52 protein-coding genes, 1 tRNA gene and 2 pseudogenes (2 of these 55 only partly in view) are annotated in these 56,856 nt (G+C 70.7%); 29 read left to right on the top strand and 26 right to left on the bottom strand.

What is annotated here, in order from left to right; all coding sequences use genetic code 11:
• A protein-coding gene (locus ACIREO_RS02395) for a hypothetical protein (RefSeq protein WP_404103844.1) crosses the window boundary here: on the top strand, positions 1–780 show its 3' portion. It extends 129 nt beyond the left edge of the window; only the last 780 of its 909 coding nucleotides appear in the window; its start codon lies beyond the left edge, outside the window; the stop codon is at positions 778–780.
• Here the strand turns inward: ACIREO_RS02395 and ACIREO_RS02390 are convergent, their stop codons facing one another.
• The 5 genes from ACIREO_RS02390 to ACIREO_RS02370 all read right to left on the bottom strand — a co-directional run bounded on the left by ACIREO_RS02390 (position 781) and on the right by ACIREO_RS02370 (position 7,863).
• Positions 781–960: a DUF6104 family protein gene (locus tag ACIREO_RS02390; protein ID WP_014048295.1), complete on the bottom strand. Its 180-nt coding sequence runs from the start codon at positions 958–960 to the stop codon at positions 781–783. It lies immediately after the preceding gene.
• A 90-nt stretch (positions 961–1,050) separates the two neighbouring features.
• On the bottom strand, positions 1,051–4,878 hold the full coding sequence (locus ACIREO_RS02385) for a multifunctional oxoglutarate decarboxylase/oxoglutarate dehydrogenase thiamine pyrophosphate-binding subunit/dihydrolipoyllysine-residue succinyltransferase subunit (protein ID WP_404103842.1): 3,828 nt from the start codon (positions 4,876–4,878) through the stop codon (positions 1,051–1,053).
• A gap of 258 nt (positions 4,879–5,136) precedes the next feature.
• Positions 5,137–6,213: an ATP-binding protein gene (locus ACIREO_RS02380; RefSeq protein WP_404103839.1), complete on the bottom strand. Its 1,077-nt coding sequence runs from the start codon at positions 6,211–6,213 to the stop codon at positions 5,137–5,139.
• A complete protein-coding gene (locus tag ACIREO_RS02375; protein WP_014154105.1) occupies positions 6,210–6,947 on the bottom strand; it encodes a response regulator transcription factor in 738 nt (245 codons plus the stop codon). Before ACIREO_RS02375 ends, ACIREO_RS02380 begins: the two co-directional genes overlap by 4 nt.
• 232 nt (positions 6,948–7,179) lie before the next feature.
• Positions 7,180–7,863 (bottom strand): spermidine synthase, encoded by a 684-nt coding sequence (locus ACIREO_RS02370; RefSeq protein ID WP_404103836.1) that lies wholly within the window; start codon positions 7,861–7,863, stop codon positions 7,180–7,182.
• A 297-nt stretch (positions 7,864–8,160) separates the two neighbouring features.
• On the opposite strand from ACIREO_RS02370, the gene lon reads away from it, so the two are divergent.
• Positions 8,161–10,626: an endopeptidase La gene (gene lon, locus ACIREO_RS02365; protein WP_404103833.1), complete on the top strand. Its 2,466-nt coding sequence runs from the start codon at positions 8,161–8,163 to the stop codon at positions 10,624–10,626.
• Positions 10,627–10,788: 162 nt separating this feature from the next.
• Here lon and ACIREO_RS02360 read toward each other — a convergent pair whose 3' ends face one another.
• A complete protein-coding gene (locus ACIREO_RS02360) occupies positions 10,789–11,631 on the bottom strand; it encodes a lysozyme (protein ID WP_404103830.1) in 843 nt (280 codons plus the stop codon).
• 237 nt (positions 11,632–11,868) lie between these two features.
• Here ACIREO_RS02360 and ACIREO_RS02355 point away from each other — a divergent pair, with 237 nt between their 5' ends.
• A complete protein-coding gene (locus ACIREO_RS02355; protein WP_404103826.1) occupies positions 11,869–12,366 on the top strand; it encodes a MarR family winged helix-turn-helix transcriptional regulator in 498 nt (165 codons plus the stop codon).
• Between the two features lie 18 nt (positions 12,367–12,384).
• On the opposite strand, the gene ACIREO_RS02350 is transcribed toward ACIREO_RS02355, so the two are convergent.
• Positions 12,385–13,170: a hypothetical protein gene (locus tag ACIREO_RS02350; protein WP_404103823.1), complete on the bottom strand. Its 786-nt coding sequence runs from the start codon at positions 13,168–13,170 to the stop codon at positions 12,385–12,387.
• Positions 13,171–13,540: 370 nt separating this feature from the next.
• Between ACIREO_RS02350 and ACIREO_RS02345 the strand changes: the two genes are divergently transcribed.
• From ACIREO_RS02345 to ACIREO_RS02325, 5 genes are read left to right on the top strand one after another with little or no spacing between them, the layout of a single operon-like run.
• Entirely contained in the window at positions 13,541–16,360 is a 2,820-nt protein-coding gene (locus tag ACIREO_RS02345) for a nitrate- and nitrite sensing domain-containing protein (RefSeq protein ID WP_404103821.1), read from the top strand.
• Positions 16,357–16,833, top strand: a complete 477-nt coding sequence (locus tag ACIREO_RS02340; protein WP_404103818.1) for a roadblock/LC7 domain-containing protein — start codon at positions 16,357–16,359, stop codon at positions 16,831–16,833. The genes ACIREO_RS02345 and ACIREO_RS02340 overlap by 4 nt, the downstream gene beginning before the upstream one ends.
• Entirely contained in the window at positions 16,830–17,243 is a 414-nt protein-coding gene (locus ACIREO_RS02335; protein WP_404103814.1) for a DUF742 domain-containing protein, read from the top strand. The genes ACIREO_RS02340 and ACIREO_RS02335 overlap by 4 nt, the downstream gene beginning before the upstream one ends.
• Positions 17,224–17,874 (top strand): GTP-binding protein, encoded by a 651-nt coding sequence (locus ACIREO_RS02330; RefSeq protein WP_404103811.1) that lies wholly within the window; start codon positions 17,224–17,226, stop codon positions 17,872–17,874. The genes ACIREO_RS02335 and ACIREO_RS02330 overlap by 20 nt, the downstream gene beginning before the upstream one ends.
• Positions 17,875–17,925: 51 nt before the next feature.
• Positions 17,926–19,167, top strand: coding sequence for a styrene monooxygenase/indole monooxygenase family protein (locus ACIREO_RS02325; protein ID WP_404103808.1), 1,242 nt, complete (start codon positions 17,926–17,928; stop codon positions 19,165–19,167).
• 55 nt (positions 19,168–19,222) lie between these two features.
• On the opposite strand, the gene ACIREO_RS02320 is transcribed toward ACIREO_RS02325, so the two are convergent.
• The 5 genes from ACIREO_RS02320 to ACIREO_RS02300 form a co-directional block, all read right to left on the bottom strand.
• The gene (locus tag ACIREO_RS02320; protein WP_404103806.1) at positions 19,223–20,383 is read right to left on the bottom strand and encodes an NlpC/P60 family protein; all 1,161 of its coding nucleotides are present in this window, start codon (positions 20,381–20,383) and stop codon (positions 19,223–19,225) included.
• A gap of 154 nt (positions 20,384–20,537) precedes the next feature.
• Positions 20,538–23,111, bottom strand: a complete 2,574-nt coding sequence (locus ACIREO_RS02315; protein WP_404103803.1) for a PQQ-binding-like beta-propeller repeat protein — start codon at positions 23,109–23,111, stop codon at positions 20,538–20,540.
• A gap of 71 nt (positions 23,112–23,182) precedes the next feature.
• Positions 23,183–23,458, bottom strand: coding sequence for a hypothetical protein (locus tag ACIREO_RS02310; protein WP_404103800.1), 276 nt, complete (start codon positions 23,456–23,458; stop codon positions 23,183–23,185).
• A 36-nt stretch (positions 23,459–23,494) separates the two neighbouring features.
• A complete protein-coding gene (locus tag ACIREO_RS02305) occupies positions 23,495–24,256 on the bottom strand; it encodes a TetR/AcrR family transcriptional regulator (protein WP_404103797.1) in 762 nt (253 codons plus the stop codon).
• 41 nt (positions 24,257–24,297) lie between these two features.
• Entirely contained in the window at positions 24,298–25,233 is a 936-nt protein-coding gene (locus ACIREO_RS02300) for a diiron oxygenase (RefSeq protein ID WP_404103794.1), read from the bottom strand.
• 189 nt (positions 25,234–25,422) lie between these two features.
• Between ACIREO_RS02300 and ACIREO_RS02295 the strand changes: the two genes are divergently transcribed.
• Positions 25,423–26,529, top strand: a complete 1,107-nt coding sequence (locus ACIREO_RS02295) for a ferritin-like domain-containing protein (protein WP_404103791.1) — start codon at positions 25,423–25,425, stop codon at positions 26,527–26,529.
• Positions 26,530–26,537: 8 nt separating this feature from the next.
• Here the strand turns inward: ACIREO_RS02295 and ACIREO_RS02290 are convergent, their stop codons facing one another.
• The 7 genes from ACIREO_RS02290 to ligD all read right to left on the bottom strand — a co-directional run bounded on the left by ACIREO_RS02290 (position 26,538) and on the right by ligD (position 34,635).
• Positions 26,538–26,840, bottom strand: a complete 303-nt coding sequence (locus tag ACIREO_RS02290) for an SCO0607 family lipoprotein (RefSeq protein WP_404103788.1) — start codon at positions 26,838–26,840, stop codon at positions 26,538–26,540.
• A gap of 279 nt (positions 26,841–27,119) precedes the next feature.
• Positions 27,120–28,196, bottom strand: coding sequence for an amidase family protein (locus ACIREO_RS02285; protein ID WP_404103785.1), 1,077 nt, complete (start codon positions 28,194–28,196; stop codon positions 27,120–27,122).
• Positions 28,197–28,200: 4 nt separating this feature from the next.
• Positions 28,201–29,664 (bottom strand): peptidoglycan D,D-transpeptidase FtsI family protein, encoded by a 1,464-nt coding sequence (locus ACIREO_RS02280; RefSeq protein ID WP_404103782.1) that lies wholly within the window; start codon positions 29,662–29,664, stop codon positions 28,201–28,203.
• On the bottom strand, positions 29,661–31,025 hold the full coding sequence (locus tag ACIREO_RS02275; RefSeq protein WP_404103779.1) for an FtsW/RodA/SpoVE family cell cycle protein: 1,365 nt from the start codon (positions 31,023–31,025) through the stop codon (positions 29,661–29,663). Before ACIREO_RS02275 ends, ACIREO_RS02280 begins: the two co-directional genes overlap by 4 nt.
• A 92-nt stretch (positions 31,026–31,117) precedes the next feature.
• Positions 31,118–31,441, bottom strand: a complete 324-nt coding sequence (locus ACIREO_RS02270; protein ID WP_404103776.1) for a zinc-ribbon domain-containing protein — start codon at positions 31,439–31,441, stop codon at positions 31,118–31,120.
• Positions 31,438–33,558 (bottom strand): HEAT repeat domain-containing protein, encoded by a 2,121-nt coding sequence (locus ACIREO_RS02265; RefSeq protein WP_404103773.1) that lies wholly within the window; start codon positions 33,556–33,558, stop codon positions 31,438–31,440. Before ACIREO_RS02265 ends, ACIREO_RS02270 begins: the two co-directional genes overlap by 4 nt.
• 183 nt (positions 33,559–33,741) lie before the next feature.
• Positions 33,742–34,635 carry a non-homologous end-joining DNA ligase gene (gene ligD / locus ACIREO_RS02260; protein ID WP_404103771.1) on the bottom strand — a complete coding sequence of 298 codons (894 nt, stop codon included), beginning with the start codon at positions 34,633–34,635 and terminating at the stop codon, positions 33,742–33,744.
• A 59-nt stretch (positions 34,636–34,694) separates the two neighbouring features.
• Here ligD and ACIREO_RS02255 point away from each other — a divergent pair, with 59 nt between their 5' ends.
• The 6 genes from ACIREO_RS02255 (at position 34,695) to ACIREO_RS02230 (ending at position 40,386) form a co-directional block, all read left to right on the top strand.
• Positions 34,695–35,759, top strand: coding sequence for a Ku protein (locus ACIREO_RS02255; RefSeq protein ID WP_404103769.1), 1,065 nt, complete (start codon positions 34,695–34,697; stop codon positions 35,757–35,759).
• Positions 35,760–36,128: 369 nt separating this feature from the next.
• The gene (locus tag ACIREO_RS02250) at positions 36,129–37,247 is read left to right on the top strand and encodes a nuclease-related domain-containing protein (RefSeq protein WP_404103766.1); all 1,119 of its coding nucleotides are present in this window, start codon (positions 36,129–36,131) and stop codon (positions 37,245–37,247) included.
• Positions 37,248–37,324: 77 nt separating this feature from the next.
• Entirely contained in the window at positions 37,325–38,284 is a 960-nt protein-coding gene (locus tag ACIREO_RS02245; RefSeq protein WP_404103763.1) for a D-2-hydroxyacid dehydrogenase family protein, read from the top strand.
• A 14-nt stretch (positions 38,285–38,298) separates the two neighbouring features.
• Entirely contained in the window at positions 38,299–38,982 is a 684-nt protein-coding gene (locus tag ACIREO_RS02240) for a formylglycine-generating enzyme family protein (RefSeq protein WP_404103761.1), read from the top strand.
• A gap of 53 nt (positions 38,983–39,035) precedes the next feature.
• On the top strand, positions 39,036–39,578 hold the full coding sequence (locus tag ACIREO_RS02235) for a DUF488 family protein (protein WP_404103759.1): 543 nt from the start codon (positions 39,036–39,038) through the stop codon (positions 39,576–39,578).
• Between the two features lie 76 nt (positions 39,579–39,654).
• On the top strand, positions 39,655–40,386 hold the full coding sequence (locus ACIREO_RS02230) for a hypothetical protein (RefSeq protein ID WP_404104473.1): 732 nt from the start codon (positions 39,655–39,657) through the stop codon (positions 40,384–40,386).
• Between the two features lie 544 nt (positions 40,387–40,930).
• On the opposite strand, the gene ACIREO_RS02225 is transcribed toward ACIREO_RS02230, so the two are convergent.
• The 3 genes and pseudogenes from ACIREO_RS02225 to ACIREO_RS02215 all read right to left on the bottom strand — a co-directional run bounded on the left by ACIREO_RS02225 (position 40,931) and on the right by ACIREO_RS02215 (position 42,783).
• Positions 40,931–41,029: a DUF397 domain-containing protein gene (locus ACIREO_RS02225; protein ID WP_404104471.1), complete on the bottom strand. Its 99-nt coding sequence runs from the start codon at positions 41,027–41,029 to the stop codon at positions 40,931–40,933.
• Positions 41,015–41,278: pseudogene (locus tag ACIREO_RS02220) on the bottom strand (Scr1 family TA system antitoxin-like transcriptional regulator); the annotation flags it as partial. The gene ACIREO_RS02225 and the pseudogene ACIREO_RS02220, both read right to left, overlap by 15 nt.
• Before the next feature lie 68 nt (positions 41,279–41,346).
• The gene (locus tag ACIREO_RS02215) at positions 41,347–42,783 is read right to left on the bottom strand and encodes an ATP-binding protein (RefSeq protein WP_404103756.1); all 1,437 of its coding nucleotides are present in this window, start codon (positions 42,781–42,783) and stop codon (positions 41,347–41,349) included.
• Positions 42,784–43,285: 502 nt separating this feature from the next.
• Between ACIREO_RS02215 and ACIREO_RS02210 the strand changes: the two genes are divergently transcribed.
• The 8 genes and pseudogenes from ACIREO_RS02210 to ACIREO_RS02175 all read left to right on the top strand — a co-directional run bounded on the left by ACIREO_RS02210 (position 43,286) and on the right by ACIREO_RS02175 (position 47,533).
• Complete coding sequence (locus tag ACIREO_RS02210; RefSeq protein WP_404103754.1) at positions 43,286–43,897, top strand: RNase A-like domain-containing protein; 612 nt, start codon at positions 43,286–43,288, stop codon at positions 43,895–43,897.
• A 34-nt stretch (positions 43,898–43,931) separates the two neighbouring features.
• Complete coding sequence (locus ACIREO_RS02205) at positions 43,932–44,486, top strand: hypothetical protein (protein WP_404103751.1); 555 nt, start codon at positions 43,932–43,934, stop codon at positions 44,484–44,486.
• A 9-nt stretch (positions 44,487–44,495) separates the two neighbouring features.
• Entirely contained in the window at positions 44,496–44,795 is a 300-nt protein-coding gene (locus tag ACIREO_RS02200) for an RNase A-like domain-containing protein (protein ID WP_404103749.1), read from the top strand.
• 10 nt (positions 44,796–44,805) lie between these two features.
• Positions 44,806–45,483, top strand: coding sequence for a contact-dependent growth inhibition system immunity protein (locus ACIREO_RS02195; protein WP_404103746.1), 678 nt, complete (start codon positions 44,806–44,808; stop codon positions 45,481–45,483).
• A 12-nt stretch (positions 45,484–45,495) separates the two neighbouring features.
• Positions 45,496–45,727, top strand: a pseudogene (locus ACIREO_RS02190) (hypothetical protein); the annotation flags it as partial.
• Between the two features lie 6 nt (positions 45,728–45,733).
• The gene (locus tag ACIREO_RS02185; protein ID WP_404104468.1) at positions 45,734–45,931 is read left to right on the top strand and encodes an SMI1/KNR4 family protein; all 198 of its coding nucleotides are present in this window, start codon (positions 45,734–45,736) and stop codon (positions 45,929–45,931) included.
• 221 nt (positions 45,932–46,152) lie between these two features.
• Positions 46,153–46,293: a hypothetical protein gene (locus tag ACIREO_RS02180; RefSeq protein ID WP_404103744.1), complete on the top strand. Its 141-nt coding sequence runs from the start codon at positions 46,153–46,155 to the stop codon at positions 46,291–46,293.
• A 268-nt stretch (positions 46,294–46,561) separates the two neighbouring features.
• Positions 46,562–47,533: a TauD/TfdA dioxygenase family protein gene (locus tag ACIREO_RS02175; protein ID WP_404103741.1), complete on the top strand. Its 972-nt coding sequence runs from the start codon at positions 46,562–46,564 to the stop codon at positions 47,531–47,533.
• Positions 47,534–47,606: 73 nt separating this feature from the next.
• Here the strand turns inward: ACIREO_RS02175 and ACIREO_RS02170 are convergent, their stop codons facing one another.
• The 4 genes from ACIREO_RS02170 to ACIREO_RS02155 all read right to left on the bottom strand — a co-directional run bounded on the left by ACIREO_RS02170 (position 47,607) and on the right by ACIREO_RS02155 (position 50,809).
• A complete protein-coding gene (locus ACIREO_RS02170) occupies positions 47,607–49,415 on the bottom strand; it encodes an ABC transporter permease/substrate binding protein (protein WP_404103738.1) in 1,809 nt (602 codons plus the stop codon).
• A 493-nt stretch (positions 49,416–49,908) separates the two neighbouring features.
• On the bottom strand, positions 49,909–50,322 hold the full coding sequence (locus ACIREO_RS02165; protein WP_404103735.1) for a type II toxin-antitoxin system VapC family toxin: 414 nt from the start codon (positions 50,320–50,322) through the stop codon (positions 49,909–49,911).
• Positions 50,319–50,582, bottom strand: a complete 264-nt coding sequence (locus tag ACIREO_RS02160) for a CopG family transcriptional regulator (protein ID WP_404103732.1) — start codon at positions 50,580–50,582, stop codon at positions 50,319–50,321. The genes ACIREO_RS02165 and ACIREO_RS02160 overlap by 4 nt, the downstream gene beginning before the upstream one ends.
• Before the next feature lie 155 nt (positions 50,583–50,737).
• Positions 50,738–50,809: transfer RNA gene (locus ACIREO_RS02155), tRNA-Arg, on the bottom strand.
• Between the two features lie 126 nt (positions 50,810–50,935).
• Here ACIREO_RS02155 and ACIREO_RS02150 point away from each other — a divergent pair.
• The 6 genes from ACIREO_RS02150 to thrB all read left to right on the top strand — a co-directional run.
• Positions 50,936–51,418, top strand: coding sequence for a response regulator (locus ACIREO_RS02150; RefSeq protein WP_404103730.1), 483 nt, complete (start codon positions 50,936–50,938; stop codon positions 51,416–51,418).
• A gap of 79 nt (positions 51,419–51,497) precedes the next feature.
• The gene (nrtL, locus tag ACIREO_RS02145) at positions 51,498–52,559 is read left to right on the top strand and encodes an ArgS-related anticodon-binding protein NrtL (RefSeq protein ID WP_404103727.1); all 1,062 of its coding nucleotides are present in this window, start codon (positions 51,498–51,500) and stop codon (positions 52,557–52,559) included.
• A gap of 27 nt (positions 52,560–52,586) precedes the next feature.
• Positions 52,587–53,978, top strand: a complete 1,392-nt coding sequence (gene lysA, locus ACIREO_RS02140; protein ID WP_404103724.1) for a diaminopimelate decarboxylase — start codon at positions 52,587–52,589, stop codon at positions 53,976–53,978.
• A 95-nt stretch (positions 53,979–54,073) separates the two neighbouring features.
• A complete protein-coding gene (locus ACIREO_RS02135) occupies positions 54,074–55,375 on the top strand; it encodes a homoserine dehydrogenase (protein WP_404103721.1) in 1,302 nt (433 codons plus the stop codon).
• 6 nt (positions 55,376–55,381) lie between these two features.
• Positions 55,382–56,452: a threonine synthase gene (gene thrC, locus ACIREO_RS02130; protein WP_404103718.1), complete on the top strand. Its 1,071-nt coding sequence runs from the start codon at positions 55,382–55,384 to the stop codon at positions 56,450–56,452.
• 357 nt (positions 56,453–56,809) lie between these two features.
• Positions 56,810–56,856 carry the start of a homoserine kinase gene (gene thrB / locus ACIREO_RS02125; protein ID WP_404103715.1) on the top strand. 871 nt of this gene lie beyond the right edge of the window, so 47 of the gene's 918 nt are visible here — the first part of the coding sequence; its start codon is at positions 56,810–56,812; the stop codon falls past the right edge of the window.

The following is a 56,856-nucleotide window of genomic DNA, read 5'->3' as shown; positions in this document are numbered from 1 at the left end:
CCCGAGGGGAAGCCCTGGCGGAAGGACGCCCGCGACGGCCACGGAGGCATCGTGGGCAACGGGGGCAACGGGGAAGCACCGGCCGGCGGGGCCACGGCGGCCGACGGAGGAGCCGAGCCCGTCGACCGTGTCGTCGGCGGCTGGGCCACAGCCCTCGCCGTGGGCTCCACCTGGCCGGTGCTCGCCCTGTGGTGGGACGGCGACCGGTCCGGCTACACCCTCGCCTCGGGATTCCGCCGCCCTGTCGGCTACATCTGGCTCGCCGACGGCACCCCGGCCGCCGAGGAGGAGGCCATGCGGACGTCCGCCATCCGGCTGGGCCTCGACCCCGTCATGGACGTAGAGGCGCTGGAGGCCCTCACCCGCGAGGAACCGGGGACGGACGCCGACGGCCGGCTGCGCGGACTGCTCGCCGTGCTCACCCGCGCCGGGGTGGACCTCCCGCCCGGCCTCACGCCCGGCGAGCCCGCCGACCGGCTGCGCTCGGTCGCCGGGATCCACCCGGAGGCGGAACAGATCGAATGGGCCGGCTGGCGCGACGCCGTGCGCGTGGAGCTCGACGCCGTCGAGAGCAGCAGCCTCGGACCCTGGATGCTCGGTCCGAGGGCCCGCGCCGTGGCGACGGCGCAGGTCGCCACGGGACTGCCGCTGACCCTGTGGGGTGCCCGCCGGCGCAGCGGAGGCTGGATCGCCGCGGGCCTGGTCCTTCTCGTACAGGGACTGCTGGGGCTCGCGTACAACCGCTTCAGGGGAGCGGCTGGCGGAGGCCCTGGACGGTGACTACTCGTCCTCGTCGTCGTCCAGCCGTGCCAGCCAGGTCGCGAGGCGCTCGACGGGAACCTCGAAGTCGGGGTTGAGATCGACGAACGTACGGAGCTGCTCGGCGAGCCACTCGAAGGTGACCTCCTCCTCGCCGCGCCGCTTCTCCAGTTCCTCGATGCCACGGTCCGTGAAGTACATACGACCAGAATAACGAGGCCGGAAAGCCCGAGGGCCCGGCCCCGCGAGAAGCTCGCGGGGCCGGGCCCTCGGATGCTGTGCAGCCGCTGATCAGGCCTCGAAGACCTCGGTGACCAGCTGGGCCTGCTCGGCCTGGTGGCGCTTGGCCGAACCGACCGCCGGGGACGAGCCGTGCGGACGCGAGATGCGGCGCAGACGCTCACCGTGCGGGACGTCGGATCCGACGGCCAGGTCCAGGTGGTCGATCAGGTTGAGCGCGATGAACGGCCACGCACCCTGGTTCGCCGGCTCCTCCTGGGCCCAGAGGTACTTCTCGGCGTTCGGGTACTTGGCGATCTCGGCCTGGATCTCCGCACCCGGCAGCGGGTACAGCCGCTCCAGACGGATGATCGCCGTCTCGGTGTCACCGCGCTTCTCGCGCTCGGCGTCCAGGTCGTAGTAGAGCTTGCCGGAGACGAAGACGACCTTGCGGACCGCTTCGGCCTTGACCGACTCGTCACCGATGACCGGGCGGAAGCCGCCGGTGGTGAACTCCTCCACCTTCGACGCCGCCGACTTGAGGCGGAGCATCGACTTCGGGGTGAAGACGATCAGCGGCTTGTGGTGCGGGTTGTGCACCTGCCACCGCAGGAGGTGGAAGTAGTTCGACGGGAGGGTCGGCATCGCGACCGTCATGTTGTCCTGCGCGCACATCTGCAGGAAACGCTCCGGGCGGGCCGACGAGTGGTCCGGGCCCTGGCCCTCGTAGCCGTGCGGGAGCAGCAGGGTGACGCCGGACGTCTGGCCCCACTTCTGCTCGGCCGAGGAGATGAACTCGTCCACGACGGTCTGGGCGCCGTTGACGAAGTCGCCGAACTGGGCCTCCCAGATGACCAGGGACTCCGGGCGGGCCAGCGAGTAGCCGTACTCGAAGCCCATCGCCGCGTACTCGCTGAGCAGCGAGTCGTAGACGTTGTAACGGGCCTGGTCGTCCGAGAGGTAGAGCAGCGGGGTGTAGTCCTCGCCGGTCTTCTGGTCGACGAGAACGGCGTGGCGCTGGCCGAACGTGCCACGACGGGTGTCCTGGCCGGCGAGCCGGACCGGGGTGCCCTCCATGAGCAGCGATCCGATGGCCAGGGTCTCGCCCATGCCCCAGTCGATCGTGCCGTTCTCCACGGAGGCGGCACGGCGCTGCATCTGCGGCAGGAGACGCGGGTGAACGGTGATCCCGTCGGGGATGTTCACCTGCGACTCGGCGACCAGCTTCACGACCTCCGAGGAGACCGCGGTGGTCACCGAGACCGGGAACTCCGCCTGGACGTCCGGGACATGCGGCTGGGACGGCGCCGAGGTGGCCTCGCGGACCTCCGCGAACACCTTCTCCAGCTGGCCCTGGAAGTCCTGGAGGGCCTGCTCGGCCTCTTCCAGCGTGATGTCGCCACGACCGATGAGGGACTCGGTGTAGAGCTTGCGCACCGAGCGCTTCTTGTCGATCAGGGTGTACATCTGCGGGTTGGTGAACTCCGGGTTGTCGCCCTCGTTGTGACCGCGGCGGCGGTAGCAGATGAGGTCGATGACGACGTCCTTGTTGAACGTCTGCCGGTACTCGAAGGCGAGGCGCGCGACACGCACCACTGCCTCCGGGTCGTCGCCGTTGACGTGGATGATCGGCGCCTCGATCATGCGCGCGACGTCCGTGGCGTACATCGAGGAGCGCGAGGACTCAGGGGCGGCGGTGAAGCCGACCTGGTTGTTGATCACCACGTGCACGGTGCCACCGGTGCGGTAGCCGCGCAGCTGCGACATGTTGAGGGTCTCGGCGACGACGCCCTGGCCCGCGAAGGCCGCGTCGCCGTGGAGCGCGACGGGCAGGACCGTGAAGTCCGTGCCGCCCTTGTTGATGATGTCCTGCTTGGCGCGGGCGATGCCCTCGAGGACCGGGTCGACCGCCTCCAGGTGCGAGGGGTTGGCGGCCAGCGAGACCTTGATCTGCTCGCCGTCCAGACCGGTGAAGGTGCCCTCGGCGCCCAGGTGGTACTTGACGTCACCGGAGCCGTGCATCGACCGCGGGTCGAGGTTGCCCTCGAACTCGCGGAAGATCTGCGCGTACGACTTGCCGACGATGTTGGCCAGGACGTTCAGCCGGCCGCGGTGGGACATGCCGATGACGACCTCGTCGAGGCGCGCCTCGGCCGCGGAGTCGATGACCGCGTCGAGCAGCGGGATGACGGACTCGCCGCCCTCCAGCGAGAAGCGCTTCTGGCCGACGTACTTGGTCTGCAGGAACGTCTCGAACGCCTCGGCGGCGTTGAGCCGGCGCAGGACCCGCAGCTGCTCCTCGCGCTCCGGTGCGGGGCGCGGGCGCTCCACCCGGTCCTGGAGCCACTTGCGCTCCTTCGGCTCCTGGATGTGCATGAACTCGATGCCGGTCGTGCGGCAGTACGACTCACGCAGCACACCGAGGATGTCGCGGAGCTTCATCAGCGTCTGTCCGGCGAAACCGCCGACCGCGAAGTCCCGCTCCAGGTCCCACAGGGTCAGACCGTGCTCGTTGATGTCCAGGTCGGGGTGCTTGCGCTGGCGGTACTCCAGCGGGTCGGTGTCGGCCATGACGTGGCCGCGGACCCGGTAGGAGTGGATCAGCTCGAAGACCCGCGCGGCCTTGGTGACGTCGTCGTCGTGCGAGGCGTCGATGTCCTTGAGCCAGCGGACCGGCTCGTAGGGGATGCGCAGCGCCTTGAAGATCTCGTCGTAGAAGTCGTTCTCGCCGAGCAGCAGCTGGGACAGCACGCGGAGGAACTCGCCGGACGCAGCACCCTGGATGACCCGGTGGTCGTACGTCGAGGTCAGCGTCATGACCTTCGAGATGCCCAGCTTGTTCAGGGTGTCCTGCGAGGTGCCCTGGAACTCCGCCGGGTAGTCCATCGCGCCGACGCCCATGATGAGGCCCTGTCCGGGCATCAGGCGCGGCACCGAGTGGACGGTGCCGATGCCGCCGGGGTTGGTCAGCGAGGCGGTGACACCCGAGAAGTCGTCCATGCCGAGCTTGCCGACACGGGCCCGGCGGACGATGTCCTCGTAGGCCTGCCAGAACTCGAAGAAGTTGAGCGTCTCGGCCTTCTTGATGGCCGCGACGACCAGCTGACGGTCGCCGTTCGGCTTCACCAGGTCGATGGCCAGGCCGAGGTTGACGTGCTCGGGCTTGACCAGGGTCGGCTTGCCGTCCTTCACCGCGAAGGAGTGGTTCATCGACGGCATGGCCTTGAGGGCCTGCACCATCGCGTACCCGATGAGGTGCGTGAAGGAGATCTTCCCGCCCCGGGCGCGCTTCAGGTGGTTGTTGATGACGATGCGGTTGTCGAAGAGCAGCTTCACCGGCACGGCGCGGACCGACGTGGCCGTCGGCAGCTCCAGGGAGGCGTTCATGTTCTTCGCGACGGCGGCCGACGGGCCGCGCAGCGTCACGTACTCCGGGCCGGCGGGGGCCTCGGCCGGGGCATCCGCCTTGGCAGCGGGTGCAGGGGCCGCCTTCGCCGGTGCGGCCTTCGCGGGAGCCGCCGGTGCGGCCGGAGCCTTGGCGGGAGCCGCCGGAGCGGCGGCCGCGGGCTTGGCCGGGGCGGCGGGGGGCGCGGCCGGAGCCTGCGCCGCGGCCTGTGCCGGAGCCGTGTTGTTCACGGTGTTCACGGCCGGGGCCGGGGCCGGGGTCACCGCTCCCGCGGCTGCGGGAACGGGCTTGTCCGCCGTGCCGGACGTACCCGGCTTGTAGTCGGCGAAGAAGTCCCACCAGGCGCGGTCGACCGAATTGGGGTCCTGGAGGTACTGCTGGTAGATCTCGTCGACGAGCCACTCATTGGGGCCGAAAGCGGCCGCCGGGTTGGACCCGGAGCCTGCTTCTTGATCGGTCGAGATGCTCGAGTTACTGGGGGACTGAGACGACACGGCGGCAACCGCCCTCTTCCGCTTCACAAGGTGATGGACAGCGGAAATCAAGGCTACGCCTCCCGAGCCGTTACGTGCAGGCCGGGCCGGTCTTCGTCGTGCACATCACATCGGAAGCCGGGTTTCGGCGCATGAAATGGCGGGAAACAAGCAGGGTTCCACTGCCCTTCGGGTACGCGAGGCCAGTGCTACGGCCCCCTGGACCGTATCTCTTTCCCGAACGGAAGGGAGAACGGGCCCTCCGCTTCGAACGCGAGGTCAACCCTGCGTCTGGGAGTTGCCCGGAAGAGTGACCTGAATTCGACAGCCGCGGGCGGATTCGGCCACCCCGATGCGGCCGCCGTGCAGATCCACCGCCCAGCGTGCGATCGCGAGCCCGAGCCCTGTGCCGCCGTCGGAGCCAGGCCCGTGCGGGGAGGGCGCCTGGCCGCGGTTGAAGCGCTCGAAGACCCGGTGGCGCTCCGCCTCCGGGATGCCGGGCCCCTCGTCGACGACCTCCAGCTCCAGCGACTCGGGACACTCCCCGCGCCGCGCCAGCACGGTGACCCGGCCGTGCGGCGGGCTGTGCTTGACGGCGTTGTCGATCAGGTTGGCGACCACCTGGTGCAGCCGTTCCGCGTCCGCGTACGCCGTCAGCTCGGGCGGCGACACGTCGAGATGCAGATGGACGTCGGTACGGGAGTGGTTGCCCGAGCCGGAGGAGAGTCGGCGCTGGGAGGCGGCGAGATTGGCTTCCTTCAGCACGCCGGACAGATACGGCCAGACCTCGAAGCGGCGCGCCTTGATCGCGACCACGCCGTTGTCCAGCCGGGAGAGGTCCAGCAGCGTCTCCACCAGTCTGCCCAGGCGTTCGGTCTGTTTCAGCGCCGTACGCATCGTCTCCGGATCGGCGGCGGACACCCCGTCCACCACGTTCTCCAGTACGGCTCTGAGCGCCGCGATCGGTGTGCGCAGCTCATGGGAGACATTCGCCACCAGCTCCTTGCGGTGCCGGTCCTCCGCCTCCAGATCGTCCGCCATGCGGTTGATCGTCTGCGCCAGGTCGCCGAGCTCGTCCCGCCGCCCGGCGCCGCTCACCCGTCTCGTGTAGTCGCCGTGGGAGATCGACCGGGCGACGGCGCGCATCTCGTCCAGCGGCGCGGTCAGACCGTGCGCCACGAACTGGGTGATCAGCAGAGTGGCGATCACCGAGAAGACCGTGATGAACCGGAACTCGGTCCTGGTCCGCAGGGCGACGATCAGCAGTCCGGTCGTGATGAACACGGAGACCACCACGAGCGTGCCCAGCTTGGCCTTGATCGAGAAGGGCCGCAGTCCCGAGCCGGGCGGCGTCATGGCGCGGGTGTCTCCAGGGCGTAGCCGACGCCGTGCACGGTACGGATCCGCTCGGCGCCGATCTTCCGGCGCAGAGCCTTGATGTGGCTGTCGACCGTGCGGGTCCCGGAGGCGTCCGCCCAGTCCCAGACCTCGGCCAGCAGCTGTTCCCGGGACAGCACCGCGCGCGGTGTGTTGGCCAGGCAGACGAGCAGGTCGAACTCGGTCGGGGTGAGGTGGACGTCGTCGGCGCGCACCCTGACGCGGCGCTGCGCGTGGTCGATCTCCAGCTCTCCGAGGCGCAGGATGCCGCTGCGCGGTGTCACCGCTGCCAGTGCGGCCCGCTCGACCCGGCGTAGCAGGACGTGGACCCGCGCCGCCAGCTCCCGCATCGAGAAGGGCTTGGTCATGTAGTCGTCGGCGCCGACCCCGAGCCCGACGAGCATGTCGGTCTCGTCGTCGCGTGCGGTGAGCATCAGCACCGGCACGGGGCGCTGGGCCTGCACGCGGCGGCAGACCTCCAGGCCGTCGAAGCCGGGAAGCATGATGTCGAGCACCATCAGGTCGGGCTGCCAGGCCTCGGCCGCGTCGACGGCCGCCGGCCCGTCCAGTGCGGTCTGCACCAGGAAGCCCTCGGCCCGCAGCCGGGCGGAAATGGCGTCGACGATTGTTGCGTCGTCCTCTACCACCAGCACCCGGCGCTGAGCCCCGGGGGTGGCCGCGACGCCGTTGTGGGTGGTGTGTGTCTGTTCCATCGCCCCGCCCCTGCCCGTTCTCGCGGAGGCCATTCCCCCGGAGGCACGGTTATCGCTTGTGGATTTCGTCGGTGATCCCTTGTGCCGGTCAGAGCGTAAAGGCACAAGGTGCCTCTCGGCTACGCAGGGTGTTGTCCGTCGTGAAGGTGTTACCCACGGGAAAGGAGACGGATCGGCGGACTTGTGCCGCCCGGTCCATGGTGCGGCAGGGATGTGGATACCGGGTGGGGGTTCAGTCGGTTCGCAGTGCGAGATGGACCACGTCCGGCACACCTCGGGCAACGGCTACTTCTTCGGTCGTTACTGCGTGGAATCCGGCATTCCGCAAGGCTTCGCCGAACTCGGCGGACGGCTGGGCGGACCATACGGCGAGAACTCCACCGGACGTCAGACGTGCCCGGCAGGCCGCGAGACCGGGGGGTGAGTAGAGGTTTCCGTTGTCCTGGGTGACGGTCCAGTCGGGGCCGTTGTCGATGTCCAGGCACAGGGCGTCGTAACGCTCCGTGGCCGTATGGAGATGGGCGACGAGGTCCGTACGGAGGATCTCGGTCCGGGGATCGGCGAGCGCCGCCCCGGAGATCCGGCCGAGCGGCCCGTCGAGGTGCCAGTCCACGATGGCCTGCTCCCGCTCGACGACCGCGATCCGGCCCCAGCGCGGCTCGGCCGCGGCCCGCACCAGCGAGAAGCCGACGCCGAGTCCGCCGATCAGCACCGACGGGTCCGGCCGGCCGTCGGGCAGGGCGGCGAGCGCCGCGTCGATCAGCAGCCGCTCGGAACGCCCGTCGGAGGTGTCCATCAGGAAGCATCCGTTGGCGATGATCTCGAAGTTGTCGCCGTGCTCCCGCAGGACGACTTCGCCGAACGGCCCTTCGCGCCGGTCGAGGACGACGGGGCGGTGGGTGTCTGGGGCGTGCATGGTGCGGTCTCCGGTCTCCGGTCGGCGGCGGGTGGTCCCAGCCGGTCATTGTCCCCCGCCGAGAGCCCCTGGACCAGCGGTTTCCGTGTCCGTCGTGCGGGACCACCGGCAGGTACGGCCGACACCAGGGAATGGGCGTGTTCCTCGGAGTGCTGCCGTAGACGTGCATGTCCGGCTTCTCGCAGGCGGGGGCGGCCGATGTGGGTGATCGCTGAGAGCGAACGTGGCCCGGGGAACATTCGCAGGCTCACAAGCATTGAGTCCACATAGCTCAACTTGCCTGCCGAAGGGGAGATCATGACTACTGAGTCGAATGGGTCGAAGGCGTTCACGTCGGTCGACCTGCCCGTGCTGCCGCTCGACGACGAGGTCGTGCTGCCCGGGATGGTGGTGCCGCTCGACCTCTCGGACGCGGAGGTGCGGGCCGCGGTCGAGGCCGCGCAGGCCGTCGCACGACCCGGAGGCGGCAAGCCCGAGGTGCTGCTCGTGCCGCGCATCGACGGGAACTACACCGGGACCGGCGTCCTGGGCACGGTCGAGCAGGTCGGCCGGCTCTCGGACGGTGACCCGGGTGCCCTCATCAGGGCCCGTGACCGGGTGCGGATCGGCGCCGGGACCAGTGGCCCCGGCAGCGCGCTGTGGGTCGAGGGCACCAGGATCGACGTATCCGTGCCCGACCCTTCCCCAGCCTCGGCTTCGCTCGGCCGGGGAGACCCCAACCCCGGCTCGGCGGCCGAGCTCGCCAAGGAGTACAAGGCGCTCGCCACCAGCTGGCTGAAGAAGCGCGGCGCCTGGCAGGTCGTCGACCGGGTCCAGCAGATCGAGGACATTTCCGCACTCGCCGACAACTCCGGCTACTCGCCCTTCCTGACCATCACCCAGAAGGTGCAGCTGCTGGAGACCGTGGACGCGGTCGACCGTCTGAAGCTGGCCGTCCAGTGGCTCGGTGAGCACCTCGCCGAGCAGGATGTCGCGGAGTCCATCGCGAAGGACGTCCAGGAGGGCGTCGACAAGCAGCAGCGCGAATTCCTGCTGAGGCGTCAGCTCGACGCCGTACGCAAGGAGCTCTCCGAGCTCAACGGCGACCCGGAGGACGAGTCCGACGACTACCGGGCCCGTGTCGAGGCCGCCGACCTGCCGCAGCACGTCCGCGAGGCGGCGCTCAAGGAGGTCGAGAAGCTGGAACGCGCCTCCGACCAGAGCCCCGAGGGCTCCTGGATCCGGACCTGGCTGGACACCGTCCTCGAACTCCCCTGGACGGAGCGGACCGAGGACGCCTACGACATCAAGGGCGCCCAGGAGATCCTGGACGCCGAGCACGCCGGGCTCCAGGACGTGAAGGAGCGCATCACCGAATACCTCGCGGTGCGCAAGCGGCGTGCCGGCCGGGGGCTCGGTGTGGTCGGCGGCCGGCGCGGCGGCGCCGTGCTGGCGCTGGTCGGTCCGCCCGGCGTGGGGAAGACCTCGCTCGGCGAGAGCGTCGCGCACGCCATGGGCCGCAAGTTCGTCCGGGTCGCGCTCGGCGGTGTCCGGGACGAGGCGGAGATCCGGGGCCACCGGCGTACGTACGTCGGCGCGCTCCCCGGACGCATCGTCCGGGCCATCAAGGAGGCCGGTTCGATGAACCCGGTCGTCCTGCTCGACGAGATCGACAAGGTCGGTTCGGACTTCCGGGGCGACCCGGCGGCCGCCCTGCTCGAAGTCCTGGACCCGGCACAGAACCACACCTTCCGCGACCACTACCTGGAGGTCGAACTCGACCTCAGTGACGTCGTGTTCCTGGCCACGGCCAACGTCGTCGACGCCATTCCGGAGGCTCTGCTCGACCGCATGGAGCTCGTCACGCTGGACGGTTACACCGAGGACGAGAAGGTCGTCATCGCCCGTGACCACCTGCTCCCGCGCCAGCTGGAGCGGGCCGGTCTGGAGAAGGACGAGGTCGGCCTGGACGAGTCCGCGCTGCGCAAGCTGGCCGGCGAGTACACCCGGGAGGCAGGGGTGCGCAATCTGGAGCGGGCCGTCGCGCGGCTGCTCCGCAAGGTCGCGGCCCAGCACGAACTGGGTGATCGGGACCTCCCGTTCACGGTGTCCGAGCAGGACCTTCGGGGCCTGATCGGCCGTCCGCACCACGTGCCCGAGTCCGCCCAGGACCCCGCCGAGCGCCGCACGGCGGTGCCGGGTGTGGCCACCGGGCTCGCGGTGACCGGAGCGGGCGGCGACGTGCTCTTCGTCGAGGCGTCGCTGGCCGACCCGGAGACCGGGGCGTCCGGGCTCACGCTGACCGGCCAGCTCGGTGACGTGATGAAGGAGTCCGCGCAGATCGCTCTCAGCTTCCTGCGGTCGCACGGCGCCGAGCTGGAGCTGCCGGTCGCCGACCTCAAGGACCGGGGTGTGCACATCCACTTCCCGGCGGGCGCGGTCCCCAAGGACGGCCCGAGCGCGGGTATCACCCTGACGACGGCGCTGGCCTCGCTGCTCTCCGGACGGCTGGTCCGCACGGACGTGGCGATGACCGGTGAGGTGTCACTGACCGGACGGGTGCTGCCGATCGGCGGCCTGAAGCAGAAGCTGCTGGCCGCGCACCGGGCCGGCATCACCACCGTCGTGATCCCCCAGCGGAACGAGGCCGACCTGGACGACGTCCCGGCCGAGGTCCTCGACACCCTGGATGTCCACCCGGTGACCGATGTCCGCCAGGTGCTGGAGATCGCGCTCGCGCCGGCCTCGGACAGGGTGCGGGACAGGATCCCGGCCGCCGCGTAGGCGCCATGCAGTGACGGGCGTGGCAGCACGCCGACGGCCGGTACGGACGGCCCGCCTTCCCCGGAAGGCGGGCCGTCGCGCGTGCGGCACGGGTCGGGGGCGGCAGACCGTGCCCGGCTCGGGTTCCGCCGGGGCCGTCAGCCGGCGACTCGTCGTGCCGGTTCAGCCGTTCGCGAGTGCCACCACGCGGTCGAGCGCGCCGTTGAAGTGGTTGTGGTCGCCGACCGTCGGGCCCGACGACGTGTACTGCCACATCGTGTGGACGCCCCAGCCGGCCGGGAGTTCGCCGACGGTGGTGTTGTAGCGGGCCACCCAGAGGGGGTTGGTGGTGCCGAAGCCGGCGTTGTTGCCCGTGCAGTCCTTCCACCAGCTGGTCGCGGTGTAGATCACCGCGTCACGCCCGGTGCGCGCCTTGTAGGTGTTCACGAAGTCGCGGATCCAGGCGACCATGCCGGCCTGGGTCTTGCCGTAGCACTGCGCGCCGTACGGATTCCACTCGATGTCCAGTACGCCGGGCAGCGTCCTGCCGTCCTTGGACCAGCCGCCGCCGTTGTCCACGAAGTAGTTGGCCTGGGCCGCACCGCTGGTCGTGTCCGGAGTGGCGAAGTGGTAAGTGCCCCGGATCATGCCGACGTCGTAGGAGCCGGTGTACTGCTGCGTGAAGTACGTGTTCTTGTAGTACGTCCCCTCGGTGGCCTTGACGTAGGCCCACTTCACGCCGCTGTTCCACAGGGTCGGCCAGGCGACGGCGCCCTGGTGGCTGCTGACGTCCACGCCTTCGGTCTGGACGGCGTTCGTCCCGGTGGGGGTGGAGGCCCCCTGGCCGTCGTGGGCGATCACGCCCTGGCCCATCCTCGCCGTACCCCGTTCGGGGACGGTTGCGGCGCCGGCCGCGGACGCCGCGCCGGGCAGCGTGAGCGGGAGGGCGAGGGCGGCCAGGAGCGCGCCCGCCGCGAGGAGACGGGGACGTCGGGCTGCTGCGGTTCCGGATCTGAGCACGGGCATTGCGTGCCTCCGAGGGCTCGGTAGGGAGCTCGATGGCCCCAGGAGCGGGTGCGGGACACTCCTGCGGTAGATGCGTCATGGTGTGGACATGCCACTGATGACACTCACGAAGCTACGCACGTAGACCCGCGCTCCGGAAGGGGGCCTGGTCGATGCCGGAGGTCTACGCCTGCGAAATACTGGCCCAGCTGCGGTGATGGCCGGAGTTGAAAGAAACTTTCATCGGCGGGAAAGCGTATGAGGGGTGCTGACGTGCACGGGAGCGGAAGCGATGGTGAACCCGGTGCGACGGCCGGAAGTGGTGTGGACCATGAGTTCCTCGCCCTGGAGCGGGAGTTGGCCGTCTTTCTGCGCCGGGCGCGGGCCAATTCGGGGGAGATGGCCCGTGAGGTCCATCCGGATCTGGAGGCCGCGGCCTACGGGCTTCTCGTACGGCTGGAGTCGGCAGGACGGCAGCGCGCCACCGATCTCGCCGCCTACTTCGGGGTGGGCAAGGCGACCATGAGCCGCCAGCTGCGGGCCCTGGAGGGCCTCGGCCTGGTGGCCCGGGAGACCGACCCGGCCGACGGCCGCGCCTCGCTCGTACACCTCACCGGGGAGGGCCTCGCGCGCTTCCGCAGCGTCCGTGACGCCCGCCGGGGGCGTTATGCCAGCAAGCTCGCGGGCTGGGACCGGGCCGAGATCGCGGAACTGGCGCGACTGCTGCACCACTTCAACGAGCGCGCCGAGGACTGAGGGGCCGGGGGGTGGCCGTCACAGCTCCACCAGGACCGCTGTCGCGTCGTCATGCGTCTTGCCGCGGCGCAGGTGCAGGCGGTTGCTGTCGGCCCGTTCCAGCTTCCTGACCCTGCTGATCAGCCCCTGCGGGCCCACCTGGCGCAGCAGCATCAGGGTGGCCTTCCAGTCGCCTTGGTGGAACATCTCCATCCAGCGGCTCGCCCCGTCGGTCAGGGCCGCGAGCGCCCGGACCTCCGCCCGCGGGCTCTCGCCGGTCACCGCTCGTGACGACACCGAGGGGTCCGCGGCCGCAGTGAAGAAGCCGCCCTCCTTGTTCCGTACGCGCGCGTCCGCGATCTCCTCCGAGGCGAGCGATCCTGGCGGGAGCCGGTCGAGCCGGTCGTCGAGCACCGGCCGGACCGTGCCGTCGGGCGCCTCGACGAGCAGAGCGGAGTCGGAGAGCACCAGGTGCTCGACCCGTTCGTCGTCCCAACGCGCCAGGACCACTGTTGCCTGAGGCGTACGCGGGTGAGAAAGGTCACACAGGGGACGGTGTGTGTCGGCGGTGCGCCGGATGGACATCGAGAGGATCTCGGACAGCGTCAGATCCTGTCGCGAAGCGGACAGTTCGGCCAGGGCCCCTCCGAGCCGCGCGGTGAACCAGGGGACCGAGTGCACGCAGCCGTCGCTGCCCGGCGGTGGCGTGACGCCGTCGAGCAGGATGAGGGTGCCGCCCAGGCCCGCCGCCGGTGCGGCGGCCGACACCCAGTCCTCGTTGGGGCGTTCGGGGCTGCCCGGTTCGGTGGCGAGTTCGATGCGCATCCGGCCAGTCTGCACGACGCCGTCACGGACCTCGCATGATCCGGCGGTTGGACCGTACCAGCAGGTCAGGTGACCCTCATCTGCGGAATCCGGGAGTCCGCGCATATGCGGGCGGGCATACTGCCAAAGCCTGGCCCGAAGTTCCACCCGGCGGACCGTGCATGGCCCGCGGCGCCCGTGGGGAGACTTGTTCGCCAACTCCGGAGTGTTGTTCACTCCTTCGAGTGGCGGAGCGGTTGATGTGCGCCCCCCTCTCAAAAGCGCTGGAATGGTCAGAAGCCGTACGGCGCACACCAGAGTGGGGTGCCCACTCATGTGACTGTGCGTCACCTCTGCTTCAAGGGCGGACGAGTCAAGATTGCGAGCACCGGTGCAGAAGAAGCGGCCTCGGAGCAAGGACGGCACGCGCGAGGATTCCGGGGCGACGCCTCCGGCAGCGGGTACCTCCAGGCGGACCGTGCGGGTGCGCAGCAGGCTCGTCGCCGGCGTTGCCGTCGTGGGGATCACCGTCATCGCCGCGGGTGCCCCGGCGGCCCTCGGCGCGTCCTCCGATCTCAACGAGTCCCAGCAGCTGGTGACGCTCGCCGAGCTGGACCAGCAGGCGATCACCCTCGCGCACTCCCTCGCGGACGAGCGCGACGAGGTGACCGCCTTCATCGCGGGCGGCCGTGAGGACGAGGACGGCAAGGGCGGCACCACGAGCCCAGCGGCCCGGGTCGACCAGCAGGTGGACGAGATCCGGGAGGCCGCCCCCGCGGCGCTGCGCCGGGACCTCGCCACTGTCCCCTCGCTCCGCCGGACCGCCCTCACCGGCAAGGGCTCGGCGATGGAGGCCTACCAGGCGTACTCCGAGGTCATCGCGAAGCTCCACGGCCTCGCCGGCGAGCTCGCCGAGAAGACCCCGCCGCGTGCCGCCGACGCCACCCGCGCCCCGCTCGCCCTCGGCGGTGCAGTGGAGCAGGCCTCCGCCGCCAGGGGACTGCTCCTTGCCGCGCTCGCCGTGCCCGGCACGAAGCCGCCGCAGCAGCAGATCGACCCGTTCACCGGTCTTCCCGTCCGGACCCAGGGCGAGAGCGACAGCGAGGACGACCGCAACCGCGACGAACTGAGCGCCGCCGCCCAGCAGGCGCGGGTGCGCGAGCTCGCCTCGCTCGCCGAGTTCGACCAGGCTGCCGGGCCTGCCGCGCGGGACAGGCTCGCCTCCACGGTCACCGGACCCGAGGTCGCCACCGCGGAGAAGTACCTCACCCGGTTCACCGACCGCCCCGAACTGTCCGACTCCGACCGGGAGGCCGACCCCAAGAAGGCCGGGGCGGCGCTCTCCGCACGGATCGACCGCATGCGCGGAGTCGAGTCCGCCCTGGGCACCGCGCAGGTCAAGCGGCTGGAGGGACTGCGCGACGACGACGTCACCGCGCTGGAACTCCGCCTCGCCCTGCTCGGCGGCTGCCTCCTGATCGCCGTCGGCGTCTCCACCGCGGTCGCCCGCACCCTCACCCAGCCGCTCGCCGTCCTGCGGCTCGGCGCCGGCCGCATCGCCGCCGAGCCGGAGACCGCCGAACCGGTCCGCTACAACGGGCGCAACGACGAGTTCGCCCAGGTCGTACGGTCCATCAACGCACTCCACGGCAAGCTGCACGGGCTGCACCACGACGTCGGCGGCCGGCTCGAGAGCCTGCAGACCGAGCGCGGCGAACTGGTCGCCGGCCGTGAGGCCCTCACGCTCCAGCGGGCCGAGCTCCAGGTCACGGTGGCGGAGCTCACCGGACAGCTCGAACGGCTGCGGAACACCGTCCATCACACCTTCGTCAACCTGTCGCTGCGCACGCTCGGCCTCGTCGAGCGCCAGCTCGGCGTCATCGAGGGCCTGGAGGAGCGCGAGCAGGACCCGGAGCGCCTCGCGACCCTCTTCAAGCTGGACCACATGGCCACCGTCATGCGGCGCCACAGCGAGAACATGCTGGTCCTCGCGGGAACCGATCACAACCACGGGCACGCGGGCCCGATCCCGCTCGTCGACGTACTGCGCGCCGCGGTCAGCGAGATCGAGCGGTACGATCGGGTCACCATCCAGTCCCTGCCGCCGCACGCCCAGATCGCGGGCTTCGCGGCCGACGACCTGAGCCACCTCGTCGCCGAACTCCTGGAGAACGCGACCTCCTTCTCCCCGCCGGACTCCCATGTCGAGCTCTCCGGCTGGCTGCTGGAGACCGGGGAGGTGATGCTCTCCGTGCAGGACGAGGGCATCGGCATGTCGGCGGTCCGGATGAGCGAGCTCAATGCCAGGCTGGCAGACCCGGCCTCCTTCGAAGCGGGCGAACAGGCCGCGGACGGGGCCGGTCTCGGTCTTCAGGTGACCTCGCTGCTGGCGGCCCGCCACGGCGTACGGGTGCAGCTGCGCGAACAGAAGGGGAGCGGGGTGACCGCGGTCGTCGTCCTTCCGCAGGCGCTGCTGCCCAAGGCGCCGCCCGCCGCTTCTCCGCCGCCCGTACCCCGCCCCGGGGACGCCCCCGCGCTGAATCTCCCGGGATCGGTCGCGGAGGCGAACTCCAACGCGCTGCCGCCCCGTTCGCCGCTCCCCGACGAGGACCCGCTGATCGCGGCCGCCGAGCGGACCCTTCGGACGGCGGCCCCGCAGCCTGCGGCGCCGGAGCCCGCCGCGCCGGCCGCCACTGAGCCCGAGCCCGAGCCCGACGCCGGCCCCACCGGCGATGAGTCCGAGTCCGAGGCCACGATGCAGGTCCGGCTGCCCGCGCAGCAGGACGCGCCGAGCCCGTACGCCATCGGGCCCGACCGCCACGAGCGCGCCGCCGACACGAGCCCTGCACCCGCGCCCGCAGCCCCGGCCGCCGAGCCCGCCGCCGCCCTTCCGGGCCCCCGGCAGCCGCTGACCGGACTGGGCGAGGAGGTGCCCGACCCGGCGCCCCTGCCCGCCCGCGTCACGGACAAGGGGCTGCCCAAGCGCACCCCGAAGATCGCGGCACCGCCGTCGGCCCCGGCCGCCGAGCGCAAGGGCAGCCTGGACAAGGAGGCCCTGCGCCGCCGGCTCGGCGGGTTCCACCAGGGTGCGAAGGACGGCCGCCGCGAATTCGAGGCGGAGATCGCCGAGACCGGACCAGAGACCGACCATGACCGTACCGACGGTCGAATCGATGAGACGGGGGACACAGTCGAGGAGGCACGCAGTTGACTGCGCCCAGCACATTCGGGCTGAGCACCGAGGCCCGGAACCTGCACTGGTTGCTGAGCAATCTCGTGGAGGAGGTGCCAGGGGTCCACTCGGTCACCGTCGTCTCGTCCGACGGGCTGATGCTGCTCTCCTCGGACCCCGGTCTCGCGACGCCCGAGGCGGCACGGCAGACGGGCCCCAGGGGTTCCAGCGCCGACCTCGCCACGATCGTCTCCGGTATCGGATCCCTCACGATCGGCGCCGCCAAGCTGATGGACGGCGGTGGCGTCAAGCAGACGATGGTCGCCATGGACGAGGGCAGCGTCTTCGTCATGTCGATCAGTGACGGTTCCCTGCTCGGTGTGCACGCCACCCCCGACTGCGACATGAGCGTCGTCGCCTACCACATGGCGCTCTTCGTCGGCCGTGCCGGACACGTACTCACCCCCGAACTCCGCAGTGAGCTGCGCAAATCGATGGAGAGCACCCAGTGACGTCAGCTGCTGAACCCGTACGAAAACTCCCCGTCCGGGGTGCCGACCGCAAGGCCGCACGGGTCCGTCCGTACTCACTCACCGGCGGCCGCACCCGCTTCGGCCACGTCCTGCTCGTCGAGACGTTCGTCGCCGCGCTGGACGCCTCCGAGGAGCGCCGGGAGCTCACGAACGGCAATCTCGCCTCGCGTGTCATGCCGGAGCTCCAGGCCATCGTGGAGCTCTGCCGCCGCATGCGTACGGTCGCGGAGATCTCCGCCCTGCTGAAGATGCCGCTCGGTGTGGTCCGGGTGCTGCTCAGTGACTTGGCCGACCAGGGAAAGATCCGCGTCTACGGAACCGGTCACGGCACCGGCCAGCCCGACCGCGCGCTGCTCGAAAGGGTGCTCAATGGACTCCGCCGTCTCTGAGGCGCCGCTCTTCACTCCGCGTCAGCGGGAGCCGCAGGAGCGGCCCGACGAGCCGGCACAGACCTGGCAGCTCGACCACACCCGTGCGCCGATCGCGACCAAGATCGTGGTCGCCGGCGGGTTCGGTGTGGGCAAGACGACCTTCGTCGGCTCGGTCTCCGAGATAACCCCGCTGCAGACCGAAGCGCTGATGACGCGGGCCGGCGAGGAGACCGACGACCTCACGGCCACGCCCGACAAGGTCACCACGACCGTCGCGATGGACTTCGGCCGGCTCACCCTGGACGACGACCTCGTCCTCTACGTCTTCGGAACGCCCGGTCAGCAGCGCTTCTGGTTCATGTGGGACGACCTGGTGCGCGGCGCGATCGGCGCGGTCGTCCTGGCCGACACACGGCGCCTCGCCGACTGCTTCGCCGCGCTCGACTACTTCGAGAGCTGCGGCCTTCCCTACATCGTGGCCGTCAACCACTTCGAGGGAACGACCGGTTACGAGGAGGACGATGTCAGGGAGGCCCTGACAGTAGCTCCGCACGTGCCTGTTGTGATCATGGACGCGCGTAAGAGGATCACCGTCGTCGAGGCGCTGCTCGCCCTGGTGGGCCACGCACTCGACGTCGCCCCCGAGTAGGGCCGGCCGGTCCAAGACAGACGCGCCCAGTACACGTAACGGAGAACCGCGATGCGGAAGATACTCATAGTCGGAGCCGGCCAGTCCGGTCTCCAGCTGGCCCTCGGGCTGCAGTCCAACGGGTACGAAGTCACCCTGATGTCCAACCGCACCGCGGACGAGATCCGGTCCGGCCGGGTCATGTCGACGCAGTGCATGTTCCACACGGCTCTCCAGCACGAGCGCGACCTCCAGCTCAACTTCTGGGAGTCGCAGGCCCCGCGGATCGAGGGTGTCGGCGTCTCGGTCGCCGGTCCGGACTCCTCGCGTGTGATCGACTGGGTGGGCAAGCTGGACGGCATCGCCCAGTCCGTCGACCAGCGCGTGAAGATGGCCGGCTGGATGGAGACCTTCGCCCAGCGCGGCGGGCAGCTCGTGATCCACGGTGCCGCGGTCTCCGACCTGGACTACTTCTCCCGCACGTACGACCTGGTGATGGTCTCGGCCGGCAAGGGCGAGCTGGTCTCCATGTTCGGCCGGGACGCCTCCCGTTCGCCGTACGACGCCCCGCAGCGCGCGCTGGCCGTCGCCTACGTCCACGGCCTGGGCCCGCGGCCCGAGCACCCGGACTTCGACGCGGTGCGGTGCAACCTGGTCCCGGGCGTCGGCGAGCTCTTCGTCATGCCGACCCTCACGACCTCGGGCCGCGCGGACATCCTGTTCTGGGAGGGAGTCCCCGGCGGGCCGCTCGACGCCTTCCAGAGCATCAAGGACCCCTCGGAGCACCTGGCCAAGACGCTGGAGCTCATGGAGACGTACACGCCGTGGGAGTACGCACGCGCCACCAAGGTCGAACTGACCGACGCCAACGCGACACTGGCGGGCCGTTACGCCCCCACCGTGCGCCAGCCCGTCGGCCGGCTGCCCGGCGGCGGCCTGGTCCTCGGCGTGGGCGACGTGGTCGTCGCGAACGACCCGATCACCGGCCAGGGTTCCAACACCGCGTCCAAGTGCGCGCACTCCTACCTGCACTCGATCCTGGCCCACGGCGACCGGCCGTTCGACGAGGAGTGGATGGAGGCCACGTTCGAGCACCACTGGGAGAACACCCAGCACGTCGTGAAGTGGACGAACGCGATGCTCGCGCCGCCGCCGGAGCACGTCCTGAACCTCATCGGCGCGGCCGGCCGGCTCCAGCCCGCCGCCGACCGGTTCGCCAACGGGTTCAACGACCCGGCGGACTTCGAGAACTTCTTCTACGAGCCCGAGAAGACGAACGCGTACCTCGCCGAGATCTCGGGCGCGCAGGGCTGACGCCGCGCGGGAACCGGGCCGTCACGCACGTCACGCGTGCGTGAAGGCCCGGTTCTCACGCATCCGGGGTGTCGTATCCCGTGTCCGCCCCCGAAGTGGCGCCCTCAGGCAGTTCCGGCAGCGTGTAGGCGCTGAGCGGCTCGCCGCCGGGGTCGGGGCGTACGGCCCCCAGCAGCGGGTTCGACGCCAGTGGCGAGACCTTCACCGTGGCCCCGGGCCTGGGTGCCTGCACCACGAGGCCGTTGCCGATGTAGAGCGCGACATGGGTCGCCTCCGGGAAGTAGACCACCAGATCGCCTGGGCGCAGCGAGCCGACCGGCACCTTCGGCAGCTGCCGCCACTGTTCCTGCGAGGTGCGGGGGATGGTCCGGCCCGCCGTGGACCAGGCCTGCGAGGTGAGCCCGGAGCAGTCGTACGACTCCGGTCCTTCCGCGCCCCACACGTAGGGCTTGCCGATCTGCTCGATGGCGTAGCGGACGGCCTCCCCGCCCTCCTCGGACGGTGGCCTCACGGAGCTGAGTGCCCCCGAGGCGGTCAGGGCGTCCTGGGCGGTGCCGATGTTCTTCTCCTCCAGCTCGGACAGCGCGGCGAGCTGCTCCGCCGACAGTGAGGCGAGCATCGCCTCGATGCCCTTCAGCCGGGACCGCACGGTGTCGCGCTGCTTCTTCTGCCGCTCGGCCAGCACCCGCTGCCGCTCCTGCGCCTCCCGGGACTTGGCCTCCAGGGCCTCGGCGCGCTTCTCCGCGCCGGACAGCCGGTCCACCGCGGCCGAACGGCCGGCCTGGGCGCGCTCGATGACATGGCTCTGCTCCAGGGCGCGTGACGGGTCCTCGGCCAGCAGCAGCCGCATGTACACGGAGAAGTCGGTGCTCCCCTGGTACTGGTCACGTGCCAGCCGTCCGGCGTCCCGGCGCCCGGCGCCCAGCGCGGTGCGGGCCCTGGCGAGCTCGGCCCGCAGCCTCTTGGCCTCCGCGGTGCGCTTCTTCAGCTCTTCCTCGGTGCCGTTGAAGACCTCGCCGGCCTCCTCGGCCTTGCGGTAGAGCGTCTGTAGCTGCTTCAGGAGACCCGCGACGCTCTGCGGTGCCCCGGCGGCCGGCGCGGGGGCCGGCTCCGGCCCTGACGGCGGCTCGGCGACGGCGGGGGAGGCGCCGGGGGAGACGGCGACGACCGCGGCCAGCGCCGCCGTGCAGAGGGCGTGTACGACTCTGCCCGGCACGGCATCACCTCCGGTGTCAGGGGTGGTGCCGATTAATCGGACAACCCCACAAGTGGTCGGATCTCGTCCATCCGGTCACTCGGCCCCGGGTGATGCAAGGACCGCCAGGCGTGCCGTCCCGGGCGTACCCCGGACGGCGGACGCCCGGAGCAGCTCACTCCACGGGGAAGGCGTAGAAGGCCCGCTCGCGCTGGACGACGGCCGTCTTCCCGGCGGCCAGCACCTTGTACGGCGCGCTGACCGTGGCGCCCTTCGGGTCCTGGGCGCCGATGTCCTGGAACTTCCACAGCCGGCGCCCGTCCGCCGCTGCGAACGCGGTCACCTGCGAGGCGTCGGCGGCGAGCAGCGTCTTCCCGCCACCGCTCAGCGTGAGCGCGGGGGCGCCGCCGCCGGGCGGAACCTCGGTGGACCGCCGCCAGAGCAGCTTCCCGGTCTTCCGCTCGACCGCGCCGACCTCCTGGTTGCGGTTGGTGGTGTGGAGGAGGGGCCCGGCCGGGAGCGGTGTGCCGAAGACGGACGACTCGGTGCCGTTCAGCGTCCAGACCGGTTTCCCGGTACCGGTCTCGAAGGCCTGGAGGTCGTCGCCCACCGCTCCGTACAGCTGTCCCTCCTCGCCGCCGGTCGCCCCGCCGTCGGGTGCGACCTGGCCGAACTGCCGGGTCCACAGCTGCTTCCCCGTCGTGCGGTCGAAGCAGCGGAAGGTTGCCTTGCCCTTGCCCGCCGCGGCATCGGCGGGGGTGAGCGTGCCCGCGTCCTGGCGTACGACGAGGTCGGCGTCCCGGACGGCGACCAGCTCGTAGGCAGGGGTGCCGGGCGCCCGGCCGGCGGGGACCGCGACGCGCCAGAGCTCCTTGCGCTGCTCGATGTCGTACGCGAAGAAGTACGCCTTGACGACCTGCTTGTCCTTGCCGGGCTTCTTGCCCTTCTTCGGCTTCGGCGCCTTCTCGGTGACGGTGTGGGAGCCGGCGAACCAGAGGACGGAGCCGGACAGACCGGTGAGCGGGGCCACCTTCATGTTCGGTACGCGGGTGAACTGGTCCACGAAGCGCACCCGGTGCACGACCCGCCCGTCCTTCGGCGACAGCCAGAGGAATTCGGTCGGGCTCGCCAGGAGGCAGAGGCCGTCGCCGGCGGCCAGGACCGTCTGGGCACCGGCGGCGTCGGCACGCTCCCAGGCCTTCCGGCCGGTCCGGAGGTCCACGGCGGTCGCCCCGGTGGTGTCCGTCAGCACCAGCAGCTTGTCCTGCCAGACGCCCGCGGTGAGCGGGGCCGGCGCGGCGGCCGGGTGCGTGTACGTCCATCGTGGAGCCGGCGCCAGACCGGGGACCGTGGGGCGGGGCTCGGCGGCCGGTTTGTCGTCCGCCGCGGTGGCGGTCTCCTCGGACCCGAGGACTGACATGGCGGCCCCGCCCAGAAGAAGCCCGGCGGCACCGGCGGCGACAGTGGTGAGCAGCGCACGCCGGCTGGTCGCCGGGGCGGGCGCGGGGCGAGGCGCGGCAGCCGGCGCGGCGGGAGGCAGTGCGGCGGGCAGTGCCTGGGGGAACGGCGCGCCCTGCGGGGCGGCGGCCGGGTAGGCGTACGGATACGGCTGTGCGGGTGCGGGTGCGGGTGCGGGTGGCGCGGTGGCTGCCGGGGGGTGCGGGGGCGCGGCTCCGGCCGCTTCCTGGGCCACCGCGAGCTGGGTCGTCGCCCGGTCGGCCCGTGGTGCGCGCGCCCCGGCCCCCAGGAAACGGGTGGTCCGGCTGTCCTCGCCGATGTCTCCGCTGCCCGTGGGCACCGCGTCGGAGGGCTCGCCGCCCTCCTGCACGGCGGCCCCGGCCGTCTCTTCACGGACCGGCGCCTCCAGCGCCCGGACCCGCGCCGCCTGGTCCTTCACGGCGGCCTCCACCGGCCCGGGAAGCCAGCCGCCCTTGGCGAGGCCCGCCGCGCCCTCCAGCGCCAGTTCCGCGGCGGCCGACCCCGCACCCGGCCGGTCGTCAGGATCCTTGGCCAGGCAGCGCGCGATCAGCGCGCGCACATCATCGGGTACGGCGCCGAGTTCGGCGGACCCGTGTGCGATCCGCTCCGCCGCCTCCTCCGCAGGACCCTCGGCGAGCGGGGTCGTCCCCGTCGCCGCGTACGCCAGCAGCAGGCCCAGGACGAAGAGGTCGGACGCCGGGCCGACTTCCCTGCCCTCGACCTGCTCGGGGGTGAGGTAGCCCAGTCGTACGGACAACTGCCCGCCCTCCCGGGCCTCGGCCCCTACAGCGGCTCCCAGCGGCCCGAACGCGGTCAGCCGGGGCCCGTCCTCGGCCAGCAGCACCGTCTCCGGCGCCAGCCCCTGGAGCACGGCCCCGGTGGCGTGCACCCGGGAGAGCGTCTCGGCCAGACCCGCGCCCAGTATCCGTACGGCACGCTCGGGCAGCGGGCCGGCGAGGCCGATCGCCTCGGCGAGCGTCATCGCGGGCACATAGGCGGTGGCCGTCCACAGGCCGTCGTCGTCCGGCGGAACCAGCGGCGACTGCACCCAGCCACCGGCCAGCCGCTCGGCGGTGCGGGCCTCGGCCCGGAACCGGCGCCGGAAGGCGGGCACGGAGGCGAGGGCGGGCCTGGCGGCCGTCACCACGGCGAGGTCGTCGCGGTCCCCGCCCCGGGCCAGGAAGTGCACGGCACTCGCGCTCTCGCGGAAGCGCGCCAGCGCGGTGTACGGGCCGAAGCGGCGTGGATCGTCCTGACGCAGCGCCTCCATGGCGCACCCCCCTTGTGACCGTGCCCTCGGCACCTGACCGCCGATCTTACGGGCGGGGCTCCCGATGCCGCTCAGGACCCGCTGCGGCGCCTGGTCCAAGGCCACTTGGGGGCGAAGCGCTCACGGCCCTCGGGGGCGTACTCGTATACCCAGCCGCGCTGTAGCCCGAGACGCTTCGAATAGCCCGCCGGAGTGCGCCGGTAGGCGTACACGGTGGCGGGCCCGCCGTCGGCGTCCGGCACCGGGACCTCGTACCACTTGGGCGGATGGCCGGTCGGCCCGAGCAGGACGGGCAGCACCCGGCCGTCCAGGGGCCCGCCGCGGAAGGACGTGTTCTCGCTTTTCACGGAGCCAGTCTGACCCAGGGGCAGCCCGACAGGCTCTCAGCCCGGCGGCAGCAGGTGCGCGGCCCGGCCCGCCACCGGGATGATCAGTGTCGCGAGGCGCCCGGCGGGGCCGTCGGCGGTCTCCTTGCTCAGCAGGTCCGCCACCACGGTCTCCGTCTCCTCGTCCGAGGCGGCGGTGGCCGCGAGCAGGGCCATCAGGTGGTCGACCAGCCAGCCCCGCAGGTCCGAGGCCGCCGGCTGCTTGCCCTCGTCCAGCCAGATCAGGGACGCCGCCTCCACGGCCGCGATCCAGGTGCGCACCATCATCCTCAGGCGCGGACCGGCGGGTTCCTGCTCAGGGCCGCCGCCCCGGCCCAGATGGAGCAGGATCTGCTCGGCCGCCGACCGGCGCACGCCGTCCACGATCGTGGACGTACGCGAGGTCTCGGCCACGCTGCCACCGCGCAGCAGGGCGCTGAAGCCGGCGTCGTGCTGGTCGACGAAGCCGAGGTAGCGGTCCAGGACCCGGCTGACCCGCTCGGTCGGCGGACCGACGGCGGGCTCCGCGAAGCAGAGCGTCAGCTGCTCGGCGGCCGACCCGAGAGCCGCCTCGTACAACTGCTGCCTGCCGCCCGGGAAGTAGCGGTAGACCAGCGGACGGGACACCCCGGCCGCGGTCGCCACCTCGTCGATCGACACGTCGTCCGGCGCCCGGTGGGCGAAGAGCGTGAGCGCCGCGCCCAGCAGTTGGGCGCGGCGTTCCTCGACACCGAGCCGTCGGTACGCGCGGGCCGGCGGTGCTGCGGGTGCGGAGGTCATACTCCGAAGCCTAAGCGCTACCCGCAGAAGCGGGGCCGGCCTCAGGCCAGCAGACCCGAGCTCTTCCACAGCCTGCGTCCCACCCCGTTGAGCACGCCGATGTCGTCGAAGAAGTCCGTGAGCCGCTTCGCTCCCGTCTGCATGACCTCCGCCCGGTGGCCGCTGGCCTGCACCTGGGCGACGGCCTCGCGGCGGTCCAGGCCGACGTTCTCGTACACCTGCGGGTTGACGAAGCAGACCGAGAACACGCGTGCCGCCTCCCCGCAGTTGAGCCGGGTCAGCCTGCGCTGCCAGGGGGGCGCGGTCACCATCTGCCGGCGCAGCTCCTCGCGTGCGTAGCGCACGTGCCGGGCCTCCTCGACGACATGGATGCGGGTCACTCCGCGTACGAGCGACTGGACGCGCTCGTCGGGGAAGGTGAGCCGCTGCATCCAGTCCAGGATCTCCTCGCCGAGCAGGGTCGCGGCGAACGAACCGGGGGTGGTGGACACGGTCTTCAGCACCCGCGCCAGGTTGTGGTAGCGCCGGGGGACCGGGTAGGCGGGTGCGCCGCCCCACTCGATCATGCGGGCGAACATCATGGAGTGCCGGCACTCGTCGGCTATCTCGGTGAGGGCGTAGCGGACGTGCTTGCTGGTCACGGACTTGTCGTAGATGTGCCGGACGAGCAGCTGCATCAGGATGATCTCGAACCAGATCCCCAGCGAGGCCAGTGACGCCGCCTCGTGGCGGGCCAGGTCCATCCGCTGTTCCTCGGACATCTTCCGCCACAGCGAGGTGTCGTAGAGGGAGACCAGCTCGGGGGGCCAGAACCACTTGCCGTCCTCGACGGCCGCGTCCCAGTCGAGCTCGGTGTCCGGGTCGAAGGAGTGCTTGGCCGAGGCCTCCAGCAGGCGGGCCGCGACCTGTTCGCGGTCCTTGAGCGGGCCGAGCGCATCGCGCAGCGCCTGTATGTCCTCGTCGGTCACTGTCGTCACGGCTGAAGGCACCTCGCAGAGGGGTTACCGGCGGTCAAGTTTTCGCTCATGGCTTATGAGACCGCCTGTCAGCAAGGCAGTCAATCCCTTGTGCCCGACTTGTTGACCGCGCGTCTACCAACGTGTGAACCTGCCAACTGACGTCAGCACCACGGAATGCACCAACCTCGCCGGGCGAAGGAGCTGTCCGTGTCGACACACGACCTCTACACCACCCCACCCGCCGCGCCGACATGGCAGGTGCCCGCCTCGGGCGCGGCCCGGTTCAGCTGGGACTACGACGACGGCCGCGAACGCCTCCTGGCCCTGTACCAGAAGGGCAAGGACAAGCAGTGGGACGGCAACAAGCGCATCGACTGGAGCCTGGAGGTCGACCCCGCCGACCCGCTGGGCACCCCGGACGAGGCCCTCACCCTCTACGGCACCCCGCACTGGGCGAAGATGACCGAGCGGGACCGCGGCGAACTGCGCAAGCACTACACCTCCTGGCAGTTCAGCCAGTTCCTCCACGGTGAGCAGGGCGCCATGGTCTGCGCCGCCCGGATCGTGGAGTCGGTCCCCGACCTGGACGCGAAGTTCTACTCCGCGACCCAGACCATGGACGAGGCGCGGCACGCGGAGATATACGGCCGCTTCCTGCACGAGAAGATCGGGATGCTCTACCCGGTCAACGACAACCTCCAGGGACTGCTCGGCGACACCCTGCGCGACTCCCGCTGGGACATGCCCTACCTCGGCATGCAGGTCCTCATCGAGGGGCTCGCGCTCGCCGCGTTCGGCATGATCCGCGACACCACGACCAGGCCGCTGCCCAAACAGATCCTCGCCTACGTCATGCAGGACGAGGCCCGGCACGTGGCCTTCGGGCGGATGGCTCTCCGCGACTACTACAAGCAGCTGAGCGACGCCGAACTGCGCGAGCGCGAGGAGTTCGTCATCGAGGGCTGCTACCTCATGCGCGACCGGCTCAGCGGTGTCGAGGTCCTGGAGAACTTCGGCATCGGCAAACAGGAGGCCAAGGACCTCTCCGAGCACTCGGAGTATCTGCAGCTCTTCCGCAAGCTGCTCTTCAGCCGGATCGTCCCCTGCGTCAAGGACATCGGCCTCTGGGGCGAACGGCTCCAGAAGGCCTACGTCGACATGGGCGTCTTCGAGCTGGGCGACTCGAGCCTGGACCTGCTGATGGCCCAGGACGAGGAGATAGCCGAGCAGCTGGACCGGGACCGCTTCGCGGTGGAGGAGCAGGAGCGGGTCGCGGAGGTCGCGGAGGCGATAGCCGAGGGCGGGACGGGCTGAACGGAGCCTCAGCTCTTCTCGGGGAGCTCGATGGTCCTGCCGTTCTCGTCGAGGGTCCGGGTCTCCCAGTACGTGTACCACTTGTCGTCCACGTGCTCGGGAACCTTGCCCTCCGGGTAGCGGGCGTAGCCCTTGGGCGGTTCCTCGTCGTCGGACACGCACGCGCTGCCGGCGCTGCCTACGTGCAGGACCGGGTATTCGCCACCCCCGCACACCGCGTCCTGCGTCGAGCACGCGGTGGTGGACAGGGCGACCGTGACGCCGGCGAGGGCGAGCCCGAGCGTGGTGCGGATTCGGTTGGCGGTGCGCATGGTGGGGCTCCCTCTGGTGTTCGGCTGACTGTGTCCAGCCTGCCGTGGCCGGAGAGGACGAGCGTGAGCCTCCGTACTCATATCCGGTGTACGTACCGGGTGCGCGGGCGGAGGATGGCGCCATGAACTCCCCGCCCGGCCACGGTGGCTCCGCAGCGGCCCGCCGCAGCCTCGAAGCGCTCGCCCGCGGCGACGCCTTCGGGGGAGCGGTGGTTCCCGCTCTTCCCGGAGGGCGTCCCCGGCGAGTGGCGCCTCCGACGGGAGCCCCTGAGCTGACGGTCAGCCGAGCCGGCGCGGCGGTCCCGGCGCCGGCAGGACGCGTTCCACCGCGCACGCGATGCCGAGCAGTTCCGCGTCCGTTCCCCGGCCGGTCACCAGCTGGAGACCGGCCGGGCAGCCGTCCGGCGTGAAGCCGGCCGGCACGCTCGCTGCCGGATGGCCGCTGAGGTTGAACGCCCAGGTGAGCGCCGTGGAGTAGACGTCGCCCGGTCCTTCGTGGCCGTGCGGCGGGTTGGGTGTCACCGGGGTGAGGAGCAGCGGCGTACGGGCGAAGAAGGCGTCGAGGGCGCGGTCGTTGGCGGCACGGAGCGCCCGGGTGGCGGGGTTCGGTGACTCCCTGCGTACGGCCGTCCATGTCTCCGCCGGGTCGAGCAGCGTGACGGGGTCCTGGACCAGGCGGATCACCCCGGCCGCGGCCAGCCGCTCCACCGCGGTGCGCGTCACCTCGGCCACCTCCGGCTCCACCGATGCGAAGCCCAGGTCCGGGCTGTAGGCGGCCGGAACCGGAAGCCGTGGCGGCCGGGGCGCGTACCCGTCCAGCACGTGGCGCAGGTACGTCTCCGCCCGTGCCGCCGAGCTCGCGAGCACTCCGGGGGAGGCCAGGCCCGTACGCTCCGGGGAGGGCAGCAGGCCCGTCGTCGTCTTCAGGCCGAACACCCCGCACCACGCGGCGGGGATCCGCACCGACCCGGCCCCGTCGCTGCCCGTCGCCAGCTCCACCATGCCGGCCGCGACCGCCACCGCCGAGCCCGCCGAGGAGCCTCCCGGAGTGCGGTCGGGCCGCCACGGGTTGACCGTGCGGCCGTGCGCGCCCTGCCCCCATGTCTGCCAGTAGGTGCCAGGTCCGGGGACGGACGTCGTGCCGACCGGGACGGCGCCCGCCGCGGCCAGGCGGCGGGCCGCGTACGAGTGGAGGCCTGTGGCGCCCTTCACCGCGAACGGCAGCCCGGCGAGCGGGAGACCCCGGGCGGCTCGCTCCTCGGCGAGCGCGTCCTCGTGCCGGACCTCGGTGAACGCGTGGAGCTCCGGGTCCAGTTCGTCGATCCGGGCCAGCGCCGCCGCCACCGCTGAGGTCATGCGGTCAGTCTCGGGCATCCAGCGCCGCCTCCATCACCGCCCGGGCGATCGGAGCCGCGTTGCCGCCCCCGCTGACGTCGGCCCGGTCGGCCGCCGCGTCCTCCACGACCACCGCGACGGCGACCGCCGGGCGGCCTGAGTCCGGTGCCTGCGCCCAGGCGATGAACCAGGCGTACGGAGTACCGGAGTTGTCGACCCCGTGCTGGGCGGTGCCCGTCTTGCCGCCGACCGTCACCCCGTCGATCGCCGCGTTCGTGCCGGTGCCGTCCTCCACGACGTCGGTCATCATCCGCTGGAGCTGCTGGGCCGTCGCCGGGCTCATCGCCTGGTGGTACGAGTCCGAGCCCTGCTGCCGGACCGTGTCGCCGTCGTCCGTGGTCACCCGGTCGACGAGGTGGGGGCGCCTGAGGTCGCCGCCGTTGGCCACGGCCGAGGCCACCATCGCCATCTGGAGCGGGGTCGCCGTCGTGTCGAACTGGCCGATCGAGGACTGGGCCAGCTGGTCGTCGCTCATGTCCGCGTCGAAATTGCTGCGGGCCACCCGGGAGGGGATCTTGAGGTCGTCGTCGTTGAAGCCGAACCTGCCCACCGCCTCCAGCATCCCGTCCAGCCCCACCTCGACGCCGAGATGTGCCATGACCGTGTTGCAGGAGACCCGGATCGCCTCCGCCAGGGACGCCTTCTCGCAGCCTCGCGCCTCGTTGGGCAGCACGGTCGAGGTGCCCGGCAGGACGTACGGGGACGGGGTGTCCGTCTCGGTGTCCGGATCGGTGACCACCTCGGCGTCCAGCGCCGCCGCCGCAGTCACGATCTTGAAGGCCGAACCCGGCGGGTAGGTCTGCCGGATGGCCCGGTTGAGCATCGGCCGGCTCTGCGCGCGGTTGAGCCGCGCCCACGCGTCGGTGACGGCGGAGCCGGTGCCGGAGAGGACCTCGGGATCGTACGAGGGGGAGGAGACCAGGGCCAGGATCCGGCCGGTGGCGGGGTCGAGGGCGGCGACCGCACCGCGCCGGCCGTCCAGTCCTTCGTAGGCCGCGCGCTGCGTCGAGTCCTCGATGGTGGTGACGACGTTGCCGCCGGGCTGCCGGCTGCGGGTGATGTCCCCCCAGAGCGGGAGCGGGGCCAGGACCGGATCGGTGCCGGAGAGGACACCGTCCTCGGCGTTCTCCAGCAGCGTCGTGCCGTACGTCTGCGAGGCGTAACCGGTCACCGGGGCGTACAGCGGGCCGTGGCGGTAGGTGCGCTCGTAGGCGAGCTGCTCGCCGGTGTTCTTCGACCCCGTGACGGGTTCGTCGCCGACCAGGATGTTGCCGCGGGACTGGTCGTAACGGTCGATGGTGGTCCGGCGGTTGGCGGGGTTGGAGGTGAGTTCGCCGGCCTCGAAGAGCTGGACACGGGCGGCGTTCGCCAGCAGGGCGAGGAGCAGGAGCAGGCAGAATCCGGCGGCGTGCCGGATGTGGCGGATCACTGTCCCTCCCCGGCCGGCGCGGTCTCCGTATCGGGGTCAGGCGTGCGGGCCACGTCGCTGACCCTGATGAGCAGCGCCACGATGATCCAGTTGGTGACCACGGACGATCCGCCCTGGGCCAGGAACGGCATCGCCATCCCCGTCAGCGGGATCAGCCCCATCACCCCGCCCGCGATCACGAAGACCTGGAGCGCCAGGATCGAGGCGAGGCCGACCGACAGGAGCCGCCCGAAGGGGTCCCGCAGGGCCAGGCCCGCACGGAAGCCGCGGGCCACGAGCAGGGCGTACAGCATGAAGATCGCGGTGAGCCCGGCCAGGCCGAGCTCCTCCCCGGCGGTGGCCAGGATGAAGTCCGACTTGGCGGCGAAGCCGATGAGGATGGAGTGGCCGAGCCCGAGACCGGTGCCGAGCATGCCGCCCGCGGCGAACGCGAAGAGGGACTGGGCGAGCTGGCTGGGCCCCTGGCCGGCGTTGATCGTGGCGTACGGGTCCAGCCAGTCCTCCACCCTGCTGTGCACATGGGGTTCGAACGAGCCGACGGCGAAGGCGCCCGCCGCGGCGAGGAGCAGCCCGACGGCGATCCACCCGGTCCTGCCGGTGGCCACGTAGAGCAGGATCACGAAGAGGCCGAAGAACAGCAGCGAGGTGCCAAGGTCCCGTTCGAGGACGAGGACACCGACGCTGAGCAGCCAGATCGCGACGATGGGGCCCAGCACCCGGCCGGTGGGGAACTGGAGCTTCCAGAGCCTGCGCCCGGTGTACGCGAGCGCGTTGTGGTTCGCGGCGAGGTACGCGGCGAAGAAGACCGCGAGCAGGATCTTGGCGAACTCGCCGGGCTGGAAGGAGAATCCGCCGACCCTGATCCAGATCTTCGCCCCGTTCACCGCGGGGAAGAAGATCGGCACGATCATCAGGACGAGGGCGGCGGCGACCGAGAGATAGGCGTACCGCTGGAGCACCCGGTGGTCGCGCAGGAACACCACCACCGCGATGAAGAACGCGACCCCGAGCGTGGACCAGATCAGCTGTGTCGTCGCGGCCCGGTCGCTCGGAGTCTCCAGGTCCAGCCGGTAGATCAGCACCAGGCCCAGGCCGTTGAGCAGCACGGCGATGGGCAGCAGCAGCGGATCGGCGAACGGGGCGCGGAAGCGGACCGCGAGATGGGCGAGCAGGGCGAGGAGCCCGAGACCGGAGCCGTACCCGGCGACGTCGGGGGGCACGGCGTTGTTCCGGGCGAGGCCGACGGCGGCGTAGCCGTAGACGGAGATGAGCACGGCCCCGATCAGGAGCGAGAGCTCGACCCCGCGCCGCTTGGGCAGGCGTAGCTCGGGCGGGCGTGCCTCCGCCGTCGTTGCGGTCATGCCCCGCAACGTAGCAAGAGGCGGGTGCTATTTCCCTTATGTCAGCTTCGTGGCACTCCGCAGCAGCCCGACCGTGCCCGCCCCGTGCCGGTTCAGCGCTGGTACGGGTTCTGGCCGCCGGGAGGCGCGTAGCCGGGCTGCTGCTGCTGCGCGGCGCCGTGCGGGTTCCCGTCCTGTCCGCCCTGGGCCTGCGCCAGCAGCTGGTCGGCCTGCTCCTTCGGTATCTGCCGCTCGCCGCCGCAGAAGGTGCACTGCGTCGCGTACTTCGTGGAGAACGGGAACAGCGGCACGAAGAACAGCGTGAACTTGGTGACCCGCTTGCGCAGGGTGTGCGCCGCGGGATTGCCGCACCAGCCGCACACCATCGTCAGGACCGCCAGCTGGTAGAGATACCCCTTGGTACCGAAAATGATCATGATGTGGTTCCTTTCCCCGTCTCTCCCAGAAGTGCCCGCCGGCAGAGCGCCAGCAGCTTCTCGTCCTCATAAGTGTCGTGACTGCCGTATCCGCCGTCCATCGCGTTGTGACGGCGTACGGAGAGGAGCTCGGCGCGCAGCACCTGCGCCGCGTCCGACCCTGCACCAGCCGGGCCCATCCGCGCCAGGCATTCCGCGACCCGGACTCTGACGTGACGGTTCTTCTCCCACGCGGCCAGGAGCACCGGCACGGCTTCACCGGTCCGCCCCGAGACCTCCCAGAGGGCGATCGCGGCGTCGACCCGCAGCCACAGCTCCTCGTGTGCCAGCAGGGCCCGCAGCCTCGGCGCCACAGCCTCGGCCTGCCTTCCCAGTCCGCCCAGCGCACTCGCCGCCGCCCGGCAGTCGTGCACCTGCTCCGGCCGCAGTCCCTCGGCCAGCACCGGCAGCACCGCGCCGGCGTCGCCCGTGACCGTCCACAGGGCCTCCGCCGCCTCGGTCGCCGCCGCGGTCCCCGGCCGCAGGATCAGCCGCCGCAGCTCCGGAACGGCACAGCGGGCAGCCGGCCCGAACGACCTCAGCGCCCGCAGGGCCGCCGTACGCAGCCACTCGCCCCGGTACTCGGGTGCCCCCCGCAGCACCCGCAGCACCTCCGGGGCGGCCTCACCCGCACGGAGCGCCGTCAGCCCGGCGAGCAGCGGACTCGCCCGGTCGTACGCGCTCTCGTCCAGGCCGACCTCACCGAGCCTGCGCCGCAGCGCCGGCGCGAGCGGGGCCGCCGCGTCGCCGAGGCAACGGATCGCGAACCCCACGTCGTGCGGGACCTCCGGCCGCTCCAGGGCCGCCGCCAGCACGGGCAGCACCCGGGCGTCGCCCAGCCTGGCCAGCGCCTTCACCGCCGAGCCCAGGCCGGGCGGCCCGCTCGCCCACTCCTTGACCCACGCCCCGGGATCCGACGCCACCCGCGCGGCCAGGGCGTCGGCCGCCGGAGCCGCCAGGCCGAACAGCTCCTCCAGCACATGCGAGGCCGCCTCGGCGAGCCGGGGCTCCGGATCCGTGAGCTGTACGCCGACCAGCCGCACCAGGCCCTCGTACGAACCGCGCCAGGCCCGGATCAGCCCACCGCTCATCCGTACGGCGTCGATGCGCTGCCAGGGGTCCGGGCTGCACAGCTGGTCCGCCAGCAGCGCCGTCCGGTCCTCCACCCGGTCGTCCAGGCCGACGTGCAGCGTCCGCAGCAGGTCGGCGGCCCATGGGGTGCTGCGGCCGGCCGAGTCACCGTCCGACAGTTCCCGCAGCTGGCCCACCAGCGTCGGTGAGGTGGACCGGTCCGCCCCGGCGTCGTCGCCGCCCTGCGCCGCCGCGGCCGGCGGTTCCGGCCGGCAGGGCCTGGAGCGCAGCTCCCGCAGCAGACCCGCCACCACCCGCACGACGTCACCGGGCAGCGCGTCCGGGGCGCACCTGGCCAGCTGGGCGAGGGCCGCGAGCCGCAGCCCGGGCGGATACGCCTCGGCGGCCAGCCTGCTCAGCCAGTCCGCCGCCTGGCCCGCCAGCGGCCGGTGGCGCAGGGCGATCCGGCCCGCGGCCTCGACGAGCGCGAGCCGCACCTCGTCGTCCGCCTCCACCGGCAGCCGCTCCCGCAGCAGCGAGAGCACCTTGCCCGGCCGGCCGTGCAGCGTGGCCAGGGCCAGCGGTGCGGCGAGCCGCACACCCGGGTCCTCGTCGGCGACCAGCCCGAGGAACACGGCGGACCCGGCGGACACGGCGGCCGCGGCCATCGCGTAGTTCGCCACGCCCTCGATCTCGTCCTCGTCCAGCTCGCTCTCGTCGTCCTCGTCCAGATCGATGCCGCCGATGCTGGTGAGCAGCTCGACGATGCCCCCCCGGTCCCGTATCCCCGGATCCACGGCCAGCTCGAACAGGAAGGGGATGCACGCGAGCGTGCACGCGTACACATCGCCCTGGTGGTGCACCGCGCCGTACATCCCGTCGAGCGCGCTCTCCCGCTCCACCGGATCGGCGGATGCGAGTCCGTACAGGAGCCCCGGCACATCGTCGGCCGGGCCGTAGGCATGCTCCATCGAGGCCCAGTCGACCTCGTCGATCCCCGTGAACACGCCACACCCTCCCCGTGTCTTCCCGATGCGCCCCGGACGCGGCGGAAACCGTGCCCGCGAAGCAGCGTCTGCGCAGAGTGTGCACCACGGCCAGGACATTCCACCCTCCACTTGCGGCCTTTCCTCGCCGCGCCCGCCCAGGGCTGTGAAGGCGCTGTGCGCCCCCTGTAATCTTCGCTCCTCTCAGCCCCCGGGCAGGGCCCTGGCCTGCCCGGGATCGGTCAGCGGAGCGAGTAGATCCCCGTGCCGCTCCAGCCGCGCGCCCATGTCGCCGGCGAGGAAGAGGAGGTCGTCCGGCGCCCCGCAGGCCTCGATCTCGTCCCAGGTGACGGGTGCGGAGACGGTCGGGCTGCCTTTCGCCCGCAGGGTGTACGGGGCCGCGGTGGTCTTCGCCGCGGCGTTCTGGCTGAAATCCACGAACACCTTCCCCGGGCGCAGCGCGCGCGTCATCCGGTGCACGGCCAGATCGGGCAGCGCGCCCTGCGCCTCCACCGCCAGTCCCTTCGCGTAGGCCGTCACCTCCTCGGAGGGGGTGGGCTCCAGGGGGACGAGCAGATGCAGCCCCTTGGAGCCGGAGGTCTTCCCGTACGAGGACAGCCCGTCCCGGGCCAGCCGCTCCCGCAGCCAGAGGGCGACCGCACAGCACTCGACGACGCTCGCGGGCGGCCCGGGGTCCAGGTCGAACACCATCCGGTCGGCCACGGCGGGGGAGTCCTGCCGCCACTGGTGGGTGTGGAACTCCACCACCAGGTTCGCCGCCCACATCAGCGACGGCAGGTCCTGGGCGAGCACCTGCCGGGCATCGGGGTCGTCGCTGCGGGGGACCGGGGCGGTGCGCACCCAGTCGGGTGTACCCGGCGGCGGATTCTTGGTGAAGAAGCGCAGCCCCTCCGGGCCGTCCGGGTACCGGAGGAACGACAGCGGACGGTCACGCAGGTGCGGCAGCATCACCCCCGCCGCCGTGGCCGCGTAGTAGTGCAGCACCTCGCCCTTGGTCGTACCGGTGGCCGGGTACAGCACCTTGTCGAGATTGCTGAGCGCCAGGCGCCGCCCCTCCACCTCCGTGATCGGCGTCATACGATAAGAATCACATGAAATCGCATGAATGCGGTCATGGTGGGCGTAAGGGGTGAACGGTGAGGTCCATCTGGAACGGCTCGATCTCGTTCGGTCTGGTCAGCATCCCGGTCAAGCTCATGAACGCCACGGAGAACCACTCGATCTCCTTCCGGCAGATCCATCTGGAGGACGGGGGCCGGATCCGCTACCGCAAGGTCTGCGAGCTCGACGAGGAGGAGGTGCCCGCCTCCGAGACTGTCAAGGCGTACGAGGGCGCCGACGGCACGGTGATCCCCGTGACCGACGAGGACCTGGCCTCGCTGCCGCTCCCCACCGCCAAGACGATCGAGATCGAGGGGTTCGTGCCCTCGTCGGCGATCGATCCCCTCCAGCTGGACTCGGCGTACTACCTCTCGGCCAACGGCGTCCCGGCCGCCAAGCCGTACGCCCTGCTGCGCGAGGCCCTCAGGCGCAGCGGCAAGGTCGCCGTCGCCAAGTACGCGCTGCGGGGGCGGGAACGGCTCGGCATGCTGCGGGTGGTCGACGACGTGATCGCGATGCACGGCCTGCTGTGGCCGGACGAGATCCGCGCACCCGAGGGCGTCGCCCCGGAATCCGGCGTCAAGGTCCGCGACGCGGAGCTGGACCTGGCGGACGCGCTGATGAACACCCTCGGCGACGCCGACCTGGACACGCTCCACGACGACTACCGCGAGGCGGTCGAGGAACTGGTCTCGGCGAAGGCGGCCGGTGAACCCGTGGCGGAGGAGGAGGCCGAGAAGCCGGAGGGCAAGGTGATCGACCTGATGGCGGCGCTGGAGAGCAGCGTGCGGGCGGCGAAGGAGTCCCACGGGGAGGACGACGGGCACGGGGGCGGGGTCGCGGACGTCCACCACATCGGGTCCGGCCGGGGCGGCGGTGCGAAGAAGGCCGGGGCGGCGCCGAAGCGTACCCCGTCGAAGAAGGCACCCGCGGAGAAGACGGCGGCGAAGAAGAGCGCGAAGAAGAGCGCGGAGAAGCCCGCGGAGAAGCCCGCGGCGAAGAAGGTCACGGCGAAGAAGCCCGCCGCGAAGAAGGACACAGGGAAGAAGCCCGCGGCCAAGAAGCCGTCCGGGGGCACACGGAAGCGCACCTCGGCCTGACGCCGGACGTTGGCGTGGTCCATCCCGAACAGCGCCTTGGCCCGCTCGGCGGCCGGCATCCCCGCCTCCGAGATGGGAGCGGTCGCACAGTGGATCGCTCTTGTGGTCGATGCCGCTCGTACAGGTGATGAAACGACCGTTTCCAAGGTCAGGGACGAAGTGCGGACCATGATGGAGGCCTATCCGGCGCCGGGTCCCCTCCTGGTCTGACCCGGGGTGCCGGAGCAGTCCGGGGCACAGAGGGCCCGGTGTGCTCCGGAACGCCGTGCTCCCGACTCCGCGCGCCCGCTCTGCGCCCTGTGCGGGGGCCGGCTCTCCGTACAGGCTGGGGGGAACAAGGATGCCGGAAGGGTGGACAGAGGGGGCACGATGCAGGATCTCAAGGTCACGTCATGGCAGCTCTTCGGGCACGACCGGCTCTATGTGAACCTGCCGGACGGCACCGCGATCGGTTGGGCGGACCGGGGCAGCGGCACGATCACGGTGCTGCACCCGCGCTACCGGGACGCCGTGACCGACGCACTCGCGCGCCAGGTCCCGGATCTGCCGGCACTCGTCGGCGAGGACGCCCCGGCCGGGCCGTCGGCCCCGCGCGTCCCGCCGCCGGTGCCGAGGATCCCGTCGATGAGAGGGATACGGAAACGGGGCGTCGTACGGGAACCGGCGCCGGAGCCTGTGCGGGAGGCGGCACCCCCGATGGAGGCGGCACCCCCGATGGAGGCGGCACCCGTGCGGGAGGCGGCACCCGTGCGGGAGCCGGTGCCGACGCCGGCCCCGGTGGCCGCGCCGGCGCCGGAACCCGTGCCGTCTCCGGTGGCCGGTCCGGCCCCGGATACGGGGCGACGACGGCCGGCCGTCCTCCCCGCTCTGACACCCGCGACCGACCTCGCGTCGCGGCGGCCGGGGTCCGGGCTGCGTGAACAGCTCGGCGAGTCCGGGACCGGCGCGCTCGTACGGGCCGCCACGGGGGCGCTGCGGCGGCACAAGGACGCGGACCCACGGCGCGGCGCCCTCGCGGGGGAGCGGCGGGTCGGGGCCGAGCTCAGGCGGCTGACCCGGCACGGCTGGCGGGTCCTGCACTCCGTGCCCCTGCCGGACGGTACGGAGATCGGGCATCTGCTCATCGGACCCGGCGGGGTGTTCGCCGTGAGCACCGAGCACCGCCCCGGGGCATCGGTGCGGGTCGGTGACGGCACCTTGCGGGTCGGCGAGGGGACCCCCCAGCCGTACGAGCTCGACGGCCGGCCCGAGGCCCGGCGGGCGAGGGCGGCGCTGGAGACGTACTGCGTCTTCGACGTGCCCGTGCAGACGGTGCTGGTCTTCACCGGTGCCACCGCGCTGGAGGTGGTCGCCACCCCGGCCGGCGTGCGCGTCTGCCGGGAGCGCCAGGTATCGGTTCTCGCCCCGCTGACAGGCGTGTTCACCCCCACCCAGGTGGAGAGGATCTACGACGTCGCGCGAAACGGGGAGGCCTGGCTGGGTGCGTGAGCCCGGGACGCGGCCGGTAGATTCCCCGGTGCTGCCGCAGGGCCAGTACCCGTACCGCCGCCGAAGGGGAAGCCACCATGAAGCTCCGCTGTGCCGTGCTCGACGACTACCAGTCCGCGGCGGCCACCGCCGCGGACTGGTCACCCGTCGCCGACGCCATCGACGTGGTCAGCTTCGCCGACCACTGCGCCAGTGAGGACGAACTGGCCCTACGTCTGGCCGAGTTCGACATCGTCGTCACTCTCAGGGAACGCGTGCCGTTCCCCGCGACACTGATCGCGCGGCTGCCCCGGCTCCGGCTGATCGTCGCCTCAGGCATGCGTAACACGTCCATCGACTACGCCGCCGCGGAACGGCACGGGATCACCGTCTGCGGCACCGCCAGCACGGCGACCCCGCCCGTCGAGCTCACCTGGGCGCTGCTGCTCGGACTGGCGCGGGGCATCGTGACCGAGGCCAACTCCCTCCGTGAGGGCGGCCCCTGGCAGTCCACCGTAGGAGCCGATCTGCACGGGCGCAGGCTCGGCATCCTCGGGCTGGGCAAGATCGGCAGCAGGGTTGCCCAGGTCGGCCGCGCCTTCGGCATGGACGTCGTGGCCTGGAGCCAGAACCTGACCCCGGAACGAGCCGAGGAGGCAGGGGCGGGTTACGCAGCGTCCAAGGAGGAACTCCTGTCCACCAGCGACTTCGTCTCCGTGCATCTGGTGCTGAGCGAGCGCACGCGTGGACTGCTGGGCGCGAAGGAGCTCGGGCTGATGCGGCCCGGCGCCTATCTGGTCAACACCTCGCGGGCGGCGATCGTCGACCAGGACGCGCTGCTGGACGTACTGCGCCGGGGAGCCATCGCCGGGGCGGGCGTCGACGTGTTCGACGTCGAGCCGCTCCCGGCGGGCCACCCGATGCGAAGCGCACCGCGCCTCCTGGCGACACCGCACCTGGGCTATGTGTCGGGAGCCAACTACGCGGCGTACTACGGGGACGCGGTCGAGGACATCCGCGCCTACCTCGAGGGTGCGCCCGTCCGCACCCTCGGCTGACGGGAGTCCCCCGCATGCACACGCCCACCGACGACGAGAGCGTCCCCGGAATGGTCCGGATACCGGCCGGCACCGTGGATCTCCGCGACGACCGCCGGCGCGCGCGCTGGCAGGAGGAGATCGAGCCGTTCCTGCTAGGCCGCCACCCCGTCACCGTCGCGCAGCACCACGCCCTCACAGGGGCACCCCCCGGTACCGCCGCAACCGGCGCCCTGCCCGCGACGGACGTCAGCTGGCTGGACGCCGTCGACCTGTGCAACCGCTTCTCGGCCCACGCCGGACTCACCCCGGTCTACTCCCGCGACGCCCACACCGGCGAAGTGCTCCGCGACCCGGACTCCGACGGCTACCGCCTGCCCACAGAGGCGGAGTGGCAGTACGCCTGCAAGGCGGGGACCACCGGCTACCGCTACGGCGAGATCGACGCCATCGCCTGGTACGAGGACAACTCCGGCGGCCGGGTCCACCAGACCGGCGCCAAGTCCCCCAACGCCTGGGGCCTGCACGACATGCTGGGCAACGTCTGGGAGTGGTGCTGGGACCTCTACGACGAGGAGGTCTACGGCGAGTACCGCACCTTCCGCGGCGGAGGCTGGGCCGATCCGGAACGCGGCTGCGGCGCGACGGTGCGCCGCCGCAGCCACCCCACGTTCGCCATCGACGACCTCGGCCTCCGGCTGGCCCGCAACGTGCGCTGACGTCCTTCGCATGTCGCCCGGCCCGTCGGGCCCGGCCGACGCATCATGTCCGGATGGGTGAGATCTGGACGATCGGGCACTGGACGTGCCCGGAAGAGACGTTCATCGGTGTGCTGGAAGCCCAGCGCGTCGACGTACTGGCCGACGTCCGTGCGCACCCCGGTTCGCGCCGGAGCCCGCAGTTCTCCCGCGACGCGATGCGCGAGTGGCTGGAGCGCGCCGGGATCGACTACGTCTACCTGGACGAGCTCGGCGGCCGACGGCCCAAGCAGGACGTGGACCCCGACGTCAACGCGGGCTGGCGCAACCCGAGCTTCAGGAACTACGCCGACTACACGCTCCTCCCGGCCTACGAGCACGGCGTCGCCCGCCTGACCTCGCTCGCGGAGCGCGGCCGTGTCGCAGTCATGTGCGGCGAGCCGGTGCCGTGGCGTTGCCACCGCCTGCTGATCGCGAACACGCTCACCGCGCACGGCTGGACGGTCCGGCACATCATGGGCCCCGGCTCCGGCGAACCGCGCGTCCACGAACTGGGTGCCTGGGGCGCGGAGCCACGGGTCGACGGACGCGGCCGGGTGACGTACCCGGCGCCGTAGACCCGGTTCCGCAGGAAAAACCGTGCGGGCGATCGACGCCGGGTGCGGTACGTTCCTGTCACTCGAAGGGGGCGAAGTGACCAAGCTCAACCAGATCATCGCCGTGGAGAAGGGTGTCAAGAGCAAGTCGCTCCAGGACATCACCGCGGCCCACCACAAGGTGCAGAAGCCGGCGCTGCTGGCAGGCATCTCGCGCACGTACCAGCCGAAGGACGAAGAGGGCGAGCAGCTTCCGCCCGAATCCGCGCGGGTACAGATCAAGGCCGAGGAGGCGCTGCGTGATATGTCCGCGTCGCTGACCCGGCTGTTCGACGTGACCGCGACGAAGGACTGGGCGAACTGCTCGGCCCGCGCGGACGTCACCGTCGACGGCCGTACGGTCGTCAGCGAGGTCCCGGTCAGCTACCTGCTCTTCCTGGAGAAGCAGCTCACCGACCTCCACACCTTCGTAAAGAAGCTTCCGGTCCTGGACGCGTCCGAGTCCTGGTCGCTCGACCCGTCGACGGACTGGTGGAAGACGGACCCGGTCCGCACGATCCGGACGAAGAAGGTCCCGCGCAACCACGTCAAGGCGGAGGCGACCGACAAGCACCCGGCGCAGGTCGACGTGTACTACGAGGACGTGCCGATCGGGTACTGGACGACCGTGAAGTTCTCCGGAGCGCTTCCGGCGCGGCGGGTGAACGAGCTGCTGGAACGGGTCGAGAAGCTCCAGCACGCGGTGAAGTTCGCCCGCGAGGAGGCCAACGGCGCCGAGGTCACCGACCGGCTGGTCGGGGACGCGGTGTTCGGCTACCTGTTCGGCTAGCCTCGGGCACGAGGCGGCACCCCCAAGAACGCCCCCGCGCCATGTCGTGGGGGCTGCGCACCCTGCACGAGGCGGAATGAGGTCCGCCCCGTGTGATGAGCGCAAGCTGAAACTGACGTTCAGCCTGAAGACGCGGTAACGGTGGAGGTTCGAGTCCTCCCCCCGGCACCACCTGCCGGGGTGGCCCAACATGGCAGAGGCAGCCGCGATCAATCTCAGACTCTCGCTCCAGCTTCAGTATCGCCGCCGATTGCCAGATCGACCGAGTACGGACGAACACCGTTGAATGCTGGTTCGAATCCGGCCTGCGCCTCTACGCGGCGCGGTAGTTCAAAGGCAGAACGCGACGGTATGACGACTGATCCGCACTCTTAAACGGCGCTGGCAAGCGCAATTGGGTGGCAACCCCAGGGGCCCGGGAGCTGGATACGACTCCCGGGCTCCGCCACGTCCGAGCCTGCGATGCGACGGGCCCCGGCTCGGATGATTAGCTGAGGCTTGAGATCCCTGCCGACAAGTGTGCGGCAGGGCCCTTGGTGGACAATCAGGCGGAGGCGATGAACCCAATCCACGCCTCGGGCGAAACGGTGAGCGAGGGACCGCTCGTGTTCTTCGAGTCCCGGACGTGGAGGGGGCGACGCAGAACGGCCTCCTCGATGACAGAACTGATCGTGGGCATGGGAACCCTGGCGAAGATCTCCTGTCTTGCCAGGCGTGCAGCGACCCGTTGGTTCACTGTCTCGTCATCGAGCAGCGGCCTCCACATCGTGCACACCGCGTGAGCGTATGCCTTGGTCTGGAGCAGCCCTGGGACCGCCTTCGTGGCGTACACGTGCAAGGCAACCGCAGCCGTCTCAAGCTTTGCGGCATCCCGGAAGAAGGCCGGGAACTGCTCCGGTGAGTCACCACTCGTCACGCTACGACACCGGTCCGCTCCACTCGCCCGGTTCGCCGAATGCATCACCCCAGTCGTTCCGCGCCGCCGTTCCACGCCTCCAGCAACTCCGCAGGTCCGTACGCCGCGTCCAGCGCACCGCAGTCGGTCCCGCTGCGTGACACGGCGACCACCGGCGCCGTTTCGGGCGTCAGTGCCGCCCGGTGGCGGTGCAGAGCGGCCAGGTCGTGGCGGTCGAAGGGGGAGTTCTCCAGCCACTTCACCGAGCCGACGAACAGCAGTTCCTTGGCGATCGGAGCCCTGTCCGCTCCCACGATGTCGATCTCCACATCGTTCGTACGCGTCCAGTAGCCACCGATCGCCGGGGCGGCCGGAAGGCTGTCGTCGGGCAGCAGGCGTGCCAAGGCCTCCCGGACCAGGGGCTCGACGGCCCGGCCGCGCCAGCTCGTCCAGTTCTCCTTGATGCGTGCGAGCGTCAGATCGCCCCGGCCTCGTTCGATCTCCGGGAGCGCCGGGCCGAGCAGTTTCAGCCAGAAGCGCAGATACGGGTCCGCGACCCGGTAGCGGCGGTCCTTCGACGGCCGGGTGGACAGCGGCAGTTCGGCGGCGACCATCCGCTTCTCCGTGAGGACGGCCAGTGACCGTTGCAGGGAGGCGCCGTACAGGCCGCCGGCCGCACGGGCGATGTTGGAGAATGTCCGCTCGCCGCTGCCGATCGCGGACAGCACCGCACGGGCCTGCAACTCCTTGGGGAACTCCGCCGCGAGCGATCTCTCCGCCGAGACCAGTAGAGCGGACACCGGATCGCTGAGGGCCTCCCCGAGGAAGTCCCACAGTCCCGCTCCGTGCGTCCACTCCGTGCAGATGAGCGGCAGCCCACCGGTGACCAGCGTTGCGTCGAAGGCCGACGCGGCGTCCAGGCCGAGCATCCGGCCCACTTCCGCCGGGTTCAGGGGGCCGAGCACCATCTCGCGGCCGCGCTGGTGGAACGGGCGACCGTAACCGTTGAGGGCCTCCATCATCGACAGATCGGACCCGATGAGGACGAGGAGCACCGGCTTGGTCTCCAGGGCCCGGTCCCAGGCGCGCTGGAGCACGCCCTCGAAGGCGCCGTCCGCATCCATCAGATATGGAAGTTCGTCCAGCACGACCACGCTCGCCCGGTCGTACGGAAGGGCGGCCGCCAGCACATCGAACGCGGCGTCCCAGCTCGCCGGTCTGGCCCCGGACAGCAGCCCGGCCAGCGGCAGGGTCGATGCATCGGCGTCCCGGCCCAGCCGTTGGAGATCGGCCTCCGGCGATGCGCCGGTGGCGGCATAGAAGAGGAACGGTGCGCCGGAGTGTTCGGCGAAGCGCTCCACGAGCCTGGACTTGCCCACACGGCGGCGGCCCCGAAGCATCACGCACCGGCCGGGCCTCTCCCCGCCCGCACCGGCCGCGACCTTGCCCAGTTCACGCTCAAGCGTGGCCAGCTCGGCCTGCCGACCCACGAAATCCGCCATGGACAGCTCCTGTGACATCGATACGAACATCTACGTTACTAACATCGATGATAGTAATGTGCTCGTACCCTTCGCTCGGTCCCGCGTCGGCGCGCCACACACCGCGTACCGGACACCGCCAACGTCGTGCAACCACGTCCGTCACCGCGTCGTACCTGGTCACTCGGCATCTGAGGGCGTCACGGTGAGGTCTGTGACCAACGAACCCACCGGTGCCAGGACCGCCACTCGCCCAGCCCCACGCCGCCCGGCCGAGTGGCCTACCCGAGCCGCTCCGCTTCACCATGCGCTTCAGCTCGACGCCCTGGGGCGCCAGGCTCGCGCGACGGATGGCCGAGCATCTGCTGGACGCCTGGGGGTTGCCGTACGACTCCGAGGCCCACGGCGCGCTCACCCTCGTGGTGGCCGAGCTGTCCGTCAAAGCGGAACAAGCTCAAGGGGTTCGCCCTCGAAGTGGACGAGGAAGCGATGAACTCGGCGGTCGAGGCATACAACAACCGGCGTGCACCGACAGGTCGTCGAGCTCAACAAACTGCACGACGCTCTGGATGAGGCATACAACAGTGCCCCCACGTTCCGGGCTGAGTCGGCGCGTGCGGAGTCCTTCAGCGCCCGAGCTCTGACCGACTTCAAGGACGATCCGCTCTACACCGTGGCCGGGGACGACGAAAGCAATCACAAATACCCCCTCGACCTTGCGAACCAGGAGGGCATGCTCGGGTCCCACGTCGTGGACAAGCATGTAGGCAAGACTGATGAGCAATTGGAACAAAGGCTGAGGGACCAGCAAATCGTCAGGCCTTCCGGTATCCGACCCGAAGCCGTTTCGTCATTCGGGAGTCTCGCGGACGCGCAGCGGTATACTCAGGCGGCCCTTGACGAACCGTCGAATCAAAGAAAGATCGATAATTGGCTCGCAGGTAACCCCGGACCCAACTCGTCACGCTCACTTCTCTTGACGACGAACGACGCCGTAGGGAGATCGTGGGATCGAGGCGACGCTGCCGCGCGTGATGTGACCAATGTGTGGGTCGTCCTGAGACCCAACCCGGGGAGCAGTCCGCCGTTCGTCGTTCTTACTTCTATGCCCACCGACAAGACTCAGCACCCGTAGTGCGCAATCCTGGAAAATTGAGGTACGGGTTGTGATGCAGATTGACGACATCTCGTGGAACCGCTCCCTGCGGGCCATTTTCGGGGAAGGTATGTTCGCAGCCGTGGGGGTGCGGCGACGCGATGACTGGCGTCTGGATGCCCTCGACGCCATGCAGCTCCGGACGGACGACCCGCGTGGCTGGCCGAGGGTTGTCATGGCGCCAGCAGGGAGCAATTACGATGCGGGCTTGGAAAACCCGTTCGGTGCTGTCACGCCGGGCGACTTCAATGCGGCTTTCCCTGTGGCCAGGAGTGGGGCCGAACAAATCATGGTCACTCTCCAGGGTGAGTGGTTCCAAACGGAGGACATTCAGGATTTTGATGCGCGAGAGGCTGAGCTGACCTCTCATGCACGAGTGATCCTGGAAAGGTTCGGAGCAGACGCGCTGTTTTTCACCAATGCGGTATCGGCGCGCGAAAATCCCCATGCCGACATGTTCGGTCGAGAGGGTGTCTATGAGGGCTTCACCAGCCACGTAATGGACTGTGGTGTAATCGCTGTCTCCGCCACTGAAGTCGGCATCTTCTGGGGCTTCACGACTGACTGAGGATTTCCCGTGCGTACCCGTTCTGCCACCTACCCCGACCGCGCGACCGCACAGTGGTGTACCCAGCAGGTCGTCACGCGCAATGAGCAGGCCGTGCACCGCTGGCTGGCCCAGGGCACGCGACCAAGGCTCACCATCGAGGCCGGGTGGCCATCCCGTGAGGAGCCCGTCGGACGCGTGTTGCTGCAGGCGATGATGCTCGCCGGTCGTGAGCCCGTCGATGTGCGGGCCGCGCGGGTGACGTTGAGGCGTGAAGCGTCGAGCCCGCACGGTTTCGTCGTGCACGCCACCTACCCGATCTACCTCTGAAGGTGCCGCAGTGCCCATGAAGCCGCTTGAGTTCGACCGCCGGTACGGCGAACTCGACGTCGTCGTCGCAGCCTTCGCCGGACAGGAACCCGACAGTCCGGAAACGGACACAGTGCCGCCGGCCCTTCAGGCGTACCTCCGGCACACCTGGCACACCAGGCCCTGGGCGCTGTCCGTCGCCGAACAGCAACTCCGCGAGTACGCACGGAACCCGCCCGGCCGCCTGCGGCAGCGCCTCGGCGAGTTCTATTCGGTACCCGATCTCGGGCTTTCCGAGCCCCAGATGCAGGGCTGGCTGTCCAAGACGGCCGACCACATCAAGCGCAGCATCGAGTCCGGCGAGGTGCCTCCGCCGACCACGCCCCGGACGCATTGGGAGTGGCACGCCCGCTTCGGGGAGCTGGGGCAGTTCCTCGGCGGTTGGTTCTCGCAGGACATGCCCGACGAATTCACCGACCACGATGCTGCGGTCCGCGACTACAGAGAGACGGTCGATCCCCAACTGACCGCCCGGCTGGTCGGTGAGATCCACGAATTGCTGGCCCTCGGACTGGAGGATCACGACTACGCCGTCGGCGTGAGCGAGCTCGGTATGGAGGTTGAGCCACCAGCCCAGTTCACGGTCGAGAGTTGGCTCCGGACGGTGGCGGAGCGCCTCGCGACGACCATGCCCGACTACGGAAAGTGACTGGCTCAGGCGAAGCTGAACAAGACCCGTCTGTTCGGTGCGCAGATCGGTGGGTCGAACAAGGACCCGCATAACTTCGTCACGATGCACCGGTTCGCCAACTAGACGAACGACCCCACCGACGTCGTGCCGATCGGCCTGCCTCTCGAAGCCAAGGGGGACAAGGGCTTCAGCTTCACGCCCTACGAAGGCCGCAGCAACAGCAGCGTCCGTGACTGTCCAGAACGCCCCGAGACGCGTCTGACCCGGCATAGGGAGAGGCCACCATGCACCCCGCCGTGGAACGCCTCACCGAACTCGCGGCGCCTACCGGTCACGTCGCTCCCGGGACTGGCCGGCTGTCGAACGGGAACTCGGCACCACGCTGCCGACCGACTACCGGCAGCTCGTCGAGACGTACGGAGGAGGCGTCTTCGACGAGACAATCTGGCTCTCGTCCCAGTTGTAGCGGTTCCACCCTTCGGCCTGGCAGTCGAGACCGACCGCGGGGGCCGGCCACTCGCGTCTGGTACGACAGCGACAACCAGGGCTGTTCTGCCCCGCTCCGAGCGAGCGAGACGCGGCCCTGCCACCGGCGGCACAATTCCTGTGGGAGGCACCCGGCGCGGGGCCACGCCTCCCGGAGGGCGGGCTTGACCGCGTCGGTGGGGGCGGCACACAATGCGGAACATGACCCCCTACTCGCTGACCACCGTCGCCCTGCCGATGACGGGGCCTTGCGGCGAGTGCGCTCCACGGTCCACCACCTGTCTGCGCCGCCGCGGCCGTATCGGCTCGCCGCCCGTGCGCATCGGCGTTCACTCGCGCTGACCGGACGTCAATACCGCTCGGCTGCTTCCCAAGATGAAGCCGAGATCCCGGGAACGCCGGTGTTGTCTTTCCCCGGCCTTTCACCGCCCTTCACGGTCCCACCGTGTCCCGCACCTGCACGGCAGGCATGCGGCGCGGGCGTGAACGGCCCACCTCATCGCACCGCCGGAGGCCTCGGCCGCTGTCGCGGGTCCCGCCCGTCCCTTCGGGTACCGGGGCCCGCCCACCGGAGCCCACGGCGGCTCGCTCTCCGCCAAGGAGGAACCGTATGACCACCACTGCTTCCCCGAATACGACCACCACGACCGCTGACCGGCCCTCCACCTCGACTGTCCTGCGTGAGGCACGCATACCGCAGGACGGCATGTACGAAGGGCACCGCGTCCTGGAGCGGCTGCCGGCCGGCGCGACGGCGCGCCCGTACACCCTCTTCGACGTCGTCCCTCAGGCCCGTACGATCGGCGCGGAGATCCACGGCCTCGACCTCTCCCGGCCGTTGGAGCCGGCCCTGCGCGAAGAGCTGAACCGCGCCCTGCTGGAGTGGAAGGTGCTCTTCTTCCGGGGGCAGAACCTCACCTCGGCCGCCCAGCGCGACTTCGCACGCCACTGGGGCGAGTTGGAGGTCAACCCGCTGCTGGCCAGGGGAGACACCGAGGACGTCGTACGCTTCGACAAGTCGGCGGGGGCACCGAAGACGTTCGAGAACGTCTGGCACACGGACGTCACCTTCCGCGAGCGTCCGGCTCTCGGGGCCGTCCTGCAACTGCGTGAGGTGCCGCCGCTGGGAGGCGACACCATGTGGGCGGACATGGCAGCCGCGTACGACAACCTGCCGCAGGACGTGAAGGACCGCATCGACGGGGCGAGCGCCGTCCACGACTTCATCCCCGGCTTCGCCCGCTTCCTCGGGCCCGAGGAACTCGCCCCCCACCAGGAGGCGTTGCCGCCGGTCGAGCACCCGGTCGTGCGCACGCACCCGGAGTCGGGGCGCCGGATGCTGTTCGTGAACACCTCGTTCACGACCCGGATCGTCGGTCTCGACCGGGCGGAGAGCGACCGCCTGCTGCGCTTTCTCTTCCAGCAGGCGCACGTACCCGAGTACCAGGTGCGTTTCCGCTGGCAGCCGGGCGACATAGCCTTCTGGGACAACCGGGCGACCCAGCACTACGCCGTGAACGACTACGGCCCGCACCCGCGGGTCGCCGAGCGGGTCGCCATCGCGGGGGACCGCCCCTTCTGAGCGACCGGCGACCGGCGACTGCCGAACGGCGGGCGCGTCACCGCGCCCGCCGGGTCGTCACCGTGCGTCCCGGTCAGGGGGAGAGCGGCGCCATCTTGTCGACCACGCCCGGGTTCTCGGCGATCCACTTCTCCACGGCCGCTTCCTCATGGCCGGTGCCCTCGTCCTGGATGGTCGCCTCCAGGTCCCCGAGCTGCTCCTCCGACATGTGCCAGTCCTTGAGCCAGCCGTGGAACTCGGGGAACTCGTCCGGGAACGACTTGTGGCCGAGCGAGCGGATCTCGTTCACCTCGCCCCACAACTTCTTCGGGTCCTTGAGCTTGGTCAACTCGTACTTGCTGTAGGCCCAGTGAGGCGACCACAGGACGACCGCCACCGGTTCGTGCTTCCGCAGCGAACGCTGCAGCTCCAGGATCATGCTGGGGGAGCTGCCGTCGGTGACCTCGTACTCCTTGTCGAGCCCGTAGCCGGGCAGCACCTCGTTCTTGAGCAGGTTCATCTGGCCGGTCCCGGGCTCGATGCCGATGATCCTGCCGCCGAACTCCTTCGACCTGCCCTTGAGGTCCGCCATCGAGTCGACGCCCTTGACATAGCTGGGCACCGTCACTTCCAGCGTGGTCTCGTCGTACCACGGACCGATGTCGACCAGGTCTTCCTTGTACTTGTCCCAGTACTGCTTCTGGGCGTTGGGGAGCCAGGCGTCGAACTCCACATCGACCTGGCCGCCGGCCATCGCGGTGAACATCGACCCGACGTCGTACTGGTGGATGCTGGGCTTGTATCCGCGCCGCTCCAGAACGTTCTTCCACAGATAGGTGACGGCCACGTCCTCGTCCCACGGGAAGTAGCCGATGCTGGGAGCCGCGCCGGCCTCCTTGCCCTGGTCCTTCTTGTCCACGTCCTGGCCGTCGTCGTCCGGGCCGGAGACGAACTGCAGGCCGCCGGCGAGCAGCGCGAGGACCAGCACACCTATACCCGCGAACGCTGTGTTGGGCCTCCACTGCAGGGCCTTTCCCGCCCGGAGGGAGGCCGCCTTGGCCAGCGCACGGCGACCGAGAGGCGAGATGCGCTGATTCAGCGCGCCGGTCATGCGGTCGAGATACATGGCGAGGATGACCACCGCGAGACCCGCCTCGAAGCCGAGGCCGATGTCCACCGAGCTGATGGCCTGGAAGACGACGGTACCCAGACCGTCGGCGCCGACCATGCCCGCGATGACCACCATGGACAGGGAGAGCATGATGATCTGGTTGACGCCGGCCATGATGGTCGGCAGGGCCAACGGCAGCTGTACGCGCAGCAGAATGGCACGCGGAGGGGCTCCGAAGGCTTCCGCGGCCTCCACCAGCTCCTCGTCCACCTGCCGGATGCCGAGCTCGGTCATCCGGATGCCCGGCGGCATCGCGAAGATGATGGTGGCGACGATGCCGGGCACCACGCCCACTCCGAAGAATGTGATACCGGGGACCAGATAGACAAAGGCCGGCATCGTCTGCATGAAGTCGAGCACCGGCCGGAGGGTCGAACTCACCGACCTGTTGCGGGCCGCCCAGATGCCGAGAGGGACAGCGATCACCATGGTGACCGTGGCCGCCACGACGAGAAGCGACAGCGTCTGCATCGCCTTTTCCCACAACTCGATCGAGTTGACGAGGAAGAAGCCCGCGGAAGCGAAGGCGGCCGCCACCACGCCCCGCAGCCACCAGGCGATCAGCGCGAGGATCGCCCCCATCACCAGCGCGTCGGGGCCCGACATGACGAAGTACACACCGTTGTACAGGCCTTGGCCGACGGAGTGCAGGGAGTCGAAAAGCCAGGGCAGGCGAGCTTCCAGGAACTCGACCGCACTGTTGACGCCGGCACCTATTTCGAGCCTGATCACGGCTTTCCGCCTTCGTCGCACCGGTGTCCGTCAGCTCCGGCAGGGCCGGACCCGCGTACGGGTCGCCCGGCTCCCTCGCCGAAGGTGCTGTACCTGCCTGGGGGCTCTGTTGTCAGCCTGGTCACGTGTGCCTCTCGCGTTGTCCTGAGACCCGGCGAGAGAGACATGGCGCCGCCCAGCCCCTCGGCGGTGTGGGACATGCGGATGCGCGCGGCGCGTAGCCGTAGCGGCGCCTCAGCCGGGCGGTCATGTGTCCTGGCAGCCGGGTCCTGGCATGCTGCCGTGCCATCCGCGCCGGCTGCCCGAAGGGCGTCCGCGCCCGGACAGGGTGATTCGGGCTGCGGCTACCCCGTGTTCAGAGAGACAAACGGATGGCGAAGCTTTCGTTCGGACGAGTTCGCCGGTGAACAGCACGGTATGCGACGGCGGCGTACGGGCTGCCCGTCGGCGCAGGTCCCGCCGGTACCTTCCATCGGCAGCCCTCTACCGCAAATCAGACCTTGATGGCGGTGATTCGGCTTCCGCACAGCGCGGTGAGGTCTTCCGGGTCGGAGGTGAGCACGGTGACCGGGCCGGGTGAGGCGAGAGCGGTTGCGCCGAGCATGGCGTCGATCGCGTACTTGTGGCCGTGCAGGCCCGCATCGGCGAGCAGGACCGAGGCCTGCCGTGCGATCGACTCGGTGACCGGCTCGACGACGAGACGGGAGAGGGTCCACTCGAGGGCGGGGCGGTTGACGCGTGGGTGGGTGACTTCCACGAGAGTGGCGGCGGACGTGATCACGCGAAGGTCGTCGGCGCGGGCGAGGGCCAGCCATGCGGTGACCGCGCGGTCGCGCAGCACAGCCTTCGCCAGCCCTTCGCTGTCGAGGACGAGCGTGCCGCCCGGGGCAGCAGAGGGGCGAGTCATGCCGCGTTCGCGCCGTCGGGTGCCTGCTGTTCGCGCGCCTGGTGGAGTTGGTCGCGGAGAGCCTGGATCTCGCCCTCGGTGATGGGGCCGTGTTCGGCCTCGCCGACCTTGATGAGCTCGTTGAGGTTGTCGCGCTCGATCTGGCGGGCGACGGCGGCCGCCACATAGGCAGACAGGCCGGAGGGCCCGCTTCGGACCTTGGCGGCCTCGGCGACGTCGCGCGGCATGGTGATCGAGTACTTCCCGGTAGGCTCGCTCATGCTGTTTACCCTACCTGCGATCCTCCCCGGGGTTGGAGTGCAGGCTGGGCGGCCCCGAGTGCGGCTGCCGACGATCGCCGCTCCTCAGCTTCCGGCGGACATGAAAAAGACCCCCTGCTCAGTGTCTCCACTGATCAGAAGGTCTTTCCGGAAAGTGCCCCCGGCAGGATTCGAACCTGCGCACCCGGCTCCGGAGGCCGATGCTCTATCCCCTGAGCTACGGGGGCGATGTCGCTGCGCTTGGCGGCGACGAGTGAAACCCTACCAGCTCCGACGTGGTGTCCGGGAACAGGTATTTCCGAGTCGTCGGCACCTGGGTGAGGTGGGCGCCGGCCACCCCTCCGGGGGCGGAAGTGGGCAAAACCCGGACGCAGCTCCTCCGTCCGACCTACCCTCGAAGGGTGTCAGGGGCGTACGGCCGCGTGCTTGTTGTGGACGACAACAAGGTCATCCGGCAGCTGATCAGGGTCAATCTCGAGCTGGAGGGCTTCGAGGTCGTGACCGCGGCCGATGGCGTCGAGTGCCTGGACATGGTCCACGAGGTCTGCCCGGACGTGATCACTCTCGACGTGGTGATGCCCAGGCTCGACGGAATCCAGACCGCGGCCCGGCTGCGCTCCGACCCGCGGACCGGGCATCTGCCCGTCGCCGTCATCAGCGCGTGCACGCCCCACGAGATGGGCTCCGGGGCAGCCGCCGGGGTCGACGCCTTCCTGGCGAAGCCCTTCGAGCCGAGCGAGCTGGTGCGCATGGTGCGACGGCTCGCACACCCGGAGGATCCGGTGCCCTTCGACGACTGGCGCGGTGCGGGGACGGCCGGGAGCGCGGCCGGCTGACGGCATGGCCGGACGGATCGCTGCCCGTATGGCGAAACCGGTTGGCGAAGTGCCCCCCTTCCTCCCATACGCTTGTCCCGTGACCCCCGCAGATCTCTCCAGGACCGTGCTGCACGCTGTGCGCCGCGCGGTCGACGAGGACGCCTTGCGTGCACCGGTGCCCGCGCGCGTGCGGGTCGAGCGGACCCGGCCCGGCGGCAGCGGTGACTACGCCTGCGCCGTCGCCCTCCAGCTGGCCGGCCCCGCCGCGCTCCCGGCGCGGGAGGTCGCCGCGCTGCTGCGGGACCGGGTCGTCGGTCTGCCCGGGATCGGACGGGTCGAGATCACCGGGCCCGGGTTCCTGAGCTTCACGCTCGACGCCACCACCGGCGCCGAGGCCCGCGCGGCCCGGGTGCGAGAGGTGCGTGAGCTGGGCCTCCGGTACGGGCGGGTCACCACGGAGGCCGGGCGCCTCCACCGCCTCCACCACCCCCGCGAGGTCCGGGCCGCCGTCGTCGCCCAGAGCGTGGCGCGCCTCCTGCGTACCCAGGGCGGTCAGGTGATCGTCGGCTGCACCGAGGAGCCCGACCCCCGCTGGGAGGAGCTGCGTGTCAGGGCCGGTCTGCGGTACGGGGCCGAGGACAGCTCCGAGATCCGCCCCGTCCCCGCCTCCACCACCGCCGACGCCCTGGTGGACCGGCTCGGACGCGACGCCGCGCTCTGGGGCCTGCAACGGCCCGCCGCCCACGACCACGCACCCCTGGATGACGACCTCCTCGTACAGGGCGAGGCCAATCCGTTCTTCCTGGTCCGCTACGCCCACGCCCGCACCCACGCGCTCACCCGTGAGGCGGAGCGGCTCGGCTTCACCGGCGGCTACGAGGAGGACGTCGACGCGCCCGCGCTGCACGCCGCCCTCGCCGACCACCCCGGCGTACTGGCCGCCGCCGCCCGCCACCAGGCACCCGACCGGCTCGCCCGGCATCTCGAAACGGTGGCGCACGCCTTCTTCGACCTCCACGACTCCTGCCCGCCGCTCCCCGTCGGCGACGAGAAACCCTCGGCCGCCCACCGCTCCCGGCTGGCCCTTGCCGAAGCCGCCGGGAAGGTGCTGGCAGGCGGCCTGTTCGTGCTCGGCATCAGTGCGCCCCGACACCTCTGAAGAGACCTGAGAGAGCAGAGCAGAACGATGAGCCGATCCGCACACCCCGCCGGGCCCCGTCACGCCGACGTCTATCCCGAGGGCCACTACACCGCCCCGGCCACCGACCTCAACGAGCTGGACGCGAAGGTCTGGTCCCGCACCGTCACCCGTGACGCGGACGGCGCGCTCACCGTCGGCGGGATCGAAGTCGCCCGGCTGGCCGAGGAGTTCGGCACGCCGGCGTACTTCCTGGACGAGTCGGACTTCCGGGCGCGCTGCCGTGCCTGGGCGGACGCCTTCGGGGCCGACGCCGACGTCTTCTACGCCGGGAAGGCCTTCCTGTCGCGCGCCGTGGTGCGCTGGCTCCAGGAGGAGGGGCTGAACCTGGACGTGTGCTCCGGCGGCGAGCTGGCCACCGCGCTGGACGCCGGGATGCCCGCCGAGCGCATCGCCTTCCACGGGAACAACAAGACCGTCGCCGAGATCGAGCGGGCCATCGGGGCCGGCGTCGGGCGGATCGTGCTCGACTCCTTCCAGGAGATCGTCCGCGTCTCCCACATCGCCCAGCGTCTCGGCACCCGCCAGCGCGTGCAGATCCGCGTCACGGTCGGCGTCGAGGCCCACACCCACGAGTTCATCGCCACCGCGCACGAGGACCAGAAGTTCGGCATCGGGCTGGCGGACGGACAGGCGGCCGAGGCGGTCCGCAGGGCGCTCACCCTGGACGGTCTCGAGCTCATCGGCATCCACTCGCACATCGGCTCGCAGATCTTCGACATGGCCGGCTTCGAGGTCTCCGCGCGGCGCGTCGTGCAGCTGCTCGCCGAGATCCGCGACGAGCACGGCGTCGAGCTCCCCGAGATCGACCTCGGCGGTGGCCTCGGTATCGCGTACACCTCCGACGACGACCCCCGTGAGCCGCACGAGATCGCCAAGGCGCTCAGCGACATCGTGACCCGGGAGTGCGAGTCCGCCGGTCTGCGCACCCCGCGCATCTCCGTCGAGCCGGGCCGTGCGATCGTCGGACCCACCGCGTTCACGCTGTACGAGGTCGGCACCATCAAGCCCCTCGAAGGCCTCCGGACGTACGTCAGCGTCGACGGCGGCATGTCGGACAACATCCGCACCGCGCTGTACGACGCCGAGTACAGCGTCGCGCTGGTCTCCCGCAGCTCCGAGGCCGAACCCATGCTCGTACGCGTCGTCGGCAAGCACTGCGAGAGCGGTGACATCGTGGTCAAGGACGCGTTCCTGCCGTCCGACCTGGCCCCGGGTGACCTCATCGCGGTGCCGGCCACCGGCGCGTACTGCCGCTCCATGGCGAGCAACTACAACCACGCCCTGCGCCCGCCCGTCGTCGCCGTGCGCGACGGGCAGGCGCGGGTCATCGTCCGGCGCGAGACAGAGGAAGATCTCCTGCGTCTCGATGTCGGCTGATGAAATTCACATCTCAAAATCCGGACGGGTGGCAGAAACCCCCGTCCGGTGAGTGAGACTGGTCCACACATCAGAAGTATGAGAAACGAGGTCGGATGATGCGTACGCGTCCGCTGAAGGTGGCGCTGCTGGGCTGTGGAGTGGTCGGCTCAGAGGTGGCGCGCATCATGACGACGCACGCCGACGACCTCGCCGCGCGCATCGGCGCGCCGGTCGAGCTCGCCGGTGTAGCCGTCCGCCGGCCCTCCAAGGTGCGGGAGGGCATCGACCCCGCACTGATCACCACGGATGCGACCGCCCTGGTCAAACGGGGTGACATCGACGTCGTCATCGAGGTCATCGGAGGCATCGAGCCCGCCCGTACGCTCATCACGACCGCCTTCGAGCACGGCGCGGGCGTCGTCTCGGCCAACAAGGCGCTGCTCGCCGAGGACGGCTCGGCGCTCCACGCCGCCGCCGAGAGGAACGGCCGGGACCTCTACTACGAGGCGGCCGTGGCCGGTGCCATCCCGCTCGTACGGCCGCTCCGCGAGTCCCTCGCGGGGGACAAGGTCAACCGGGTGCTCGGCATCGTCAACGGCACGACCAACTTCATCCTCGACAGGATGGACACGAGCGGCGCCGGGTACTCCGAGGCGCTCGACGAGGCCACCGCCCTCGGATACGCCGAGGCCGACCCGACCGCCGACGTCGAGGGCTTCGACGCCGCCGCGAAGGCCGCCATCCTCGCCGGGATCGCCTTCCACACCCGGGTGAAGATCGGTGAGGTGCACCGCGAGGGCATCACCGAGGTCACCGCCGCCGACATCGCCTCCGCCCGGCGCATGGGCTGCACGGTCAAGCTCCTCGCCATCTGCGAGCGCGCCGCCGACGGCAGGTCCGTCACCGCCCGCGTGCACCCCGCGATGATCCCGCTCAGCCACCCGCTGGCCTCCGTCCGGGAGGCGTACAACGCCGTCTTCGTCGAGTCCGAGGCGGCCGGGCAGCTGATGTTCTACGGTCCCGGCGCCGGCGGCGCCCCGACCGCGTCCGCGGTCCTGGGCGACCTGGTCGCCGTGTGCCGCAACATCATCGGAGAGACCACCGGTCCCGGTGAGTCCGCGTACACGCGTCTGCCGGTCAGCCCCATGGGCGATGTCGTCACGCGCTACCACATCAGTCTCGACGTGGCCGACAAGCCTGGCGTACTCGCCCAGGTCGCGACGGTCTTCGCCGAACAGGGCGTATCCATCGATACGGTCCGCCAGAAAGGCCGACAGGACGGCAGCGGCGAGGCATCCCTCGTCGTCGTCACCCACCGCGCGCCCGACGCAGCCCTCTCCGGGACCGTCGAATCGCTGCGCAAGCTGGACACCGTGCGCGGTGTCGCCAGCATCATGCGTGTTGAAGGGGAGTAAGGACCCATGACCAGCAAGGGCACCCACCAGTGGCGCGGCATCATCGAGGAGTACCGGGACCGTCTTCCGGTCACGAGCACGACCCCGGTCGTCACACTCCGTGAGGGCGGCACACCGCTCGTTCCGGCGCAGGTCCTCTCCGAGCGCACGGGCTGCGAGGTGCACCTCAAGGTCGAGGGCGCCAACCCCACCGGGTCGTTCAAGGACCGCGGTATGACCATGGCGATCACCCGGGCCAAGGAGGAGGGCGCGCAGGCCGTCATCTGCGCCTCCACCGGCAACACCTCCGCCTCCGCCGCCGCTTACGCCGTGCGCGCGGGGATGGTCTGCGCCGTCCTCGTGCCGCAGGGCAAGATCGCGCTCGGCAAGATGGGGCAGGCGCTCGTCCACGGCGCCAAGATCCTCCAGGTCGACGGCAACTTCGACGACTGCCTGACCCTGGCCCGCAGCCTCTCGGACAACTACCCGGTGGCGCTGGTCAATTCGGTCAACCCGGTACGGATCGAGGGCCAGAAGACCGCCGCGTTCGAGATCGTCGACGCGCTCGGCGACGCCCCCGACATCCATGTCCTGCCGGTGGGCAACGCGGGCAACATCACGGCCTACTGGAAGGGCTACAAGGAGTACGCGGGGGACAGCGTCTCCACGCACACCCCGCGCATGTGGGGCTTCCAGGCGTCCGGCTCCGCGCCGATCGTACGCGGCGAGATCGTCAAGGACCCGGCGACCATCGCCACCGCGATCCGCATCGGAAACCCCGCGTCCTGGCAGTTCGCGCTGGACGCGCGGGACGAGTCGGGCGGCTTCATCGACGAGGTGACCGACCGTCAGATCCTGTCGGCGTACCGCCTGCTGGCCTCCCAGGAGGGCGTCTTCGTCGAGCCCGCCTCGGCGGCGTCCGTGGCCGGTCTGCTCAAGGCCGCCGCCGAGGGCAAGGTCGACCCCGGCCAGAAGATCGTCTGCACCGTCACGGGCAACGGGCTCAAGGACCCCGACTGGGCCGTCGCGGGCGCCCCGCAGCCGGTCACCGTCCCCGTCGACGCCGTGGCCGCGGCCGAGAAGCTGGGCCTCGCGTAGGGCCTTTCGTCTGGATCAGGTCGGATCAGGGAGCGGTGCCAGGGCACGCGAGCCCGGCATGATCCGAACGAGAGGCCCCAAGGCCTCGGAAGCCGGCCTTTGCCGCAGCTCAACCGCCCTTCCGGGGCGGAGAGCGCACAGGAGGTGTGCGACACGCATCGTGCGCCTCCTGTGCGCCCTATGTCGCCACAGAACCTTCCTTCGATAAGCTGTGCCCGACCCGCCCCGCGCATCCGCCGCGGTGCAGCAGCCGTCGTGACTGCCGGGCCCCCCGTCCCCCCGCGCAACGGCACCCCACGCACGTCGAAGTACCCTGCACAACATCCCCGCCGCCGTACAGGAAGAGTCGTCCAACCGATGGCCGGTCCCGCGTTCCGAGCCGCCGCCGTACGGGTGCGCGTCCC

The organism is Streptomyces sp. NPDC102441 (genome assembly GCF_044765585.1).
Taxonomy (GTDB): Bacteria; Actinomycetota; Actinomycetes; order Streptomycetales; family Streptomycetaceae; genus Streptomyces.
This window is presented reverse-complemented; position numbering and strand designations above follow the sequence as displayed.

Coding starts and splice junctions, on each gene's coding strand:
- ACIREO_RS02380 (WP_404103839.1), bottom strand. CDS start 6,213: ATGACGCCGCCCGGCTCGGGACTGCGGCCCTTCTCGATCAAGGCCAAG.
- ACIREO_RS02325 (WP_404103808.1), top strand. CDS start 17,926: ATGCGGAAGATACTCATAGTCGGAGCCGGCCAGTCCGGTCTCCAGCTG.
- lysA (WP_404103724.1), top strand. CDS start 52,587: ATGAGCCGATCCGCACACCCCGCCGGGCCCCGTCACGCCGACGTCTAT.
- ACIREO_RS02355 (WP_404103826.1), top strand. CDS start 11,869: ATGAGGGGTGCTGACGTGCACGGGAGCGGAAGCGATGGTGAACCCGGT.
- ACIREO_RS02360 (WP_404103830.1), bottom strand. CDS start 11,631: ATGCCCGTGCTCAGATCCGGAACCGCAGCAGCCCGACGTCCCCGTCTC.
- ACIREO_RS02375 (WP_014154105.1), bottom strand. CDS start 6,947: ATGGAACAGACACACACCACCCACAACGGCGTCGCGGCCACCCCCGGG.
- lon (WP_404103833.1), top strand. CDS start 8,161: ATGACTACTGAGTCGAATGGGTCGAAGGCGTTCACGTCGGTCGACCTG.
- ACIREO_RS02245 (WP_404103763.1), top strand. CDS start 37,325: ATGAAGCTCCGCTGTGCCGTGCTCGACGACTACCAGTCCGCGGCGGCC.
- ACIREO_RS02315 (WP_404103803.1), bottom strand. CDS start 23,111: ATGGAGGCGCTGCGTCAGGACGATCCACGCCGCTTCGGCCCGTACACC.
- ACIREO_RS02370 (WP_404103836.1), bottom strand. CDS start 7,863: ATGCACGCCCCAGACACCCACCGCCCCGTCGTCCTCGACCGGCGCGAA.
- ACIREO_RS02290 (WP_404103788.1), bottom strand. CDS start 26,840: ATGCGCACCGCCAACCGAATCCGCACCACGCTCGGGCTCGCCCTCGCC.
- ACIREO_RS02350 (WP_404103823.1), bottom strand. CDS start 13,170: ATGCGCATCGAACTCGCCACCGAACCGGGCAGCCCCGAACGCCCCAAC.
- ACIREO_RS02285 (WP_404103785.1), bottom strand. CDS start 28,196: ATGACCTCAGCGGTGGCGGCGGCGCTGGCCCGGATCGACGAACTGGAC.
- ACIREO_RS02250 (WP_404103766.1), top strand. CDS start 36,129: ATGCAGGATCTCAAGGTCACGTCATGGCAGCTCTTCGGGCACGACCGG.
- ACIREO_RS02165 (WP_404103735.1), bottom strand. CDS start 50,322: ATGACTCGCCCCTCTGCTGCCCCGGGCGGCACGCTCGTCCTCGACAGC.
- ACIREO_RS02305 (WP_404103797.1), bottom strand. CDS start 24,256: ATGACCTCCGCACCCGCAGCACCGCCGGCCCGCGCGTACCGACGGCTC.
- ACIREO_RS02180 (WP_404103744.1), top strand. CDS start 46,153: ATGACCCCCTACTCGCTGACCACCGTCGCCCTGCCGATGACGGGGCCT.
- ACIREO_RS02160 (WP_404103732.1), bottom strand. CDS start 50,582: ATGAGCGAGCCTACCGGGAAGTACTCGATCACCATGCCGCGCGACGTC.
- ACIREO_RS02235 (WP_404103759.1), top strand. CDS start 39,036: ATGGGTGAGATCTGGACGATCGGGCACTGGACGTGCCCGGAAGAGACG.
- ACIREO_RS02330 (WP_404103811.1), top strand. CDS start 17,224: ATGGACTCCGCCGTCTCTGAGGCGCCGCTCTTCACTCCGCGTCAGCGG.
- ACIREO_RS02240 (WP_404103761.1), top strand. CDS start 38,299: ATGCACACGCCCACCGACGACGAGAGCGTCCCCGGAATGGTCCGGATA.
- ligD (WP_404103771.1), bottom strand. CDS start 34,635: ATGACGCCGATCACGGAGGTGGAGGGGCGGCGCCTGGCGCTCAGCAAT.
- ACIREO_RS02135 (WP_404103721.1), top strand. CDS start 54,074: ATGATGCGTACGCGTCCGCTGAAGGTGGCGCTGCTGGGCTGTGGAGTG.
- ACIREO_RS02270 (WP_404103776.1), bottom strand. CDS start 31,441: ATGATCATTTTCGGTACCAAGGGGTATCTCTACCAGCTGGCGGTCCTG.
- ACIREO_RS02175 (WP_404103741.1), top strand. CDS start 46,562: ATGACCACCACTGCTTCCCCGAATACGACCACCACGACCGCTGACCGG.
- ACIREO_RS02205 (WP_404103751.1), top strand. CDS start 43,932: ATGCAGATTGACGACATCTCGTGGAACCGCTCCCTGCGGGCCATTTTC.
- ACIREO_RS02275 (WP_404103779.1), bottom strand. CDS start 31,025: ATGACCGCAACGACGGCGGAGGCACGCCCGCCCGAGCTACGCCTGCCC.
- ACIREO_RS02390 (WP_014048295.1), bottom strand. CDS start 960: ATGTACTTCACGGACCGTGGCATCGAGGAACTGGAGAAGCGGCGCGGC.
- thrC (WP_404103718.1), top strand. CDS start 55,382: ATGACCAGCAAGGGCACCCACCAGTGGCGCGGCATCATCGAGGAGTAC.
- ACIREO_RS02215 (WP_404103756.1), bottom strand. CDS start 42,783: ATGGCGGATTTCGTGGGTCGGCAGGCCGAGCTGGCCACGCTTGAGCGT.